The sequence below is a fragment of the Elioraea rosea genome, assembly GCF_007644105.1.
Lineage (GTDB): Bacteria > Pseudomonadota > Alphaproteobacteria > Acetobacterales > Acetobacteraceae > Elioraea_A > Elioraea_A rosea.
The window spans coordinates 1-42,500 of the sequence record NZ_VFAC01000027.1 but is presented as its reverse complement, the minus strand read 5'-3'; the positions used below and the strand labels follow the sequence as shown (position 1 = coordinate 42,500).

Below are 42,500 nucleotides of genomic sequence, written 5' to 3'. Positions count from 1 at the left end.
GCCTTCGCGTCCTCGCCCACCTCGAGCGTCACCTTGCGGTCCGCGAGCAGGGCCTTCAGGCGCTCGAGCTGGATCTCGACGATCGCTCCCATCTCGCCGCGGCCGAGGCGGCGGAACAGGATGATCTCGTCGAGCCGGTTCAGGAACTCGGGCCGGAACCGCCCGCGCACCACCGCCATCACCTGGCCGCGCACGAGGTCGACATCCTCGTCCTCGCGCTGGGCGGCGAGGATCTCGCTGCCGAGGTTCGAGGTGAGCACGATGATGGTGTTGCGGAAGTCCACCGTCCGCCCCTGCCCGTCCGTCAGGCGGCCGTCGTCGAGCACCTGGAGAAGAACGTTGAAGACGTCCTCGTGCGCCTTCTCCACCTCGTCGAACAGGATCACCTGGTAGGGCCGGCGGCGGACGGCTTCGGTGAGCGCACCGCCCTCCTCGTAGCCGACATAGCCCGGAGGCGCACCGATGAGCCGCGAGACGGCGTGCTTCTCCATGTACTCGGACATGTCGATGCGCACCATCGCGCGCTCGTCGTCGAACAGGAAGCCGGCGAGCGCCTTGCAGAGCTCGGTCTTGCCGACGCCCGTGGGGCCGAGGAAGAGGAACGAGCCGATCGGACGGTTCGGGTCCTGCAGCCCGGCGCGGGCGCGGCGCACGGCATTGGCCACCGCCTTCAGCGCATCCTCCTGGCCGACGACGCGGCGGCGGAGATTGTCCTCCATCGCGAGAAGCTTCGCCCGCTCGCCCTCGAGCATCTTGTCGACGGGAATGCCGGTCCAGCGGCTGACGACGTGGGCGATCTGCTCCTCCGTCACGGCCTCGTTCACGAGGCTGCCCTGCGAGCCGGCGTCCGCGATCTTCTTCTCGAGCTCGGGGATGACGCCGTAGCGGAGCTCGGAGGCGCGTCCGAGGTCGCCCTGGCGCTGCGCCACCTCGGCATCGGCCCTGGCGCGGTCAAGCTTCTCCTTCAGCGTCTGCGTCTCGGCGACGCGCGACTTCTCGGCCTGCCACTCGGCCGTCATCGCGTCGGACTTCTCCTCGAGCTCCGCGATCTCGCGCTCGAGCCGTGCGAGTCGCTCCTTGGAGGCGGCATCCTCCTCGCGCTTCAGCGCCTCGCGCTCGATCTTGAGCTGGATGAGGCGCCGGTCGAGCTCGTCGAGCTCCTCGGGCTTGCTGTCGACCTGCATGCGAAGCCGGCTCGAGGCCTCGTCGACGAGGTCGATCGCCTTGTCGGGAAGGAAGCGGTCGGTGATGTAGCGGTTGGAGAGCGTCGCGGCCGCGACGAGCGCGGCGTCGGCGATTCGCACGCCGTGGTGCAGCTCGTACTTCTCGCGCAGCCCACGCAGGATCGAGATCGTGTCCTCGACCGAAGGCTCGGAGACGAACACGGGCTGGAAGCGACGGGCCAGTGCGGCGTCCTTCTCGACGTGCTTGCGGTACTCGTCGAGCGTCGTGGCACCAATGCAGTGAAGCTCGCCGCGCGCGAGCGCCGGCTTCAGCAGGTTGGACGCATCCATCGCGCCTTCCGCCTTGCCCGCGCCGACGAGCGTGTGCATCTCGTCGATGAACAGGATCACCTCGCCGGCGGCCTGCTCCATCTCGGACAGCACCGCCTTCAGCCTCTCCTCGAATTCGCCGCGGAACTTCGCGCCTGCGACGAGCGCGCCGAGGTCCAGCGCGAGCACGCGCTTGCCCTTCAGCGCCTCGGGCACATCGCCGTTGACGATGCGAAGAGCGAGGCCCTCGACGATCGCCGTCTTGCCGACGCCAGGCTCGCCGATCAGCACGGGATTGTTCTTCGTGCGCCGCGCGAGAACCTGGATGGCGCGGCGGATCTCCTCGTCGCGGCCGATCACAGGGTCGAGCTTGCCCTCGCGGGCGATCTCGGTGATGTCGCGGGCGTATTTCGACAGTGCGTCGAATGTGTCCTCCGCGCCCTGGCTCGTCACCTTGCGGCCCTTGCGGATTTCCGCCACCGCGCGGTCGAGCGCCTGGGCGGTCACGCCCGCCTGGCGAAGCGCGGAGCCGGCCGCCCCCTCGGCATTGGCGATCGCGACGAGCAGACGATCCTGCGCGACGTACTCGTCGCCCGCCTTCTGCGCCGCCTGCTGCGCGGCGTCGAGCACGCGCACGAGCTCCGGGCTCAGCATCGGCTGGCCGGCGCCGGAGCCCGAGACCTTCGGCAGCTTCGCCACCGCCTGGTCGGCAGCGGCGCGGACGCGCGCAGGGTCTCCCCCCGCGGCGCGGATCAGCCCGGCGGCTGCACCTTCGCTGTCGTCGAGCAGCGCCTTGAGCAGGTGCTCAGGCAGCAGCCGCTGGTGGTATTCGCGGATGGCGATGGTGCTGGCGGCCTGGATGAAGCCGCGGGCCCGTTCGGTGAACTTCTCGATGTCCATTCATGTCCCTCCTTGAGGCGACGGATCGACGGGGCGCCCCCGAAGGCTGCGTCCTGCCGGCACCGCGCGAGAGGCCTCGAGCGTTGCGCATCTCACATGGGAAACGCTTTGATGGGGCTCAAGGTCTTGGAAGGGGTGCCGCGTGCTCGTCGAACACATCTACCGCTATCCGGTGAAGGGCCTCTCTGCCGAGAGCCTCGGCGAGGTGCATCTCGACCCGGGCGAGCCGTTGCCGGGAGACAGGAGGTTCGCGCTCGCGCAGGGCGATGCGCCGTTCGACGAGGCCGCCCCCACCTGGCTGCAGAAGCAGCACTTCGCGATGCTGATGAAGAACGAGCGCCTCGCGGCGCTGCATGCAGCTTGGGACGACAGGCGCGAGGTGCTGGTGATCCGCCCGCCCGACGGCCAGGCCCTCACGGCAAGCACCGCCACCGCCGAGGGCCGGGGGGAGATCGCCGCCTGGCTCACACGCTATCTCGGCGAGGAGGCCCGCGGCCGGCCGCGATTCGTCACCTCTCCCGGCCATAGCTTCAGCGACCACAGGAACAAGGTCGTCTCGCTGATCAATCTCGCCTCGCTCGCAGCACTCGAGAAGGAAATGGGCCGAAGCCTCGACAAGCTGCGATTCCGGGCGAACATCTACTTCAGCGGGCTCGCCCCGTGGGCGGAGTTCGACTGGATGGGCCGCAGCATCGAGCTCGGCGGCGCAACCCTGACCATCACCAAACGCATTCCTCGATGCCCGGCGACGGAGGTGAACCCCGTCACCGCGAAGCGGGACTGCGACCCCGTGGCGGGACTGCGCGAGGCCTTCGACCACCCGGACCTAGGCGTCTATGGCCGGGTTGAGGAAGGGGGCCGGGTCGCGGTCGGCGACACCATCGTCTTGCGTGAGGCGGAAGCTTGATCCTCCGCCCCCTCGGGCCGGAGGACCATGACTGGGTGCTCGCGCTCAATGCCGCGCACGAGGTTGAAACAGGGCCGCTCGACAGAGCGGCGCTCGAGGCGGGCCTCGCCCGGGTCTTCCATGCCGCGGTGGCCGAGTCGCGGTCAGGCTTCCTGCTCGCCTACGGCCCCGGCGCGCGGCTCGCCAGCCCGAATTTCCGCTGGTTCGCGGATCGGATGAACGATTTCGTCTACGTCGACCGGGTCATCGTGGATGCAGCGAGCCGGGGCCGGGGCGTGGCGCGTGCACTCTATAAGGATGTGGCTGACGCGGCCCGCCGGGCAGGTTACCGGGCAGTGGTGGCGGAAGTGAACATCGAGCCGCCCAATCCGGGCTCGCTCGCCTTCCATGACCGGGAGGGGTTCGCCACGGTCGGCGAGGCCTTCCTCGCCGACAGGGGCAAACGCGTCCGCTATCTCCGGTTGGATCTCGGCTGAGCGGCCAGGCTCAGTCGGCGCTCGGCTGGAGCTTCGGCTGCTCGCCCTCGCCGGCGGGCAGCGATGCCTCGGTCGCGTGGCCGTTCATCGCCTGCTCGACCGCTGCGTCCACGGGGTCGATCCCCTCGCCCTCGTAGCCGCGCCGCTGGCCGCCATTGCCGTTCGGCTGGCCCTGCTGCGGCTGGCCCGGGCCCTGCGTCTGCTGCTGCATGGCGTTGAGGATGCGGAAGTAGTGCTCGGCGTGCTGGAAGTAGCTTTCCGCCATCACCCTGTCGCCCGCCGACGTGGCGTCGCGGCCGAGCTGGAGGTACTTCTCGAAAAGCTGCTGCGAGGTGCCTCGGAGCCGCACGTCGGGGCCGTTGCTGTCGAACACATGGTTCCGGTTCATCGGCATGTTTCGATGCTGATGCCGGGGAGCCTGGTGATGGCCGCGTCCGCGCATGCGCTTGAGGTTCATGTCTGTGTGTCTGCCGTTGTTGTCGCAGCGTCGCTTGCCGGGTCGCCGGCATCGGGCGGAAGCTCCCAGCCCGAGGCCCTGCCCTTCCTCGTCCCGGTCGCTGCGCCATGGCGCCTCGCCTGGTCCTGTTCTTTGAGGATGGGTCGCAACCCGAGGCACCCTAGTGCGCGGCGGTGGCCCCGCCAACCCGTTTTTTGCGCAAGGGTGGAGTCACGCAGGTCGCAGGGCGAACGCGCGCGGAACACCGCCCAAATCCTGCCGTAATTCGACCCCGACGAGCCCAGCCTCGCGCGCCAGCGCCGCCACCGACTCCGCCTGCCCGAAGCCGAGCTCGAGCACCGCGATGCCGCCGGGCGCAAGCAGGCGGCGCAGGTCGGGAAGGATGGCGCGATAGGCATCAAGCCCGTCCTCGCCTCCATCGAGCGCGCCACGGGGTTCGTGCCTTGCCACCTCGGGCTCGAGCGTGGCGATCGTTGCCTGGTCAATATAGGGCGGGTTGCTGACGACGATGTCGAACCCGCCCGCGATCGCGCGGGCCCAGTTGCCGCGCACGAAGCCTGCGCGCGCAGCGACGCCGCACGCCTCGGCGTTGCGGCGTGCAACGGCGAGCGCGGCGGCGCTCCGGTCGAGCCCGACGCCATACGCACGTGGCAGTTCCGAAAGCAGCGCGAGAAGGATCGCGCCGGAGCCGGTGCCAAGGTCAAGCACGCGGTGCACGGCGCACCTGTCCCGCACATGATCGAGCGCGCAGGCGACGATCGTCTCGGTATCGGGGCGCGGGATCAGCACGTCTGGCGTGACGGCAAGATCGAGCGTCCAGAAGCCCCGCGTTCCGGTCAGATGCGCGGACGGCTCGCGCGCGGCACGGCGCGCGACGAGGGCGCGGAACCGGGCAGCATCCGCAGCCGATACCGCACGATGGGCCTCAAGCGGCAGAGCGAGCGGCTTGCGCCCGAGAACATGGCCGAGCAGGAGCCGCGCCTCGACGCGTGCCTCCTCGATACCGGCCGCTCGGAACGCCGCGCCCGCCTCGCAGAGAAGCGCGCCGATCGTCTCGGTCCCGTTCATCCCTCTGCGGCGAGCAGCTCCGCCTGCTGCTCCGCAGTGAGCGCATCGATCAGCTCTTCTAGCTCGCCCGCGAGCACGCGGTCGATCTTGTGCAGCGTGAGCCCAATGCGGTGGTCGGTCACCCGCCCCTGGGGAACGTTGTAGGTGCGGATGCGCTCGGAACGGTCGCCGGTGCCGACCTGCGACCGCCGCATGTCGGACCGTGCGGAAGCCTTTGCCTCGCGCTCGCGCTCATAGAGCCGCGCGCGCAGGATCTTCATCGCCCTCGCGCGGTTCTTGTGCTGGCTCTTCTCGTCCTGGCATTGCACGACGATTCCGGTGGGCAGGTGCGTGATGCGCACCGCGCTCTCCGTCTTGTTCACATGCTGGCCGCCCGCACCGGATGCGCGGAACACATCGACGCGGAGATCGGCCTCGTTCACGGCGACGTCGACCTCCTCGGCCTCGGGCAGCACGGCGACCGTTGCGGTAGAGGTATGGATCCTCCCCTGCGCCTCCGTGGCCGGCACGCGCTGCACGCGGTGCACGCCGCTTTCGAACTTCAGCCGCGCGAACACGTTCTGCCCCGCGATGCCGGCCACCGCTTCGCGATAGCCGCCGAGATCGTTCTCGGAGAGCTCGAGAACCTCGAAGCGCCAGCCGCGCCCCTCGGCGTAGCGCCGATACATCTCGAACAGGTCGGCGGCGAAAAGCGCGGCCTCGTCCCCGCCCGCGCCGGCGCGCACTTCGAGGATGGCGTTGCGCTCGTCCGCCTCGTCCTTCGGCAGCAGCGCGATTCGCACCGCGCGCGACAGCGCCTCGACCGTTTCGGCGAGCGCGCGGGCCTCGTCCTCCGCCATCGCGCGCAGCTCGGGCTCGGTATCAGCGCCGTCGCGCAGCGCCTCTGCCTCGGCGAGCTCGCGCTCAGCCCGCCGCAGCGCGGCGATCTGGTCGGCCAACTCGGCAATCGAGGCCTGCTCGCGCGTCGCCGCGACATAGGCCGGGCCATCGAGGCCCGATTGCAGCATTGCCTCGAGCTCCTGCGCGCGCATCAGCACGCGGTCGAGCCGCGCGGCGAAGCCTGGCGAGAAGGCGGCGTTCATCCCCCCAACCGCGCGGCGAGCGCCTCGAGCGGCACCGCCTCCTGCGCGCCCGAGCGGAGGTCCTTCACCTGCGCGGTGCCTGCGGCGAGCTCGGCCTCTCCGAGAATGACGGCGGTCCGCGCGCCGGTCTTGTTCGCCCGTTCCATCCGCCGCTTGAGGTTGCCGCGGAATGCCATCTCGGCGCGCACCCCGGCGCGGCGAAGCGTCGTCATCACCGACAGCGCCACCTTCTCGGCCGCCTCGCCGACGGGGATGACGGCGACGGGCGACGGCGCGGGCGGCGCCTCGGCGAGAAGCATCGCAAGACGCTCGATGCCGGCGGCCCAACCGACGGACGGCGTCGGCGGTCCGCCCATCTCCTCGACAAGCCCGTCATACCGCCCGCCTGCCATCACGGTGCCCTGCGCGCCGAGCCGGTCGGTCACGAACTCGAAGGCGGTGTGGCTGTAGTAGTCGAGCCCGCGCACGATGCGCGGATTGACGCGGTGGGGAACGCCGAAGGCGTCGAGCGCTGCGAGCACCCCCTCCCAGTGCGCGCGTGCGGCATCGGTCAGGTGCGCGAAGATGTCGGGCGCGTCGGCGACGATCGCGCGGTCCTTCGCGTCCTTGCTGTCGAGTACGCGGAGGGGGTTGCGCGCGAGGCGCTCGCGGCTCTCCTCCGACAGCGACGCCTCATGCTGCCTCAGGAACGACACGAGCGCGGCACGGTAGGCGGCCCGGCTCTCGGCGTCGCCGAGCGTGTTGACCTCGAGCACCGTTCCCTCAGCGACGCCCAGGGCGGTGAGGATCTCGAAGCCGCAGGCGATCACCTCTGCATCGGCAAGCGGCTCGGCCGCGCCGAGCGTTTCGATACCGATCTGGTGGAACTGGCGGTACCTGCCCTTTTGCGGCCGCTCGTAGCGGAACATCGGGCCGGCGTAGAACACCTTCTGCGGCAGGCTCTGCGTCAGCCCGTTGGAGACGAGCGCGCGGCAGACGCCGGCGGTGTTCTCAGGCCGCAGCGTCACACTGTCCCCGCCCCTGTCCTCGAAGGAGTACATCTCCTTGGTGACGACGTCGGACGTATCGCCCAGCGTGCGGGAGAACACGCGCGTGTCCTCGAGCACCGGCGTCTCCCAGGCATCGAAGCCCCAGAGGTCGGCAACACGGCGGGCGGTCTCGATCACGTGGCGGTGGCGGCGGGCGTCCTCGCCGATGAGGTCGCGCATGCCGCGCACGGGCTGAAGTGCTGTCACGGGTCCACTGGTCCAATCGAACGGCGCATCGGATGCGCCAAGGGCAGCCTCGCGCGCTGCCTGTCAAGGGCGCAGGGCGGAGGGGCCTACTCGGCGGCCTTCGGAACCGCCGCCTTGGCCTTGAGCGCCGCCGCCTTGGCCTCGACGAGGGAGACGATGTGCTCGACCATCTCCTCGGTGCCGATCGTATGGTCCGTCCGCCCCGCGGCGTAGACCATGTGGCGACCCGCGCCGCCCCCCGTCAGCCCGAGATCGGTCAGCAGCGCCTCGCCCGGGCCGTTCACGACGCAGCCGATGATGGAGAGCGAGATCGGCACCTGGATGTGCTCGAGCCGCTTCTCCAGCGCCTCGACGGTGCGGATCACGTCGAAGCCCTGCCTGGCGCAGGAGGGGCAGGAGATGATCTTCACGCCCCGGTGCCGCAGGTGAAGCCCCTTCAGGATCTCCCAGCCGACACGCACCTCCTCCTCGGGCTCGTCCGACAGGGAGACGCGGATCGTGTCGCCGATGCCCGCCCAGAGAAGCGAGCCGATGCCGATGGCCGACTTCACCGTGCCGGTCCGGCGCGAGCCGGCCTCGGTGATGCCGAGATGCAGCGGGTGGTCGCACGCCTCCGCGAGCTGCTGGTAGGCGGCGACGGCGAGGAAGACGTCGGAGGCCTTCACCGAGATCTTGAACTCGTGGAAATCGTGCTCCTGCAGGTGCGCCGCGTGCCAGAGCGCGCTTTCCACCAGCGCCTCGGGGTTTGGCTCGCCGTACTTCTCGAGCAGGTGCTTCTCGAGCGAGCCCGCGTTCACGCCGATGCGGATGGAGCAGCCATGGTCCCGTGCCGCGCGGATGACCTCCTTCACGCGCTCGGCCGAGCCGATATTGCCCGGGTTGATGCGAAGGCAGGCCGCACCCGCCTTGGCCGCCTCGATGGCGCGGCGGTAGTGGAAGTGGATGTCGGCGACGATCGGCACGCCCACCTCGGGCACGATCTTCGCGAGTGCCGCCGTGCTCTCCTCGTCCGGCACCGAGACCCGCACGATGTCGACGCCGGCGATCTCGGCGCGGCGGATCTGCGCGATCGTGGCCTCGACGTCCGTCGTCGGCGTGTTGGTCATGGTCTGCACGGAGATCGGCGCATCGCCGCCCACGGCGACGCCGCCGACATGGATCTGCCGGCTCTTGCGCCGCTCAATGTGCTGATAGGGGCGATACGACATCAGGCCATCCTCTCCCGTGCACGCGAAGAATGGCGCGGCGGCGCCGGTTTATCCAGCGCGGGACGGTGAAGGCCCCTCAGCGCGGCAGCGCGGCGACGGCCTGGCGGAGCGCCTCGGGCTCCAGTGGCAGGTCGCGTCGGACGACGCCCTGCTGCCCCAGCGTCGGCAGCGCGTCGCCGTCGAGCACCACCTCAAGGCCGCCGGCATTGCCTGTCGTCAGCAGGAGGCCCGAGCGCATCGGCACGCGATAGGTCTCGCCCGGGCGGAGGACGCGGTTGAACAGGACGGTGCCGCCGGAGCGCTCGCGCACCTGGATCCAGCTGTCCGCGCGGGCGCGGAGGACGACGCGGCTGTCGTCGCTTCCGCCGAAGCTCTGGGCGGGCGGAGGTGGCGGCTCGGCAGGCGGGGCCGCCGGGGCGGTAGCGACGGTCGCTGCGTTCGCGCTCGTGGGGTTCGGCGTGGCCGGCCGGGGTGGGAGAAGGCTCTCGGGCGTGACCGCGGGGCCGGTGGGCCAGGCCCCGGTGGGCGGCAGCATCACGCGCGGCGGTTCGGGCATCGGCGCCAGCGGGACGGTGGCCTGCTGCCCGGACGAAGCCTCGCCAAAGGAAGGCGCCACAACAGGAGCGGGCTGGGAGGGTGGCGCGGAGGGTGCGAGACCCGGCAGGGCGGCGACCGGGCCGGTCTGCGTCAGGGGTGCCGGTGCCTGCTGGGGGCTTGCTTGCGGGGCCGGCGCGGTGTCGATCCTCGCCAGGCGCTCAGGCAGAGGCGGCACGATGTCGGCCACACGCTGGCCCGTTCCGGAAAGGTAGTACCAGCCGCCATAGATGCCTGCGGCGAGGATGACGCCCACGACGATCAGCGCACCGGCGGGAATGCCCCGCTCCGGCACAGGGGCGGGAAAGGAGAGCTCGGGCCGGCGCGCTGCGGCATTGCCCGTCTCGTCGCGCCAGCGCCGGGCGATCTCCTCCTGGTCGAGGCCGAGCGCGGCGGCGTAGGTCTTGACGAAGCCGATCGCGTAGGCCGGCGCCGGCAGGGCCGAAACCCGGCCATCCTCGATCGCGTCGAGATAGGGCCTGCGGATGCGGAGAGCGACCGCCACGTCCTGGACCGACAGTCCATGACGCTGCCTCGCTGCCCTGAGCAGGCCACCGACCGCGGAGGGGCTGGCTGCCGGCATGGACATCGCCCCATCGGCCGCCACAGTCTTTCCGTCTTGCAACACCTGCCGATATCCCTGCAGCACGGCATGACACACGGGCGCCGGTTGTCCCCCTGCACCCCGCCCGACCTACAATCGTCTAGCGCGGGAGCGCAGGCACATTCCAGCCCTAACGTGCAGATGTTACGAAAATCGATAGAAGAAGTCCCAGCTAATTCGACTTCTGCTAGAGAGTGATCCCGTGATCTCGCGCCCAGGCCGCAATCTCTGTGCGCAGCGAGTGGCCTCCCGCTGCGGAACGACGCAGCCCAGCCAGGAAGCGCGAGAAGGCCGACAGATCCAGGCTGCGCACCATCGCCTTCACCGCAGGCACCGCCCCTGCCGGCATCGACACGGATCGGATGCCGACGCCGAGCACCGCAAGGGCCTCGAGCGGGCGTGACGCCGCCTCACCGCACAGGCTCACCGGTACACTCGCAGCCCGGCAGAGCGCGGCGACATGGGCGAGAAGGTCGAGCATCGGGGCGGACAGGAAGTCGTAGCGGCCGGCGACGCGGGCATTGCCCCGATCCGCTGCGAACAGGAACTGGGTCAGATCGTTCGAGCCGATCGAGAGGAAATCGGCCTCGTCGAGCAGGGCGGGCATCTGCCACACCAGCGCCGGCACCTCGAGCATGGCACCGGCAAGCACATGCTCGGGCGCACGCCCCGCGCGGCGGAGCGACGCCGTCTCTGCCCGCAGCATCGCCTTCGCAGCGCGGAACTCCTCGACGGTCGTGACCATCGGGAACATCACCCTGAGCGTCCTCGCCCCGGCGGCGGCGCGCAGCAGGGCGCGGAGTTGCCGCCGCAGCATGGCCGGCCGGTCGAGCCCGATGCGGAGCGACCGCCAGCCGAGTGCCGGGTTCTCCTCCTCGCCATGCGGGAAGCCGGGAAGCAGCTTGTCGCCGCCGAGGTCGATCGTGCGGAACAGAACCGGCCGGCCGGCCGCGCCCTCGACGACGCGGGCATAGAACTGCTCCTCCGCCTCGGCATCGGGCAGCCCGCCACGGGCGAGCCAGGCGATCTCGGTGCGGAACAGGCCGATCCCGTCGGCGCCGGAGCCTGCGAGATGGCCGACATCGGCAAGCAGCCCGGCATTCATCATCACGCTGATGCGCACGCCGTCGCGGGTGAGGGGAGGAAGCAGCGCGCTCTCGGCCAGCACCGCGCGGCGGACGGCGCGCGCGCTGATCGCCGCCTCGTAGCCGTACACGATCTCGCTGTCTGGGCGGAGAATCAGCCGCCCCTCCTCTGCATCGAGCACAGCCGCCTCGCCCGCCTCCGCCGCATCGACGGCGCCGCGGCCCCCGGCTAGCAGCGGCACCTCGAGGGCGCGCGCGATGATCGTCGCATGCGCGGTCGGGCTCCCCTCCTCGAGCAGGAGCCCGGCGAGGCCGCGCGCGTGGTAGTCGAGGAGCTCGGCCGGGCCGAGGCGGCGCGCGAGAAGGATGAAGCCGGGTGCCGCGCCTTCGGCCTGCACCCGGCCGGCGAGATGGTCGAGCAGCCTGCCCCCCGCATCCTCGAGATCGGCGAGCCGCTCGCGGAGATAGGCGTCGCTCACGCGGCGCATCCGCGCGCGCAGTTCGCCGAGCTCGCGCTCCACCGCCGCTTCCGCCGTCAGCCCGGCGATGACGGAGTCGCGGATGCGCGCGAGCCAGCCGGCATCGGCGGCGATCAGCCGGTAGGCCTCGAGCACGTCGCGCGTCTCGGCCGAGGCGGAGCCGCGGCCGATCCCCTTGGTCACCAGGGCATCGAGCCCGGCATGCATCTCGGCGATCGCAGCTTCGAGCCGGTCACGCTCGCGGGCGGGGTCGTCGGCGAGCACGGTCGCTTGAGCGGGCCGCGCGCCATGGCAGAGCACCGGTCCAAGCACGATTCCCGGCGTCAGCCCCACCCCCTCGAAGACCCGCGGCAGGGTGACGTTGAGCGCCCGTGGCCGCTCGCCCTGTTCGGACCCGCCGGACCGCGAGAGGCCTACGACGAGCTCGGCGAGAAGCATCGCGAGGGTCTCGAGCGCCTCGGCCTCGTCCTCGTGGTAGAGCCGCACGTCGCGGTTCTGCACGGCGATGACGCCGAGCACCTGGCCGCCGCGCAGGACCGGCACGGCGAGCATGGAGGCGAAGGCCTCCTCGCCCGTCTCGGCGCGATAGGCGAAGGCGGGGTGGTTCTGCGCATCGGGAAGGTTCAGGGCCTGGCCGCTCGCCGCGACCGTGCCGACAATGCCTTCGCCCACCCGAAGCCGGGTGCGGTGCACGGCATCCTGCCGAAGCCCCTCGGTCGCGAAGAGCTCGAGGATCTCGCCTGGCCGCATGACGTAGATCGAGCAGACCTCCGCGGCCAGTTCCGCTGCCACGATGCGGACGATCGCGGAGAAGCGGGCCTGCGGCGTCTCCGCCTCGGCCATGACCACGCGCAGGCGGCCAAGCAGTCTTCGCGGCGCTGCCCGGTCGCTGCCGGCGGCCACGACGTGGCCGTCAGTCGGCGGCCGCGGCGGCCGCCTCGGCGCCGCGGCCGGCGATCGCCGCGACGGCCTGCTCCACGAGCTCGGCGATGATCTCCGCCGTCGGCTGCTCGCGCGTGACGAGGCCGACGCTCTGGCCGGCCATCACCGAGCCCTGCTCGATGTCACCCTCGATCACCGCGCGGCGGAGCGCACCGGCCCAGAAATGCTCTATGTCGAGCTGCGCGGCCTCCTTGGTGAGCTCGCCTTCTGTGAAGCGTCGCACCACCTCGGCCTGGTGCTCCATGAACCGATCCGTTCCCTGATTGACCAGGGCGCGCACGGGGATGACGGGGAAGCGCGGGTCGAGCTGCACCGTCGGCAGGGCATCGCGCGCCGAGGCGCGGATGAAGGCCTGCTTGAACCGCGCATGGGCGATCGATTCGGTGGCGCACACGAAGCGGGTGCCAAGCTGCACGCCCGCCGCGCCCATCTCGAGATAGGAGAGGATCGCCTCGCCCCGGCCGATGCCGCCCGCGACGAACACCGGAACGTCACGCAGATGCGGCAGCACCTCCTGCGCGAGCACGGTGAGGCTGACCGGTCCGATATGCCCCCCCGCCTCCGAGCCTTCGATGACGATCGCGTCCGCGCCGGAGCGGACGAGCTTCTTGCCGAGCGAGAGCGCGGGCGTGAAGCAGATCAGCTTCGCCCCGCCATCCTTCACCCGCCTGATCGCCGTGCCGGGGGGAAGGCCGCCGGCCAGAACGATGTGCCCGACCTTGTGGGCGAGGCAGACATCGATCAGCGCCTCGAGCTCGGGATGCATGGTGATCAGGTTCACGCCGAAGGGCTTCGCGGTCAGCGCCTTCGTGCCCGCGATCTCGGCGTCAAGCAGGCCCGGGCCCATCGAGCCGCAGGCGATCACGCCGAAGCCGCCGGCGTTGGAAATGGCAGAGACGAGATGCCGCTCGCTCACCCAGCTCATCGCCCCGCCCATGATGGCGACCTCCGAGCCGAGAAACTCCGTTCCCCGCCGCCAGAGCGCGTCGAGCCTCGCCCTCGCCTCCGCACGGTCCATCAGGATGCGTCCAGCCCGTAGGCGGCGTGCAGGGCGCGCACGGCGAGCTCGGTCGCATCCTCGCGGATCAGCACCGAGATCTTGATCTCGGAGGTGGTGATCACCTCGATGTTGATGCCCCTGCCCGCGAGGGCCTGGAACATGGTGTTGGCCACGCCCGCATGGCTTCGCATGCCGATGCCGACGACCGAGATCTTCGCCACCCCGGCATCGGCCGTGACCTCGGCGTAGCCGATCGCCTCCCGCTTGCCGCCGAGCGTGTCCATGGCGCGGGCAAGGTCGGCCTTGCCGACGGTGAAGGTCATGTCCGTCGTGCCCTCGGCCGAGACGTTCTGCACGATCATGTCGACATTCACATGCGCCTCGGCCAGCGAGCCGAACACGGCCGCGGCGACGCCGGGCCGGTCGGGCACGTGCCTGAGCGTGACCTTCGCCTCGTCGCGGGAATAGGCGATGCCGCTGACCAGTTCCTTTTCCACGATCTCGTCCTCGTCCACCACGAGCGTGCCGGGCTTGTCCTCGAAGGAGGATAGCACCTGCACGCGCACACGTTCCTTCATCGCAAGCTCGACCGAGCGGGTCTGCAGCACCTTCGCGCCAAGGCTCGCCATCTCCAGCATCTCCTCATAGGCGATGCGGTCGAGCTTGCGGGCCTTGGGCACGATGCGCGGGTCGGTCGTGTAGACGCCATCGACATCGGTGAAGATGTCGCAGCGGTCGGCCTCGAGCGCCGCGGCAAGCGCGACGGCCGACAGGTCGGACCCGCCGCGCCCGAGCGTCGTCACCCTGTTGTCCGGCCCGAGGCCCTGGAACCCGCACACCACGGGCACCTGACCCGCCTGCATGCGCTGGATCAGTTCCGCGCCCTCGATGCGCTCGACGCGTGCCTTGCCGTGGGCGCCGTCGGTCATCACCGGGATCTGCCAGCCCTGCCAGGAACGGGCATCGACGCCGAGGGTCTGCAGCGCGATCGCCGTCAGCCCCGAGGTGACCTCCTCGCCGGTCGCCACCACCGCGTCGTACTCGCGGGCGTCGTGCAGGGGCGAGAGCGCCTGGCACCAGGCGACGAGCTGGTTCGTCACGCCTGCCATGGCCGAGACGACCACCGCGACCTCGTGGCCGGCCTCGACCTCGCGCTTCACGCGGGAGGCGACGTTGCGGATACGGTCGAGGTCGGCGACGGAGGTGCCGCCGAACTTCATCACGAGACGGGCCATCGGGGATCACCGGATGCGGATGGCGCTGTTGCCTGCGCCCAACGCGGCGACAGATAAAGGGCGGCGGTGGCGGCGGCAATGGGGTGGTGGGCGATGGCAGGTGCAGGCTCGACGGTCGAGGCGGGCGAGGTGGCCCGGTTCGACGCGCTCGCCGATCGGTGGTGGGACCCGTCGGGTCCGATGCGGCCGCTGCACCGGATGAACCCGCTGCGCACGGCCTGGACGATCACGTGCGCCGGGGAGGCGGGCATCCCCTGGCAGGGGGCAAGGCTTCTCGATGTAGGCTGCGGCGCGGGCCTCGCCTCGGAGGAGTTCGCCCGAAGGGGTGCAGCGGTCACCGGCATCGACGCCGCGCCGGAGGCGATTGCGGTGGCGAGGGCGCATGCCGCCGCATCCGGCCTCGCGATCGAGTACCGGGTCGCCCCACCCGAGACCCTGGCCGACGAGAGCCTCGCCTTCGACGTCGTTACCGCACTCGAGGTGATCGAGCACGTCGCGGACCGCGGCGCCTTCCTCGCCTCGCTCGCCACGCTGCTGCGCCCGGGCGGGCTGCTGGTGCTGTCGACCATCAACCGCACCCTCCGCTCCCTCGCCGTGGCGAAGATCGGGGCGGAGTACGTCGCACGGCTTCTGCCGCGCGGCACGCATGACTGGCGCCGCTTCGTCACCCCGGCCGAGCTCGGCCGGGAGCTTCGCGCGGCAGGATTCCGGCCGCTGAAGACGGCGGGGATGACGATGCGGCTTCCCTCCGGCGCCTGGGTCGAGAGCCGGGACCTCTCGGTGAATTACATCGCCGCATCCGTCCGGCTCTGATCCGGCCGCGACGCGTCTTCGCGCACCGGGCCGTGGCCGCGTCCGATCTGGACGCACGCAAGGATTGTGACTAGGCATTTCATCCTAGTTATAGGTATAGTATCTCCCGAGCGCCGCCCTGCAGCGGCATCCGGGTCGCGCGGCCGGCTCCCCCCGGCCGCCACCGCACCGCCGTCGCCCGAGGACAAGGCCGAGGACAAGGACAGCATGGCACGTCTCCCCATCGAACGGAACAAAAAGGGAACTCACGCCATGGGAGGCATCGTCGGCCTGGAGGACGTCTCCTCCTCCGCGCATCGGCTCGGCCAACGCACGGTCGCCCTTCTGCTCGTCTCCACGCTCGTTCCGCTTCTGCTGGCCATCGCCTCGATCGCCGATCTGCGCGATGCAGCGCTCAACGAATCCCGTTCGCGGCTGCAATCGGTGCTCGAGATCACCGCCCGGCACGCCGAGGCGGTACTCGACCTCAATGGCGAGATCGCACGCCTGCTCGCCCATGACCTCGCCGTCCGCGCCGGCGGCCCGGCGCTCGACGTGCGCGCCGCCGATGCTGGGCTCGCCGCGGAGATCTCCGCCATCGCCGTCCGACACGAGGCGGTGGCGGCGATCATCGTGACGGATGCAACCGGAACGGTCCTCGCCCATTCGGGCGGCGTGCCGGCGGAGAAGCTCCGCCTGATCGGGCTCGAGGCGGTCGCACGCGGGCTCGACACGACCGTGCCGAACCTCACGCGCCCCTACGTGAACCCCGTCACCGGCGCCCGGGAGTTCGCAGTCGTCCTCGGCATTGCGGGGACTGACGGGCCGGCGGGGGCCGTCTTCGTCACCACGCCGCTCGACTACATGGCGACGTTCTACGCCAACATCCGCCCCTTCCGCGATTTCACGGTCGACTGGGTGGATTTCGAGGGCTGGCTGGTCGGCCGCCAGGCCGGTGCCGCGGCGCGGGGGGCGGGCACCAATGTGCTGGCAAGCCAGGCGCGGGCGGCCGAGCCGATCGTCACGAAGACCGACCCGACATCCAGGCGCTACATGATGGTCCAGCGCCTTTCGCGGTGGCCGGTGGCGATCGTCGTCTCGGCCGACCGCACGGAGATGGCGGCGGCGAACGACGCGCTTGCCGGCGCGATCCTGCTGATCCTGCTTGCCGCATCGGGCGCCGTCTGGTGGCTCGCCCGGTCGCTCCGCAAGGGTGCGATCGCCCATGCCGCGCTCGTCGAGAGTCTCGGCGAGGCCGATGCCGCGCGGCGCAAGGCCGAGGACCAGCTGCACCATGCCCAGAAGCTCGAGAGCGTCGGCATGCTCACCGGCGGGGTGGTGCACGACTTCAACAATCTGCTCTCCGTGCTTCTCGGCTGCACAGAGACGCTGGCGCTCCGCTTCCGCGAGGACAAGCGGGCGCAGGAAACGACCGAGCTGATGCTGCGGACGATCGAGCGCGGCTCGAACCTGACCGGGCAGCTTCTCTCCTTCGCGCGCAAGCAGATGCTCTTCCCCGTGTCCTGCGATGTCGGCCGCCAGGTCGAGCGATGCCGGACGCTGCTTGCCAAGGCGGCAGGGGAGCAGAACGAGCTCGTGCTCGACCTCTCCCCCGCGGCGCTTCCGGTGCGGGTCGACCCGACGCATCTCGATGCCTGCCTGATCAACCTCGTCTCCAACGCGCGCGACGGCATGCAGCGCCAGGGGCGCATCGTCGTGCGCACCCGCCAGCGGGTCGTGACGGTTGCGGAATCGTCCGACGAGCTGCCTGCGGGCGAGTACGCGGTGATCGATGTCGAGGACAATGGCCGCGGCATGGGGCCGGAGGTGGTCTCCCGCGCCTTCGAGCCGTTCTTCACAACGAAGGAGCCTGGCCGCGGCACGGGCCTCGGCCTCTCTATGGTCTATGGCTTCGCGAGCCAGTCGGGCGGCTCGGCGCGGATCGAGAGCCGCATGGGGCGCGGCACGCGCGTCTCGGTGTTCCTGCCGATCTCGACCGAGCATGACGGCGAGCCCGCGCCGCTTCCCGAGGAGGCGCCGGAGCACATCGAGGCGCGCATCCTCCTCGTCGATGATGACGCCACCGTCCGCGCGGTGATGGCGGCGACCTTGCGCGACCTCGGCGCGCAGGTGGTCGAATGCGGCGATGCCCGTTCGGCCCGCGACCATCTCGCGACGGGCGGCTTCGACATCCTCGTGACCGACGTGGTGATGCCCGGGGACATGAACGGCCAGGAGCTTGCGCTCTGGGCCAAGCAGCAGCGGAAGTACCTTCCCGTGCTGATGATCTCGGGCTTCGTCGGCGGCGAGATGAACCCCGCGCTCACGCTGATGGACGAGATCTCTTTCCTCGCCAAGCCGATCACGCGCAGCCAGATGGCGCGCTCGATCGCCGGGCTGCTCGCCGCGGCGCGGCAGAAGGAGAGGAACTGACGCGGAGCGCGGCACCTCGCAGGGTGGCGGCCAAGCCTGACCGGCGCGGCCTGCGTCACCCTTCGGCGCGCTTCACCCAAGGGATGGTCTCGAAGCCGATCCCGTCTTCCTTCAGCGCCTCGGCCTCCTCGGCCGTCGCCTCGCCGTAGATGCCGCGCGCTTCGGCCTCGCCCTCGTGGATCTTCCGCGCCTCGTCGGCGAAGCGGGGGCCGACATAGTCGCAGTTCTTCTCCACCTCGGCCCGCAGGCGCTGCAGCATGGCGACCATCTGCGCTGGCATCGGGCCGGTTGCAGCCTTGGCCTCGGCCGGCTTCGGTGCGGGCTTGGACCGCCCCTTGGCCTTCGCCTCAGCACCGATGGCCGGCGCCATCAGCGCACGCTCCACCTTGGTCGAGCCGCAATGGGGGCATTCGACCAGGCCGCGCCTTGCCATCTTCTCGAAGGCGGCGCTGTCCTTGAACCATCCCTCGAAGCCGTGCTCGGCCTCGCAGCGGAGCGCGTAATGGATCATCTGTCCTCTCTCAGCGGCGCGTGCGGCAGTCTGCGCGCCTTGCATGACAGGATGATGGCGCGTTTGGCACTCGATGCAAGTGACTGCCAGCACGCGGTGAGCGCGGGCTGGCCGGGCCGGTTGCCTCAGCCGATCCCGAGCAGGGGGTCGAGCTTGCCCGAACGGTCCAGCGCGGCGATGTCGTCGTAGCCGCCGAGCGCGGTCCCATCGACGAAGACCTGCGGCACGGTCGTCCGCCCGCCGGAGCGGTCGATCGCCTCCTGGCGCGCCGGAGAGCCGTTCGGCGCGTCGATCTCGCGGAATGCCACGCCCTTCTTCGACAGCAGCGACTTCGCCGCCGCGCAGTAGGGGCACCAGAAGGTCGTGTAGATCTCGATCTCAGCCATGGTCCTGCACGTCGCTCGCCTCCCCCTCGCCGTCAAGGGGTGCCGCCCGGGGCGGCGTGCGCGCCACCGTCAGGACATCGACGCCCGCCGCGCCCGCCTCGAGCAGGGCGGCCGCGCAGGTATTGGCGGTCGCACCGCTTGTCAGCACGTCGTCGACGAGGAGCACGCGACGGCCCGCAACCGCGGCGGCGTGGCGTGGCGACACCCCGATCGCGCCGGACAGATGCCTCTGCCGCTCCCGCGTGGACAGCTCGGCGAGCGGGGCGGTGTTGCGCAGCCGGACCAGCAGCCCCTGCACGACCTTCCTGTCCGCGATCCGGCCAAGCTCGGCTGCGAGCAGGCCCGCCTGGTTGTAGCGGCGGGAGACGAGCCTCGCGCGCGCGATCGGTACGGGCGCGAGAAGCTCCGCCTCGGCGAGGAGGGAGGCGCCGGCCGAGGCCATCGCCCGGGCGAGGGCCGGGGCGAGGTCGGTCCGATCGCCATACTTGAAGGCAAGGATCAGCGGCTTCGACGCCTCGTCGTACAGCCAGGCGGCGCGGGCATGGTCATAGGCAGGCGGGCGATCGAGGCAGGCCTGGCAGAGCCCGCCCTCCCCGGCCTCGCCGGCATGCGCGAAGGGCAGGCCGCAGCAATGGCAGAGCGGGGCGCCGATGAAGCGGAACCGGGGGAAGCACGACGCACAGAGCAGCCCCTGCGTCTCGACCGGGGCGCCGCACGCGAAGCAGGAGGGCGGAAGGAGCAGATCGGCCGCGCCACGGAGCGCCGCGGTGACGAGCCGGGCGATCCCCGCCCGGGTCTCAGCCGAACCCGGCATCCCCATCGCGGTCGATCTCCTTCACGAGGTCGATCTCCCAGGAGAGATAGGCCTTCATCGCCTCCTCGACTCCCGAATTCCGGTCATACGGCCGCAGATAGGCGTCGATGCAGGCCTCGTCGGGCGGGTCGTTCCGGTCTGCCGTGAGGGGCAGGCCCGACGCCGCCCAGGCCGCGACGCCGCCTTCGAGGATGCCTACGCGGGCGGGGGTGACCTCGGCCAGCTCCTCCGCGGCGAGCCGGGCCGTGCGGTTCGCATCCGGAGAGGTGACGGCGACGAGCCCCGTCTCGGGAAGCCTGTGCGCCAGGGCGTCGAGCCGGGTCCGCACGCCCCACAGCGAACCGGGGATATGCCCGTCGCGGAACGCGACCGACCGGGCCAGATCGACCACCTTTGCCTGCCCGGCCCCGAGCGCGGCATGCACGGCGCGGAGAGGGAAGCTCTCGATGTCCGGGAGCTCGACCTCCGGCGCCCAGGGACCTGTCGCGAGAGGCGGGACGAGCCCGTCCTCGAGCACGTGGACGTCGCGATGGCCCATCTGGGCGAGCCACTGGGCCGTCATCCGCGCGCGCACGCCGGTGTCGTCGACCAGCACGATGCGGGCGTTGCGCACGGCGATCCACCCATCCGTCGCCTGCACGAGTTGCCCGCCCGGCGCGCTGCGGCTGCCGGGGATGTGGCCATGGGCGAACTCGGCCGGATCCCGCACGTCGAGCACGTAGAGGGTGCGGGAGCGATCCGCCGCCCACGCGTCGAGCGTCGCGCGATCGACGAGGCCGACCCTGTGCTTCACCCTGAGCGCCTCGGCGCGGGCGAGTGCTGCGTCGAGATCGCCCGGCGGTCCGTCCGCGTAGCGTGCGCTTTCCCCGCGGGCGCAGGCAAAGCCGGCGAGTTCCCAGCCCATCGTGCCGTTGCGCAGCGCAACGACGCGGTTGGGCACGCCGAAGCTGCGCAGGCTCTGCGCGCCCATGATCGAGCGGGTGCGGCCCGCGCAGTTGACGACGACGAGCGTCTCGGGATCAGGCGCGAGCGAACCGATGCGATAGGCGAGCTCGCCGCCGGGAACGTTGATGCCGCCCGGGATCGACATCCGGCTGAACTCCTCGAGCGGCCGGCTGTCGAGGATCACCATCCTCTCGCCGCGGTCGATCAGCGCCTTCAGGTCAGCCGCGTCGATGCTCTCGGTGCCGTAATGGTGTTCCACCCATTCGCCGAACGCCTTGGACGGAACGTTGACGCCGGAGAACAGCACATACCCTGCTGCCTCCCAGGCGGGGGTGCCGCCATCGAGCACCGAGACATTCGCGAACCCAAGCGCCTCGAGTTCGGCCGCGGCACGCTCGGCGAGGCCACGCCCGTCATCGGTCACCACCACGCTGGCGCGGGGGTTCGGCGCCAGCGCCTTGGCCATGAGCGGCAGCCGCGAGAGCGGCAGGGGCGAGGCCCAGAAGAGATGCGCGGTGCCGAACTCGCCTTCCTCGCGCGCATCGAGGATGGCGAGCTCGCCGCCGTCGCGGATGGCGGCCTTCAGCGCCGCCGGCGCGATCCGATCCATCAGGCAGGCTTGTTCTCGGTGGGCCGCATGAAGTTGGCGTTGTAGGGCACAGCCTCCCCCGTCGCGGGGTCGTAGGCCATGCGCTTGTCCAGCTTCTCGAGTGCGAGCCCGTACATGTGCAGATGCCGCGTCGGCACCGTCCCCTGCGTGTGGATCGAGTGGATGTCCTCCGGCATCAGCGCGATGCCCGTGCCGGGCTTGACCACGACCTCGCGGACGATCTCCATCCCGCCCGGCTTCTGCGCGTACACCTTGTTGAGCTCCTCGCCATCGACGGCGACGACGACAGCCCAGGTCGTATGGTCGTGCGGCTTCGTTTCGTTGCCGGGGTTCAGCGCGTTCAGGTAGAGCGCGAAGCGCCCGCCCGGGTCCTCGTGCAGCAGGTAGCGGCGGCTGCCCTTCTCCCCGTTCGGCGGCGGCGGGAATTCTGAGGAGGGGAACAGGGTCTCCTGCGCGGCGAGCCCCTGGAGCTCGGCCATGATGGCATCGAGCGCCTCCCGGGTGACGCCCATGCGGTTCTCGATGGCGCGCACCCTGTCCACCGCCGGGCCCACGGCGGCTGTGCGTGCGGCGAGCACTGTCGTCTCGTTCATGGTGTCTCTCCCTTGTCGGGTCTCGTGTGCGGCGTCCGGCATAAGGCCAGCGCATCCTGAACCCGCTTGGCTTCCGAGGGCAACCGGCCCACATCCTGCGCCATGGATGGAAGCCTCGGCCCGTTCGACAGGGCAACCCACAGGCTGCGCCGGGACCGTGCCGCCGCCTCGGTGCATGAGGCCGAGCCGATCCTTGCCGAGACGGCGGCGCGGCTTCTCGACCGGCTCGACGACACGACGCGGCACTTCGAGCGCGCGCTCGACCTCGGCGGCCGGCATGGCCTGGTGGCCCGCGCGCTGAGGGAGCGGGGCATTCCCTTCGTCGTCTCGGCCGATCTCTCCCCCGCCATGGTGCGCCGCGCCGCAGCGCACGGCCCGGCGCTTGCGGCCGACGAGGAAGCCCTTCCATTCGCCCCGGCGAGCTTCGATCTGGTCGTCTCCAACCTCTCGCTCCACTGGGTGAACGACCTGCCAGGCGCGCTGGTGCAGATCCGCCGCGTCCTCAAGCCGGACGGCCTCTTCCTCGCCTCTCTCTGGGGCCTCGGCACGCTCGCGCCGCTGCGGGAGGCGTTGCTCGCCGCGGAGGAGGAGATGACGGGGGGTGTCTCGCCGCGCGTCTCGCCCTTCCCAGACCTGCGCGACTGCGCAGGGCTTCTGCAGCGGGCAGGCTTCGCCCTGCCGGTTGCGGACGCCGACACGCTGACGCTCGCCTACGCAAGCCCCTTCGGCCTGTTCGCCGACCTCCGACGCCTCGGCGAGACCAATGCGGTGGCCGCGCGGAGCCGAAGGCCCCTGCCCCGCGCTGTGCTCGCCGCCGCCTGCGCGCGGCTGTGCCCGGGTGACGAGCTCCGGCTTCCGTTCGTCGTGGCGACCCTCACGGGGTGGGCGCCGCATGAGAGCCAGCCCAAGCCCCTCGCCCCCGGAAGTGCCCAGGCGCGCCTCGCCTCCGCCCTCGGTGTCACTGAACAGAGAGCGGGCGAGGCGCCGCTTGCGCCGCCGCCGCCGCTGCGTTAGGCCATCGGCGGCAGACACAAGGATATGAACCAGTTGGACCGCGACCCTGGCGGTGCGGCGGCCGATGCCCGGCGCATCGTCCTCCACGGCCCCGATGATTTCGAGGGAATGCGCCGCGCGGGCCGGCTCGCCGCGGCAACGCTCGACATGATCACGCCGCATGTCCGCCCCGGTGTGACGACGGGGGAGCTCGACCGGCTCTGCCACGACTTCATCCTCGCCCATGGCGCGGTGCCCGCCCCGCTCGGCTACCGGGGCTTTCCGAAATCGATCTGCACCTCCGTGAACCACGTCGTCTGCCATGGCATTCCGGGCGAGCGGCGGCTCGAGGAGGGCGACATCGTCAACATCGACGTCACCGTCATCCTCGATGGCTGGCACGGCGACACCTCGCGCATGTTCGCTGCCGGCACGCCGAACCGCCGCGCGCAGCTGCTCATGGACGTGACCTACGAGGCGATGCTGCGCGGCATCCGCGCCATCCGCCCCGGCACGACGCTCGGCGATGTTGGCTGGGCGATCCAGAGCTACGTGGAGCGGCAGCGCTTCTCCGTCGTGCGTGACTTCTGCGGCCACGGGCTCGGCCGCAGCTTCCACGAGGCGCCGAACGTGCTGCATTTCGGCCGCCCCGGCGAAGGCGTGACGCTGCGCGAAGGCATGTTCTTCACCGTCGAGCCGATGGTGAATGCCGGCCGCCCGGAGGTGAAGATCCTCGACGATGGCTGGACGGCCGTGACGCGCGACCGGGGCCTCTCGGCGCAGTTCGAGCACTGCGTCGGCGTGACGGCCAACGGCTGCGAGATCTTCACCCTCTCGCCCGCCGGGCTGCACAAGCCGCCCTACGCGGTGTGAGAGGCAGGAAGAGCCTCCGCGAGGGGGACGACCTCTTCAACGCGCCGGAGGCCAGGCAGCCCGGACCGGGCCATCTCGACCATCGCAAGCGGATGCGCGAGCGCCTGTTCACCGCGGGTCCCGATGCGCTGGCCGACTACGAGCTCCTCGAGATGGTGCTCTTCGCCGTCCCGCGCATCGACACCAAGCCGATCGCCAAGGCGCTGATCGCCCGCTTCGGCAGCTTCGCCGCAGCGATCGCAGCACCCCGCGCGGAGCTCCTGGCGGTCGAGGGCATGGGCGACGGCGCGGTCGCCGCGCTGAAGGTCGTGCACGCCGCCTCGCTGAGGCTGCTCAAGGGCGAGATCCGCGAGCGGCCCGTGCTCTCCTCCTGGGACCTGCTGATGGGCTACCTGCATGCCGCGCTTGCGCGCGAGCCGGTCGAGCAGGTGCGCGTGCTCTACCTCGATGCGCGCAACCGCCTGATCGCAGACGAGCAGCATGGGCGCGGCACGGTGAACCACACGCCGCTCTATCCGCGCGAGGTGGTGCGCCGCGGCCTCGAACACCAGGCCGCGGCGATCATCCTCGTGCACAACCACCCCTCCGGAGACCCGAGCCCGAGCCGTGCCGATATCGACATGACCCGGGAGGTCGCCGCCGCGGCGAAGGCGTTGGGCATCGCGCTGCACGACCACGTCATCGTCGGCAACGGCAGGTGGCTGTCGTTCCGGCAGGAAGGGCTTCTCTGACAACGAAACGGGAGGGGAACGGCATGTGGGAGGTCTACGCGCTCCGCTACGCGGAGAACACCGGGCGGAGGCGGCGCAACCATTTCCTGCCGCCCGATGACGCGCACGACACGCCGCACCCGATCTCCTACTTCGTCTGGGCCGCGCGCAACCCGGGCACCGGTGCGGTGGTGGTGTTCGATACGGGGTTCCCGGCGCACCGCGCGCCGGCGCTCGGCCACACCTGGCATCGCACGCCGGCCGAGGCGCTTGCGCTGATCGGAATCGATGCGGCATCCGTGAAGGATGTCGTGCTCACACACCTGCACTACGACCATGCCGGCGGCTACGATGCCTTCCCCGCGGCGCGCTTTCACCTGCAGGACGCCGAGATGGCCTATGCCACCGGCCGCTGCATGTGCCACCCGCATCTGCGCCGCCCCTTCATCGCAGAGGACGTGACGGGGCTCGTCCACCACATCTATCGCGACCGTGTGGTGTTCCATGACGGAGACGCAGAGCCCTGGCAGGGCATCCGCCTCCTTGCGATCGGCGGCCATTCCGCGGGGCTGATGTCGGCGCGGATCGAGACAGACTCCGGCCCGATCGTGCTTGCCTCCGACGCAGCGCATTTCGACGAGACGCTGCGCGGCAATCCGTTCCCGATCGTTCTCGACATGAAGAAGGTGCTCGAGGGCCACAAGCGCCTGATCGCCGAGGCGGGCGGCAATGTTGCGCGTGTCGTCCCTGGCCATGACCCCGCGGTGCTCCTACGCTTCCCCGCGGCAGGACCGGGCCTCGACGGCAAGGTGGTACGGCTCGGCTGAGGCGGAAGGAGCAGGCGGCGATGCGCATCCTCGTTCTGGGTGCAGGCGGTGTCGGCGGCTATTTCGGGGGGCGTCTCGCGCAGTCCGGCGGGGCGAAGGAGGTCGCGTTCGTGGTGCGGCCTCGGCGCAAGGCACAGCTCGATCGCCACGGGCTCGTGATCGAGAGCCCGCATGCCGGCGATCTCCGCATGCCGGTGACGACGATCCTGCCGGAGGAGCTCGGCCCCGGCTGGGACGTGATCCTGTTCACGTGCAAGGCCTATGACCTCGCCGAGGCGATCGAGACGATCCGCCCCGCCGTGGATGCGCGCACCGCCGTGCTGCCCATCCTGAACGGGCTCGCGCATATCGACGCGCTCGAGGCCGCGTTCGGGCCCGACCGCGTTCTCGGCGGCCTTGCGGGCATCCAGGCGACACTGACGCCCGACGGTGTGGTGCGGCATCTCGCGCCACTCACCTTCATCACCTTCGGCGAGCTCGACGGCACGATCTCGGACCGCGTGACGGCGCTGAAGGCGATCTTCGACCGCACGCCAATCCCGCCGACCATCTCCTCCGACATCCGCCGCGCTCTGTGGGGCAAGCTCGTCTTCCTCGGCACGCTTGCGCAGGCGACGGTGCTGATGCGGGCCAACCTGGGCGAGATCGCCTCGGCACCTGGCGGCACGGCGTGGATCGAACGGCTCTATGACCGGAACGTCGCGGTGGCGGAAGCGAACGGCCAGGCGCTGCCGGAGCAGCAGCGCGAGTTCCTGCGGACCTTCTTCCGCACGAGCCCTGCCGCGACCGCCTCGATGCTGCGCGACCTCGAGAACGGCGGCAGGATCGAGGCCGATCACATCCTCGGCGAACTGCTCGCGGCAACGCGCCGCGCGGGCCTGCCGGACGAGATCGCCGAGGCGGCCTACATAAACGCCAAGGCCTATGAGGCGCGCCGCGACGCGGGGCGGCTGCCCGGCGCCAACGCCTAGTCGGGCCAGGCCATCAGGCGGGCGAAGCGGCGCTCGCGCCGCGCCGACGCAGGCGGATGGTTCGAGCCCGCGCGCGACTTCGCCTCTGCCAGCTCCGCCTCGATCCGCTCCGCCACCACCCGCGCCTCGCCGGGGTGGAGGTTGCACGGATCGAGGAAGAAGTATCCGTGCTCGACCTCGTGGTCGCGCACGATCACCGGCGGCGCCCCCGCGGCGAGGCGGTCAGCCAATTCCCAGGCGGTGATGCGCGCGCGCGCCGGGTCGATCGCGAGCTTCAGCCGGTCGAGCGGGTTGTGCGTCGGGTCGGGCTCGAGCGTGGCGGTCACGCCCTCGATCGCGGCGAACCGTTCCCGCCAGAGATCGAGCGCTTCCTGCTCGGTGCGGCGCACGGCCGCATGGTCGCGCCTCTCCCATGCCTCGAGCGCGGCGATCGTGCCGAGGATGCTCTCCTTGCCGACCTTCATGCCGCGCCCGATTCCCATGTTCTGCAGGAAGGTCGCACGGACGAGATCCTTCCTCCCCGCGACGATCCCGGCCGTCGGTCCGCCGAGAAACTTGTGCGCGGAGTAGCAGACGAGATCCGCCCCGGCCTCGAGGAAGCCCTTGAGGTCGTACTCGCTCGCGGCATCGACCACGACGGGAACGTGCCGGCGATGGCAGATCGCGGCGAAATCCTCGAGCGGCAGCTGGCCGTAGCCGACGCAATGGTGGCTGACGACATAGAGCGCGCAGGCGGCGTCCTCGCCGAGCGCGGCCTCGAGCTGGTAGGGGCGCACGTCGGTCGCCTGGCCGAAGGGCACGACCGTTCCGCCCGCGAGCCGGATGGCCTGCTCGACGGGCGCGCCGTACCCGACCATGTGGCCGAGCATGATCGGCACGCGGTGGCGCATGCCGGAAGGGTTGGGAAGCTGCTCGATGCGCGCGAGATCGGGCCCTGTCATGCAGGCGGCGATGGCGAGGGTGACGCCGGCCGAGCAGCTTGCGGTGATGAAGCCGGCCTCAGCGCCGGTGAGCTTCGCGATGGTGCGCGAGGCAAGCCGGTGGAGATCGTTGATCTCGACGAACTCAGGCAGGATCGCCGCCGTCATCGCCACCGCCTCGGGCACCACGATCGAGGCGCCGAGCGCCGTCATCGTCCCAGAGACGTTGATGATGGGCCTCAGGCCCAGGCGCTCGCGGATGCCGCTGCGTGCCGTCTCGTTCATTGCCGCTACTCCGTTCTCAGCTCGATGCGCCGCAGGAAGCGCTGCAGCCGTTCCGACCGCGGATTGCCGAGCACCTCCTTCGGCACCCCCTCCTCCGCGATCCGTCCCTGGTCCATGAACACCACGCGGTGGCCCGCGTCGCGCGCGAAGCTCATCTCGTGCGTAACCATCAGCATCGTCATGCCCTCGGCGGCGAGGCCGCGAACGACATCGAGCACCTCGCCGACGAGCTCGGGGTCGAGCGCGGACGTGATCTCGTCCAGCAGCAGGAGCTTCGGCTCCATCGCCACGGCGCGGGCGATGCCGACGCGCTGCTGCTGCCCGCCGGAGAGCTGGCTCGGCAGATGGTCCATCCGGTCGGCGAGGCCCACTCGGGCGAGCCAGTGCTCGGCGCGCGCGACCGCCTCACGCTTCGCCATCCCGCGCGTCACCTTGAGCCCGAGCGCGACATTGTCTCGCGCAGAGAGGTGCGGGAACAGGTTGAACATCTGAAACACCATGCCGATGTCCGCGCGGATGGCAGAGAGCGCCCTGTCGCTCCGCCGAACGCCGCTTCCAGGTGCGGTGTAGCCAACCTCCACGCCGTCGAGCGTGATCGATCCCGCATCATAGGGAACGAGGGCGTTGACGCAGCGGAGCAGCGTGGTCTTGCCGGACCCCGATGCGCCGATGACGACGAGCACCTCGCCGCGCGCGACATCGAGATCCACGCCATCAAGTACGGTGGTGGTGCCGAAGCGCTTGGTGAGGCCGCGGATGGAGAGGACAGGCTCGCTCACGACGCGACCACCCTCGCGAAGCGCGCCTCGAGCCGCCGGCTGGTGACCGAGAGCGAGGCGTTGACAGCGATGTAGATTATCGCGCCGAGGAGGTAGAGCGGCATGGGCTGATAGGTCCTTCCGATCACCTGCTGGATCGCCATCATCAGGTCCACCACGCCGACGAGGCTCACGAGCGCGCTGCCCTTCACGCTGTCGGTCACCGAGTTGATCCAGGGCGGCAGGAAGCGGCGCACGGCCTGGGGAAAGATCACGTAGCGGAGACGGTCGACGAAGGAGAGGCCGATCGCCTTCGCCGCCTCCATCTGGCCGGCCGCGATCGAGGTGATGGCACCGCGCACGATCTCGATCACATGCCCCGTCTTGAACAGCGTCAACGCCGCGACCGCGGCCCAGAACGGCGAGAGGTTCACCCCCAACGCAGGCAGCCCGTAATAGACGGTGAAGATCAGAACGATCAGCGGGATCGCGCGCGCCGTGTCGGCGAAGGCGCGGATCGGCAGGCCAAGCCAGACGGGTCCGAACGCGAGCGCCGTGCCGAGGACGAGGCCGAGCACCAGCGACCCGGCGACGACGAGGCCGGATACGGCGAGGGTGACGAGGAATCCCTGCCCGAGGAAGGGAAGCGCGTAGATCATCGCCTCGATCATGCGCCGGCTCTCATGACCCGGCCCTCATTGCGGCCGCACGATCGCGAAGCGACGCTCGAGAAGCCTGAGCGCGGCGAGGATGATCCAGCCCGTGACCAAGTAGATGGGCGTGAGAAGCGCGTAGATCTCGAGGATGCGGAAGGTGTTGAAGTTGATCCACTGCGCGCCGTGCGTCAGCTCCGGAACGGCGATGACGCTTCCGAGAGCCGTGTCCTTGAACAGCGATACGTAGGCGTTCGACAGAGCGGGAAGGCTCACGCGGAAGGCCGTTGGCAACCGCACGTGGAAGAGATTCCGAAGGGGCGTGAGCCCGATCGCGCGGCCTGCATCTACCACGCCTGGCGGCACGGCATCGAGGCCGGCGCGGAACACCTCGACGAGCTGCGCCCCGGCGTAGAAGCCGAGCGTGACGATGAAGCTCGTCGTCGCGTCATAGGCGAAGCCGCCGACCGAGGGGATGCCGTAGAAGACGAGATAGACGAGCAGCAGAAGCGGCGTGTTGCGGATGAACTCGACATAGCCCGCGATCAGCATCCGCGTGATCCGCCGCCCATCGGTGTAGGCGACGGCGAGCACGACGCCGATGACCATGCCCATGGCGAGGCTCGCGAGCGCGATCTGCAGCGACAGCCCGAGCCCCCACCAGAGCCGCCATGCATGACGCCAGACGATGGTGAAATTGAAGTGGTAGTCCACGCTGCTCCTGCCACTGCTCCTGGCGCAATGCGGCGGCGCGGCGGCGCCGCGCCCCGCTGCGCGTGAGGCTCAGATCGGCGGGAAACCCGGCGTGCGCGGCCGCGGCTGGATGCCGAAGAACTCCATCATCGCCTTGTCATAGGCCTCGGAGACATGGCCGAACATGTTCACGTTGAACACGGCATTGACGAAGTTCAGCCAGTCGGGGTCCGACTGCCGCATCGCCGCACCATAGAGCTGGCTGCGGTAGGAGTGACCGGCATCGAGGTAGCGGTCGGGCGTGCGGGCGGCGAGCCAGCGCACGGTGGAGAGGTCGACCACCGCGGTGTCGGCGCGGCCTGCCTCCATCGCCTGGATCACGTTCGCCTGCGTGTCCAGCTGCATGATCTGCGCCTCGGGCAGGGCGTCCTTCACCAGCTGGTCGGCGCCGGCGTTCTGCAGGACGCTCGCCCGGGCGCCTGCGCCCGCGGCGCGAAGCTCGGCGTAGGTCTTGAAGCGGCTCCTCGGCGAGGTGAGCAGCGCCACGCCTTCGGCGTAGTAGGGCCGCGAGAACGCGACGAGCTGCGCCCGCTGCGGGTTCATCGTCATGAACTGGATGACGATGTCGACGCGGCCGGTATTGATGTTCGGGATCCGCTGGGACGGGTCCTGCCGCACGAAATCGACCTTGTTCGGGTCGTCGAACAGCCCGGTGGCGAGGATTCGCGCCATCGCGATGTCCATGCCGGTGAGCTGGCCGCGCTCGTCCTCGAAATGCCAGGGCGCATTGGTGCTGCCGGTGCCGACAATCAGCCGTCCGCGGCTGATCACCGTTCGCAGCAGGCTCTCGCGCGGCGCCTGCGCGGCTGCCTTCTCCGCGGTCGCCGCAAGCCCGACGAAGCCCGCCGCGCCGACCGCCGCCGCGCCGAGCGCTGCGAACGCGCCACGCCGCGAGCCGTCGCGACCAAGTTCTTCCTTCTCCGCATCCATGTCAGGAACCCTCCCCCGCCGTGCCGGCCAGGCGGCCAGCCCTCATGCTCCGCGACGCAGCCCGAACGTTCCGGCATCACCACGGCGGACGCGCCGTTGCGGCACCGGTATGCCGCGAGCCTCGCACCACGTTGCGCCGGAGTTTCCACCCCTCTAGCCTGCTGGGCAAGAGAGGATCGGGAGGAAGGTTCGATGGCGGCTGGAAACGATACGCCGGAGGCGAGGCTCGAACAGCTTGGGCTCGCTCTGCCGAAGGTGCCGACGCCGATCGGACGCTACCGCCCCTGGCGCCTCGCAGGCGGCCTGCTTTTCCTCTCCGGCCAGGGGCCGCGCAAGCCGGACGGAACCTGGCACCAGGGCAAGGTCGGCGCGGAGGTTTCGGTTGCGGAGGCGCATGAGCACGCGCGCATCACCGGGCTGCAGCTTCTCGCGGTGATGCAGGATGCGCTCGGCTCGCTCGGCAAGGTCGAGGCCATCGTGAAGCTTCTCGGCATGGTCAACGCCGTGCCCGAGTTTCGCGAACACCCCTCCGTCATCAACGGCTGCTCGGAGCTGTTCGAGAAGGTGTTCGGCGAAGCGGGCCGGCACGCCCGTTCCGCAGTCGGCATGGGGTCGCTTCCCAACAACATCACCGTCGAGATCGAGGCGATCGTGGCGGTAAAGGAATGACTTGCGCTGCATGTACGATGGAGGATGACGCACGATGAGCTATGACCTCGTTCTGTCCGGCGGGCACGTGATCGACCCGTCGCAGAACCTCGACCAGGTGGCGGATGTCGCCTTCTCAGCCAGCAAGGTCGCCCGCGTCGGCCCCGGCCTCGCCAAGGATGCGAAGGAGGTGCGCGACGTCTCGGGCCATATCGTCACGCCAGGGCTGATCGACCTCCACACCCATGTCTACGTCCACGGCACCTCGCTCGGCATCGACGCGGACGAGTTCTGCCGCACCTCCGGCGTCACCACGGCGGTCGACACGGGAAGCGCGGGGCCCGGCAACTTCATGGGCTTCCGCAAGCACGTCATCGAGCGGAGCGCGGTGCGCATCCTTGCCTACCTGCATGTGTCCCATGCCGGCATCTACGGTTTCTCCGAGCGCGTGATGGTGGGAGAGAGTGAGGAGATGCGGCTGATGAACCCGATCGAGGCCGTCGAGGTCGCGGATGCGAACCGCGACGTCATCGTCGGCATCAAGGTGCGCGTCGGCAAGCATTCCTCCGGCACCTCCGGCACGGCGCCGCTCGACATCGCGCTGCAGGTGGCGGAGGAGGCCGGCATGCCGCTGATGGCGCATATCGACCATCCGCCCCCCTCCTACGAGGAGGTGGTGGAAAGGCTTCGGCCGGGCGATGTGCTGACCCACGCCTTCCGCCCCTTCCCCAACGCGCCGGTGACGCCGCAGGGAACGGTGAAGCAGGTCGTGCTCGCCGCGCGCGACCGGGGCGTCTATTTCGACATCGGCCACGGCAAGGGAAGCTTCTCGTTCAAGACCGCCCGCGCCATGCTCGCCAACGGGTTCATGCCGGACACGATCTCATCGGACGTGCACATCCTCTGCATCAACGGCCCGGCCTATGACCAGGTCACGACGATGTCCAAGTTCCTTTGCCTCGGCGTGGACCTCAAGGAGGTGATCGCGCAGAGCACGGTGAACGCGGGAAAGGTTCTGGGCCGCACGGAACTCGGCAGCCTTCGCCCCGGCTCGCCCGGCGATGCGAGCATCCTCTCGATCAAGGAAGGGCGGTTCGACTATGTCGATGTGGTCGGCGAGCACCTCGAGGGCGACAAGCGCATCGTCGCCGACGGAACGGTCGTGGCCGGGAAGATGTTCCACGCCCGCGAGGGCGTTCGCTTCGCGGCCTGAGTACCGCGGAGACAATTCTGGGGGGCGGTTCCGCCGCCCCCCGATCCCACCTCAGCGCGTCTCGACAGAGAGCGTCCGGCCGCCGACATTGACCTCCAGCTCCGAGCTGTTCTGGTCGGTGTAGATCCAGTAGCCGAGCGCTGCGATGGCAACGACCAGGCAGGCGGCCAGAAGGTAGGGGGTGGACCCTCGCACGGCGGCATCTCCTCTTCCGTTTGCGTCGTGCCGATAACGACGAAGCGGCGCGACGGTTGCAGCACAACGACTTGAACACCCCGCGCGCGGCCGCCTGTCGTTCATCGATCGGCAAGCCACACGCAGGACACTGGCGCCCGACAGAAAAGAGGAGCGGCGTCATGCGAAGCGGCGCATCCATCGTGCGGGAGCCGTCGATCCAACCAGCCTTCGACGAAGCGCTTCTCGAGGCCCTCGAAGACGATGTCGGCAGCGGGGAAGTCGACCGCCTGCTCGCCCTCTACGAATCCGACCTGGTCAGGCAACTCGGCTCGCTGTCGGTGCATCGCTCTGCCAGTGAGCAGCAGGGCGTGCATCGCATCCTGCATGCGATGGCAGGCACCTCCGGCGCCATCGGCACCATCGCGCTCGCCGGGCTCTGCCGTGGCCTGATGCGCCAGTACCCTGTCGCGCGCCGGCCGCACTTGCCGAGGTGGAAGCCCTCGCGCTCGCGACGCTGGCCGCCCTCGGGCATCGACGCCATGCCCTGTTCGGGGCCGTGCGATAGGCCGGGCGCGGGGTTCACGCGGCAGGTACTGCGACGGCCGAGTGCGGGCGTTGGCGAGGCAGGTATCTATGCATTACTATAGGAATTGAACCACACGGAGGGCGCCGTTCAGTCGCTGGAGATCGGCCGCCTGCACCCGCGACAAGGCCAGGTCCAGCCTCTCGAGCGGCCGCCCCGACGCAGCACTCTCTCGCTCGGCATGGTTCAGGCGCTCGGGCAGGCCAGTTTGCGGGACGATGACGAATGGTGCTTCGACGAGTTCTTCCGTTGCGGTTCCATATTGCCGGAACCTTCCTGCTGTTCTTCGGCATGCTGGCCATCGTTCTCGGCCTCGTGGCAGATCGGGTTGCGCAGGGCTTGGCCGACCGGGCAGCCTCGACATCCTTCCTCGGCAGCGCCGACGTGGCCTTGCAGGACATCCGGCGCCTGGAGGAGACGGCGCGTGCCGCGGCCGAGGCCCTGGCTGCGAACCCCATCGCCGAAGCCGAGGGCAAGCCCGAGCGCGCGCGGCAGGTCCATGCCCTGGCCACCGTGCTTCGCTCGGTTCCGGGCGTCTCCGCTGCATATGTCGGCTGGCCCGATGGGAATTTCCTGCTGCTTCGTCCGGTCCGGGACGACAACATTTCGCGAACGGCACCTTCGGGGGCGGCCTGGATCGCGCAATGGGCAGGGCCGGAAGGTCCGCAGTTCGATTTCCTCGACGACCGGCTTGCCATCCTGGAGCAGCGGCAGTCGGTGTCCTACCCGCTCGATCCGCGTGAACGCCCCTGGTACATCGAGGCGAACCGTCGCGCCGAAACGGTGGTGACGTCGCCCTACGCGTTCTTCACGACGCAGGAGCCAGGCGTCTCGGCGGCACGCAAGTCGCCCTCGGGCGCTGTGGCGGGGGTCGACGTTTCGCTCTGGGACCTTTCGGTCCGCCTGCCGCGTGAGGCGCCGACGCCGAGCACGCTGGCGGCGATCGTCGATGCCCGGGGCGGCGTGCTCGCATACAACGACGGCGCCCGGCTGCGCCAGGCACTCGAAGCCGTGGCCGAAACGACGAATGGTTCCGCGAACGCCCCCCTTCCGCGCGCCGACACACTTGGCGCGCCCGTGATCACGGCCGTGGCCGCGCGATGGGCGGGCGAGAACTCCCGCTATCTCGGCACCCTGCACGCAGGCGGGCGCGACTGGCTCGCCACCGCCGTTCCGCTTCAGGTGGGCGGAACGGCCCTACTGATGGCGACGCCCAAGGAGGATCTCGGCAAGGATGCCGGCGCGATCCGGCTTTGGCTGCTCAGCGTCCTTGCGCTTGTGGCGGCCTTGACGATCCCGCTCACCTTGTACGTCTCGCGGCGCCTCGCCCAGCCCGTGGAGCTTTTCGCGAAGGATGTCGGCCGTATCGCGGCACTCGACTTCAGCGCGCAGGCGCCGCGGAGCGTCGCCATCGCGGAACTGGCGATCCTGGGCGACGGGCTCACCGCCCTGCGCTCCTCGCTTGGCAGCTTCAACGCGATCTACGACAGCGTCATCCGCCAATCCCAGCCGGACAGGATGCTGGACCTGGTGCTGGAGACGCTCACCTCCGCCACATCGGCGGATGGTGGCTGCGCCTGGCTCGCTGCGGGGGACGGTGGCAAGCCGGTCGAGGTCGGCCTCACTCGCAGGCAGGCCAGTGGCACGCCGACACCGCAGCCCGCGCTCGACGAGGTTGCCAGCCGCATCGCCCAGCAGGAAACCGTCGCAGAGAGCACGGTTGCCGCAGAAGGCGGAGCGCTGCGCGTCATCGTCGCACCCATCCATTCGGGATCGCGCGCGTTTCTCGGCGGGTTCTGCCTGTGGCGCACCGCATCGGCAGGACCGTTCTCTGCAGAGCTTCGCGCGATCGTGACGTTCTCCTGCAGCGTCCTGTCGAGCGTGATGGAGCGCTCGAGCCTGATCGCTGACCGCATGGCGGCGCAACGGCAGACCGATCTGGTGCTCAACTCGGTGGCTGACGGCATCCACGTGCTCGATTGCGAGGGGCGGATCATCCGGCAGAATCCGGCGGCGCGGTCGATCCTCGGGTGGGAGGATCATGAGACGACCGGCAGGCAGTCGCACCCGCTGACCCACAGCCGCAAGGCGGACGGGTCGGTCTATCCCGTCGAGGACTGCCCGATCCACCGGACCCTGCACGATGGCGAGCGGCGCTCGGTCGAGGACGAAGTGTTCATCCGCAAGGGCGGCGGAGCCGTATCAGTCGAGTATCAATGTTCCGCGCTGCGCGACGAGGGCGGCGCGATCGTCGGCGCGGTCGTCAGCTTCCGCGACGTGACCGAGCGCAAGCAGGCGCAGGCCGCGCTGGGCGAACGCATCAAGGAGTTGCGGCGCCTCTACAGGGTGCTCGAGCTGACCCTGAACGGCTCGCGCAGCATCGCGGAGATCTGCGCCGATATCGCAGCCATCCTGCCCGACAGCGTCAGCCATCCGGCCTCTGCCGTCGCGCTGATCAGGCTCGAATCGGACGAGTACCGAAGCCCCTCGTGGCGCCCGCCAGTGGCGACGCTGCGGTCCATGCTGCGCGACGAGGAAGGCGGGATCGGCTTCGTCGAGATCGGCTATGCCGCGTCGGGCGCTTGGGAGAAAGATAGCGGATCCGCTTTCCTGCGCGAGGAGAAGGACATGCTGGACGCCGTGGCCAGCCATGTCCGCGCGATGTTGTACCGGCGCAGGATCACCGAGCGGCTCATGCAATCCGAACGGCTGAATGCCGTGGGCCAGTTGACCGGCGGCATCGCGCATGACTTCAACAACCTGCTTACCGTCATCATCAGCAACGCGGAAGTGCTGAGCGAACGCTTCGCCACCGATGCCGAGCTCGGCCAGCTGACCAGCATGACGCTGATGGCCGCCGAGCGCGCCGCGGAGCTGACCAGCCGGCTTCTGATGTTCTCGCGCCGCCAGCCGATGAGCCCGCAGCTCGTCGACATCAACCAGCAGATCTCCGCGATCGACCCGCTGATCCGCCGGGCCGTGAACGAGCAGATCGACATCAGGCTGGACCTCGCGCCCGGCCTGTGGCCCGCGCTGATCGACAAGGCCCAGTTCGAGAGCGCACTTCTCAATCTGTGCATCAACGCGCGCGACGCCATGCCCGAAGGCGGGCGGCTGACGGTGCAGACGTCGAACGTGCATCTCGATGCCGATGACTGCGCGCGCCACCCCGAGCTCTCCCCCGGTCCCTACGTCATGGTCGCGGTGACGGACAACGGCACAGGGATGGACGAGGCCACGGTGCAGCGCGCTCTGGAGCCGTTCTTCACGACCAAGGAGGTCGGCAAGGGGAGCGGCCTCGGCCTGAGCATGGTCTATGGCTTCGTGAAGCTGTCCGACGGGCACATCAAGCTCCATTCCGAGCCAGGCGTCGGCACGACGGTGACGCTCTACTTCCCCAAGGCGGCGGGCGAGGGAGACATCGCGTTCGTGTCGGACGAGCGCGATGCCGGCGGGGGGCATGAGCGGATCCTGGTCGTCGAGGATGACGACCTGGTGCGCGCGAGCCTCGTGTCGATGCTGACGCGGCTTGGCTACCGCGTGACGTTCGCCGCCAACGGAAGCGACGCGCTGGAGGCGCTCGCGCGCGACGGCGACGTCGATCTCCTGATGACCGACATGGTGATGCCCGGAGGAATCAACGGCTCGCAGCTCGCGAAGGCGGCGAGGGGCATGCGGCCGGGCATCAAGGTGCTCTTCACCTCGGGCTACACCAACTCGGCGTTGCTTCCGGTCATGGGCGACGACGACGCCGTGTTCCTGCCGAAGCCGTATCGCCGCGAGGACCTGGCATCGAAGCTGCGCGAGGCCCTTGCGGCAGAGGGGCGCGGGCCGTCGATGGCGTGAAGTGGATACCGTTTGCCCGCCGCTGCGGCGCGCCTGGTGAGCCGGGAGGGATTCGAACCCTCGGCCACGAGATTAAAAGTCCCGTGCTCTACCGCTGAGCTACCGGCCCCCGAGGCGGGATGCGGCGGGTTCTAGATCGCCCCCGCCGCGAGGTCAAAACTCCGCGTCAGCTCACTCCCGCACGTCGGCGGCGACCCTCATGCGCACGATGCGGTCAGGCGGGTTGGCAACCTGGCCGTTGCGCTGCTGGTCACCCTTCTTGATCGCGTCCACATGCTCCATGCCCTGCACCACCTGGCCCCAGATCGTGTACTGGCCATCGAGGAAGGAGCCGGGCGCGAACATGATGAAGAACTGGCTGTTGGCGCTGTTCGGGCTCTGCGACCGTGCCATGCCGACCGTGCCGCGCAGGAAGCGCGCGCGGTTGGTGAACTCGGCCGGTATGTTCGGCAGGTTCGACCCGCCCGTGCCGGTGCCCGTCGGGTCGCCGCCCTGGGCCATGAAGCCTTCGATGACGCGGTGGAAGGGGGTATTGTCGTAGAAGCCCTGGCGCGTGAGCGTCTTGATCTGCTCGACATGCTTCGGCGCGAGGTCGGGGCGCAGGGCGATCACGACGCGGCCGCTCTTGAGGTCCATGTACAGCGTGTTCTCGGGATCACGCGCAGGCGCCTGTGCGTCCGCCGCGGTCGCGGTCATCAAGAAAACCGCACCCATCAGCGCGCGGCGAAGCGTCGTCGTCATATGGCGTCTCCCTCGGAAAATCGTGTCCTTGTTGGGTCAGTCGTGCGCCGAACCCGAGCCGGATGCAAGCCGGGCGGCGTCGCCCTCGGCAGCGACCTTCTCGGCGATCGCGGCGAGAACGTCCTGCGTGACAAAGGGCGAGATATCGCCCGAAAGCCGGGCGATCTCCTTCACGAAGCGGCTCGAGATGAAGTGCACGCCCTCGCTCGCCATGAGGAACACCGTCTCGATGCCGGGGTCGAGCCTGGCGTTCATGCCCGCCATCTGGAACTCGTACTCGAAGTCGGAGACCGCGCGCAGGCCGCGGATGATCAGCCGCGCGCCGATGCGGCGGGCGAAATGGATCAGCAGCGTATCGAACGCCTGGACCTCGATCACCGTGCCGTTGCGCGCAGCGATCGGCGCAGCCGCCGCCTCGAGCATGCGCACCCGCTCCTCGATCGGGAAGAGCGGGCCCTTGCCGGCGTTCATGGCGACGCCAAGCACCAGCCGGTCGACGAGCTTGGCCGCGCGGCCGACGATGTCGAGATGGCCCTTCGTGACAGGATCGAACGTGCCGGGGTAGAGGCCGACGCGCTCCGTCATGCCTCGCCTCCGATCTCCTCCGGAGCGCCATCTTCCGGCTCCGCGTCCTGCTCGCCGTCCTCGTCCTCGACGACGGGGAAGGCAGCGGCGACATGCTCGTCATCCTCGATGCGGAACAGCGTCACGCCCTGCGTGGCGCGGCCGGCGAGGCGTATCTGCGAACACGGCATGCGGATCGTCCGCCCGGCATCGGTGACGAGCATCAGCTGGTCGCCGTCGCGCACCGGGAAGGTCGAGGCGACCGCGTTGCCGTTGCGGGCGGTGAGCGTCACGCCGGTGATGCCTTGGCCGCCGCGACCGGAGATGCGGTACTCGTAGGACGAGGTGCGCTTGCCGTAGCCGCCCGCGGTGACAGTGAGCACGAACTCCTCCGCCTGCTCGAGCTCGGCGAAACGCTCGGCGCTCAGCGCGATCTCGGCGGCCTCCTCGTCCTGCGGCGCGGCTTCCTCGGCGACAGGCTCCTCGCCGTCCTGGTCGACAGCGGCGCGGCGCTTCGCCGCCGCCGCCTTCAGGTAGGCAACGCGCTCCTCCGGGCTCGCCTCGACGTGGCGCAGCACCGAGAGCGAGATCACCTCGTCCCCCCTGCCGAGCCGGATGCCGCGCACGCCCGTCGAGGTCCGGCCCGAGAAGACGCGAAGCTCGTCGGCGACGGAGAAGCGGATGGCGCGGCCGAGGCGCGTGGCGAGCAGCACGTCGTCGGTGTCGCGCACGGCCTGCACGCCGATCAGCCGCTCGCCATCCTCGAGCTTCATCGCGATCAGCCCGTTCTGGCGCACGTTGCGGAAGTCGGACAGGCGGTTACGGCGAACATCGCCCGCGGAGGTCGCGAACACCGCGTAGTGGCTGTCCCACAGGGCCTCGTCCGACGGCAGCGGCAGAACCGCGGTGATGCTCTCCTCCGGCACGAGGCCGCCGAGAAGCTGGCGGATGTTGCGCCCCCTCGCCTGCGGCGCGGCCTCGGGCAGACGCCACACCTTCAGGCGATAGGCCATGCCGCGGCTGGTGAAGAACAGCACCTCGTCGAGATTGTTGGCGACGAAGATGCGCGTGACGGCATCCTCCTCGCGCGTCGCCATGCCGCTTCGGCCGCGCCCGCCGCGATGCTGCGCGCGGAAGGCGGAAAGCGGCACGCGCTTGATGAAGCCCTCGCGCGTCAGGGTGACGACCATCTGCAGCGGCTCGACGAGGCTCTCGTCGTCGATGTCTGCGTCGCTGTCCTCGATCGCCGTCCGCCGCGGCTCGGCGAAGCGGGCGCGGATGGCCTCGAGCTCGGCGCGGATCGCGGCAAGCCTCAGCGGCCGTGCGGCGAGCAGGCCGAGCAGCTCCTCGATGGTCGCCGCGAGCCCCTTCAGCTCCTCTGCGATCTTTTCCCGCTCGAGCCCCGTCAGCCTCTGCAGGCGGAGGTCAAGGATGGCGCGCGCCTGGGCGTCGGTGAGCCGGAGCGTGCCCTCCGGGCTCAGCGCGTTGGCCGGGTCGTCGACGAGCGCGAGAAGCGGCGCGAGATCGGCGGCCGGCCAGGCGCGCGCCATCAGCGCCGAACGCGCGGCCGCCGCATCGGGGCTCTCGCGGATCAGGCGGATCACCTCGTCGATGTTGGCCACCGCGACCGCGAGGCCGATCAAAGCGTGCGCACGGTCGCGCGCCTTGGTCAGGCGGAAGCGCGAGCGGCGGATCACTACCTCCTCGCGGAATGCGAGGAAGGCCTCGAGGATCGCCTTCAGCCCCATCTGCTCGGGCCGGCCGCCGTTCAGCGCCAGCATCTGCACGGGGAAGCTGATCTGCAGCCGCGTGAACCGGTAGAGCTGGTTCAGAACGATCTCGCCGTTGGCATCCTTCTTCAGCTCGACGACGACGCGTACGCCGTCACGGTCGCTCTCGTCGCGGATATCGCTGATGCCCTCGATCCGCTTCTCCCGCACCAGCGTCGCGATCTGCTCGAGCAGGTCGGACTTGTTCACTTGGTAGGGGATCTCGGTGACGACGATCGCCTCGCGGTCGCGTCGGATCTCCTCGACCGAGGCGCGCGCGCGCACCGGGATCGATCCGCGGCCCGTCTCGAAGGCGGAACGGATGCCGGACCGGCCGAGGATGATGCCGCCCGTCGGGAAATCGGGGCCGGGGATCAGCGCCATCAGCGCGGCGAGATCGACCTCGGGCTCGTCGATCACGCGGATCGTCGCGTCTACCACCTCGGCGAGGTTGTGGGTCGGGATGTTTGTCGCCATGCCGACGGCGATGCCGGAGGCGCCGTTGACGAGCAGGTTCGGGAACGCTGCCGGGAGAACCTTCGGCTCCGCAGCGGTCTCGTCGTAGTTGGGCTGGAAGTCGACGGTATCCTCGTCGATGCCGTCGAGCAGGTCGGCTGCTGAGCGCGCGAGGCGGACTTCGGTGTAGCGCATCGCCGCTGGAGGATCGCCGTCCATGGAGCCAAAATTGCCCTGGCCGTCGATCAGCGGCAGGCGCATCGAGAAGGGCTGCGCCATGCGCACCATGGCGTCGTAGATCGCTGCATCGCCATGCGGGTGATACTTGCCCATCACGTCGCCGACGACGCGGGCCGACTTGCGGTGCGGCTTGTCGTGGGTGTAGCCGGCCTCGTGCATCGCGAAGAGGATGCGGCGGTGAACCGGCTTCAGCCCATCGCGCACGTCGGGAAGCGCGCGCGAGACGATCACGCTCATCGCGTAATCGAGGTAGGAGCGGCGCATCTCCTCCTCGAGCATCACCGGGGCGGTCTCGGGCGGCGTTCCCCCGGGCGGGCCGGGGACGTTGGGCGTGTCGGTCAAGCGGCGTTCCCGTTGCGGTGGCGCGCGTGCATAAGGGCGGCGCGGACAGGCTCTGTCGGCCTGGCCCGCACCCTAGCCCAGGGGATGGTGCGCCGCAACAAAGCGCGAACGCGCAGCAGGGCCCCGCTCAGCCCTCCGGAAGCCCGGCGAGGCCGAGGCCGCGCGCGAGAACGGCATGGTCCTCGGGACGCACATAGGGCGTCGAGGCGAGGAAGGCGGCGATGGTGAAGCCAGGCTCGAGCGCCATGAGCCGCCGCCCGGCGGCCTGCGCATCGTCGATCCGCCCAGCGAGGCCGAGCGCGGCGGCGTAGGGCTTCCAGGCCGCCGTGAGCCGCGGCTGGATCGCGATCACCGCCTCGCCGATCGCCGCAGCCCGCGCAGGGTCGCCGAGCAGGAGGTGCGGCGTCATCAGGCCGGTCTCGAACAGGAAGGCGTGCGGATCCATCGGCGAGAGGCGGCGGTAGCGCTCGATGCGGCGGATCGCTTCGGCATGCCGTCCGGCATAGCCATGCGCGGCGCCGGAGAACACCCAGGCCATCGGCAGGTTCGGGTTGATCGAGAGCGCCCGTTCGTGCAGCGCGATCGCCTGGTCGTGATGGCGGTGGAGATAGGCCTGCACGTGGCCGGCGATGGTGAGCCCCCGCGCGTCGGCCGTGTCGAGCGCGACGGCGCGGGCGGCGAGGTCGCCGGCGGAGGCCATCGCCGCCTCGGGATCCTCCGCCCAGCCCTGGCCGACGAGGAACACATGCCAGTAGGCGAACCAGGCATGCGGGGCGGCATAGTCGGGCTCGCGCGCGATGGCCGCGGCAAGCAGCACGCCCGACTCCATGAACGGCACCCTGTCGAGCCGGTAGATCGCGGGGATCGCCCGCAGGAGCATGTCGTAGGCCGAGGCCGGGGCGAGCGTCCGGCTCTCCGCCCGCTTCGCCTCGATGAGCAGGATCTCCGGGTCGACGCGCGCGACCACCTCCGCGGCCACCTCGTCCTGCAGGGCGAAGATGTCGGAGGTGTCGCGGTCGAAGCGCTGCGCCCAGACCACCTCGGCATCGGCGCGCAGGTCGAGCAGCGAGAGGGCGACCCGCACCTGCTCCGCCCCCGCCGTCGTGGGCGAGGGGGCGGCCTGCACCGTGCCGGCGAGCATCAGGTCGAGGCCGAGGTCGCGCCGCGCGATCACCGGGTCGGTCGGGTCGTCGAGCCTGGCGAAAGAGGCGGAGGACACGACGGCAAGCCAACGGAAGCGCGAGAGCGCGGTGGTGATCTCGTCTGCAAGCGCAAGGGAGAGGTGCTCGCCCCCGCCGGAGCCGAGAAGCTTCAAGGGCGCGACACCGATGCGCGCGCCGCGCGCGGCCGGGCGGGCGGGCGCCGGCGCGGCAGGCGAAGGCCCCGCCTCGCCGCGATG

At 70.1% G+C, this 42,500-nt stretch carries 38 protein-coding genes and 1 tRNA gene (1 of these 39 running past the window's edge); 13 read left to right on the top strand and 26 right to left on the bottom strand.

What is annotated here, in order from left to right:
• Window positions 1-2,393, bottom strand: partial view of an ATP-dependent chaperone ClpB gene (gene clpB / locus FIF60_RS15500; RefSeq protein WP_144187003.1) — the 5' portion only. The gene continues 190 nt to the left of window position 1, outside the view; 2,393 of the gene's 2,583 nt are visible here — the first part of the coding sequence; the start codon lies at window positions 2,391-2,393; its stop codon lies off the left edge, out of view.
• 142 nt (window positions 2,394-2,535) lie between these two features.
• Between clpB and FIF60_RS15495 the strand changes: the two genes are divergently transcribed.
• Together FIF60_RS15495 and FIF60_RS15490 are read left to right on the top strand one after the other, a co-directional pair.
• Window positions 2,536-3,300, top strand: coding sequence for an MOSC domain-containing protein (locus tag FIF60_RS15495; RefSeq protein ID WP_144187002.1), 765 nt, complete (start codon window positions 2,536-2,538; stop codon window positions 3,298-3,300).
• A 35-nt stretch (window positions 3,301-3,335) separates the two neighbouring features.
• Window positions 3,336-3,776 (top strand): GNAT family N-acetyltransferase, encoded by a 441-nt coding sequence (locus tag FIF60_RS15490; protein WP_144187001.1) that lies wholly within the window; start codon window positions 3,336-3,338, stop codon window positions 3,774-3,776.
• Between the two features lie 10 nt (window positions 3,777-3,786).
• On the opposite strand, the gene FIF60_RS15485 is transcribed toward FIF60_RS15490, so the two are convergent.
• The 9 genes from FIF60_RS15485 to FIF60_RS15445 form a co-directional block, all read right to left on the bottom strand.
• Window positions 3,787-4,170: a DUF4167 domain-containing protein gene (locus tag FIF60_RS15485; protein WP_408869873.1), complete on the bottom strand. Its 384-nt coding sequence runs from the start codon at window positions 4,168-4,170 to the stop codon at window positions 3,787-3,789.
• Window positions 4,171-4,443: 273 nt separating this feature from the next.
• Window positions 4,444-5,301 (bottom strand): peptide chain release factor N(5)-glutamine methyltransferase, encoded by an 858-nt coding sequence (gene prmC, locus FIF60_RS15480; RefSeq protein ID WP_144187000.1) that lies wholly within the window; start codon window positions 5,299-5,301, stop codon window positions 4,444-4,446.
• The gene (prfA, locus tag FIF60_RS15475; RefSeq protein WP_144186999.1) at window positions 5,298-6,383 is read right to left on the bottom strand and encodes a peptide chain release factor 1; all 1,086 of its coding nucleotides are present in this window, start codon (window positions 6,381-6,383) and stop codon (window positions 5,298-5,300) included. Before prfA ends, prmC begins: the two co-directional genes overlap by 4 nt.
• Window positions 6,380-7,618: a histidine--tRNA ligase gene (gene hisS / locus FIF60_RS15470; protein WP_144186998.1), complete on the bottom strand. Its 1,239-nt coding sequence runs from the start codon at window positions 7,616-7,618 to the stop codon at window positions 6,380-6,382. The genes prfA and hisS overlap by 4 nt, the downstream gene beginning before the upstream one ends.
• Window positions 7,619-7,704: 86 nt before the next feature.
• Entirely contained in the window at window positions 7,705-8,829 is a 1,125-nt protein-coding gene (gene ispG / locus FIF60_RS15465; protein ID WP_144186997.1) for a flavodoxin-dependent (E)-4-hydroxy-3-methylbut-2-enyl-diphosphate synthase, read from the bottom strand.
• 73 nt (window positions 8,830-8,902) lie between these two features.
• Entirely contained in the window at window positions 8,903-10,003 is a 1,101-nt protein-coding gene (locus FIF60_RS15460; RefSeq protein WP_158639247.1) for a helix-turn-helix domain-containing protein, read from the bottom strand.
• A 208-nt stretch (window positions 10,004-10,211) separates the two neighbouring features.
• The gene (ptsP, locus tag FIF60_RS15455; protein WP_338032090.1) at window positions 10,212-12,491 is read right to left on the bottom strand and encodes a phosphoenolpyruvate--protein phosphotransferase; all 2,280 of its coding nucleotides are present in this window, start codon (window positions 12,489-12,491) and stop codon (window positions 10,212-10,214) included.
• 10 nt (window positions 12,492-12,501) lie between these two features.
• Complete coding sequence (locus FIF60_RS15450) at window positions 12,502-13,548, bottom strand: NAD(P)H-dependent flavin oxidoreductase (protein ID WP_144186995.1); 1,047 nt, start codon at window positions 13,546-13,548, stop codon at window positions 12,502-12,504.
• Window positions 13,548-14,765 carry an aspartate kinase gene (locus tag FIF60_RS15445; RefSeq protein WP_144186994.1) on the bottom strand — a complete coding sequence of 406 codons (1,218 nt, stop codon included), beginning with the start codon at window positions 14,763-14,765 and terminating at the stop codon, window positions 13,548-13,550. The genes FIF60_RS15450 and FIF60_RS15445 overlap by 1 nt, the downstream gene beginning before the upstream one ends.
• A 93-nt stretch (window positions 14,766-14,858) precedes the next feature.
• On the opposite strand from FIF60_RS15445, the gene ubiG reads away from it, so the two are divergent.
• Window positions 14,859-15,578 carry a bifunctional 2-polyprenyl-6-hydroxyphenol methylase/3-demethylubiquinol 3-O-methyltransferase UbiG gene (gene ubiG, locus FIF60_RS15440; protein WP_239451653.1) on the top strand — a complete coding sequence of 240 codons (720 nt, stop codon included), beginning with the start codon at window positions 14,859-14,861 and terminating at the stop codon, window positions 15,576-15,578.
• 252 nt (window positions 15,579-15,830) lie between these two features.
• Entirely contained in the window at window positions 15,831-17,990 is a 2,160-nt protein-coding gene (locus FIF60_RS15435) for an ATP-binding protein (protein ID WP_144186993.1), read from the top strand.
• Window positions 17,991-18,045: 55 nt separating this feature from the next.
• Here FIF60_RS15435 and FIF60_RS15430 read toward each other — a convergent pair whose 3' ends face one another.
• The 5 genes from FIF60_RS15430 to FIF60_RS15410 form a co-directional block, all read right to left on the bottom strand.
• Window positions 18,046-18,501, bottom strand: coding sequence for a DUF1178 family protein (locus tag FIF60_RS15430; RefSeq protein ID WP_144186992.1), 456 nt, complete (start codon window positions 18,499-18,501; stop codon window positions 18,046-18,048).
• Window positions 18,502-18,626: 125 nt separating this feature from the next.
• On the bottom strand, window positions 18,627-18,887 hold the full coding sequence (gene grxC, locus FIF60_RS15425; RefSeq protein ID WP_144186991.1) for a glutaredoxin 3: 261 nt from the start codon (window positions 18,885-18,887) through the stop codon (window positions 18,627-18,629).
• Window positions 18,880-19,707: a ComF family protein gene (locus FIF60_RS15420; RefSeq protein ID WP_338032089.1), complete on the bottom strand. Its 828-nt coding sequence runs from the start codon at window positions 19,705-19,707 to the stop codon at window positions 18,880-18,882. Before FIF60_RS15420 ends, grxC begins: the two co-directional genes overlap by 8 nt.
• Window positions 19,685-21,256 carry a rhodanese-like domain-containing protein gene (locus FIF60_RS15415; RefSeq protein ID WP_144186990.1) on the bottom strand — a complete coding sequence of 524 codons (1,572 nt, stop codon included), beginning with the start codon at window positions 21,254-21,256 and terminating at the stop codon, window positions 19,685-19,687. The genes FIF60_RS15420 and FIF60_RS15415 overlap by 23 nt, the downstream gene beginning before the upstream one ends.
• On the bottom strand, window positions 21,256-21,849 hold the full coding sequence (locus FIF60_RS15410; RefSeq protein WP_144186989.1) for a cysteine dioxygenase family protein: 594 nt from the start codon (window positions 21,847-21,849) through the stop codon (window positions 21,256-21,258). Before FIF60_RS15410 ends, FIF60_RS15415 begins: the two co-directional genes overlap by 1 nt.
• 102 nt (window positions 21,850-21,951) lie before the next feature.
• Between FIF60_RS15410 and FIF60_RS15405 the strand changes: the two genes are divergently transcribed.
• The 5 genes from FIF60_RS15405 to FIF60_RS15385 are packed head-to-tail and all read left to right on the top strand — an operon-like array spanning window position 21,952 to window position 26,223.
• Complete coding sequence (locus tag FIF60_RS15405) at window positions 21,952-22,863, top strand: methyltransferase domain-containing protein (RefSeq protein ID WP_144186988.1); 912 nt, start codon at window positions 21,952-21,954, stop codon at window positions 22,861-22,863.
• Window positions 22,864-22,887: 24 nt separating this feature from the next.
• Window positions 22,888-23,715: a type I methionyl aminopeptidase gene (gene map / locus FIF60_RS15400; protein WP_144186987.1), complete on the top strand. Its 828-nt coding sequence runs from the start codon at window positions 22,888-22,890 to the stop codon at window positions 23,713-23,715.
• Entirely contained in the window at window positions 23,712-24,446 is a 735-nt protein-coding gene (gene radC / locus FIF60_RS15395; protein WP_338032088.1) for a RadC family protein, read from the top strand. Before map ends, radC begins: the two co-directional genes overlap by 4 nt.
• Before the next feature lie 23 nt (window positions 24,447-24,469).
• Window positions 24,470-25,252 (top strand): N-acyl homoserine lactonase family protein, encoded by a 783-nt coding sequence (locus FIF60_RS15390; RefSeq protein ID WP_144186986.1) that lies wholly within the window; start codon window positions 24,470-24,472, stop codon window positions 25,250-25,252.
• A gap of 20 nt (window positions 25,253-25,272) precedes the next feature.
• Entirely contained in the window at window positions 25,273-26,223 is a 951-nt protein-coding gene (locus FIF60_RS15385; protein ID WP_144186985.1) for a 2-dehydropantoate 2-reductase, read from the top strand.
• Here the strand turns inward: FIF60_RS15385 and FIF60_RS15380 are convergent.
• The 5 genes from FIF60_RS15380 to FIF60_RS15360 form a co-directional block, all read right to left on the bottom strand.
• Complete coding sequence (locus FIF60_RS15380; protein ID WP_144186984.1) at window positions 26,220-27,428, bottom strand: aminotransferase class V-fold PLP-dependent enzyme; 1,209 nt, start codon at window positions 27,426-27,428, stop codon at window positions 26,220-26,222. The two genes, FIF60_RS15385 and FIF60_RS15380, sit on opposite strands and share 4 nt — an antisense overlap.
• Window positions 27,429-27,433: 5 nt before the next feature.
• On the bottom strand, window positions 27,434-28,207 hold the full coding sequence (locus FIF60_RS15375; RefSeq protein WP_144186983.1) for an amino acid ABC transporter ATP-binding protein: 774 nt from the start codon (window positions 28,205-28,207) through the stop codon (window positions 27,434-27,436).
• Window positions 28,204-28,857, bottom strand: a complete 654-nt coding sequence (locus FIF60_RS15370) for an amino acid ABC transporter permease (protein ID WP_144186982.1) — start codon at window positions 28,855-28,857, stop codon at window positions 28,204-28,206. Before FIF60_RS15370 ends, FIF60_RS15375 begins: the two co-directional genes overlap by 4 nt.
• 24 nt (window positions 28,858-28,881) lie before the next feature.
• Window positions 28,882-29,553, bottom strand: a complete 672-nt coding sequence (locus FIF60_RS15365; protein ID WP_144186981.1) for an amino acid ABC transporter permease — start codon at window positions 29,551-29,553, stop codon at window positions 28,882-28,884.
• A gap of 69 nt (window positions 29,554-29,622) precedes the next feature.
• Window positions 29,623-30,522: a transporter substrate-binding domain-containing protein gene (locus tag FIF60_RS15360; RefSeq protein WP_144186980.1), complete on the bottom strand. Its 900-nt coding sequence runs from the start codon at window positions 30,520-30,522 to the stop codon at window positions 29,623-29,625.
• 192 nt (window positions 30,523-30,714) lie between these two features.
• Here FIF60_RS15360 and FIF60_RS15355 point away from each other — a divergent pair, with 192 nt between their 5' ends.
• Both FIF60_RS15355 and FIF60_RS15350 read left to right on the top strand, forming a co-directional pair.
• Entirely contained in the window at window positions 30,715-31,191 is a 477-nt protein-coding gene (locus FIF60_RS15355) for a RidA family protein (protein ID WP_144186979.1), read from the top strand.
• Window positions 31,192-31,225: 34 nt separating this feature from the next.
• The gene (locus FIF60_RS15350) at window positions 31,226-32,383 is read left to right on the top strand and encodes an amidohydrolase/deacetylase family metallohydrolase (protein WP_144186978.1); all 1,158 of its coding nucleotides are present in this window, start codon (window positions 31,226-31,228) and stop codon (window positions 32,381-32,383) included.
• A gap of 51 nt (window positions 32,384-32,434) precedes the next feature.
• On the opposite strand, the gene FIF60_RS21670 is transcribed toward FIF60_RS15350, so the two are convergent.
• Window positions 32,435-32,578, bottom strand: coding sequence for a hypothetical protein (locus tag FIF60_RS21670; RefSeq protein ID WP_158639246.1), 144 nt, complete (start codon window positions 32,576-32,578; stop codon window positions 32,435-32,437).
• A 161-nt stretch (window positions 32,579-32,739) separates the two neighbouring features.
• Here FIF60_RS21670 and FIF60_RS15345 point away from each other — a divergent pair, with 161 nt between their 5' ends.
• Together FIF60_RS15345 and FIF60_RS15340 are read left to right on the top strand one after the other, a co-directional pair.
• Window positions 32,740-33,207 carry an Hpt domain-containing protein gene (locus tag FIF60_RS15345; RefSeq protein WP_144186977.1) on the top strand — a complete coding sequence of 156 codons (468 nt, stop codon included), beginning with the start codon at window positions 32,740-32,742 and terminating at the stop codon, window positions 33,205-33,207.
• A gap of 161 nt (window positions 33,208-33,368) precedes the next feature.
• Window positions 33,369-36,989: an ATP-binding protein gene (locus tag FIF60_RS15340; RefSeq protein WP_144186976.1), complete on the top strand. Its 3,621-nt coding sequence runs from the start codon at window positions 33,369-33,371 to the stop codon at window positions 36,987-36,989.
• A 34-nt stretch (window positions 36,990-37,023) separates the two neighbouring features.
• Here the strand turns inward: FIF60_RS15340 and FIF60_RS15335 are convergent.
• The 5 genes from FIF60_RS15335 to FIF60_RS21665 form a co-directional block, all read right to left on the bottom strand.
• A tRNA-Lys gene (locus tag FIF60_RS15335) sits at window positions 37,024-37,098 on the bottom strand.
• A gap of 62 nt (window positions 37,099-37,160) precedes the next feature.
• Window positions 37,161-37,685 carry a peptidylprolyl isomerase gene (locus tag FIF60_RS15330; RefSeq protein ID WP_239451656.1) on the bottom strand — a complete coding sequence of 175 codons (525 nt, stop codon included), beginning with the start codon at window positions 37,683-37,685 and terminating at the stop codon, window positions 37,161-37,163.
• 81 nt (window positions 37,686-37,766) lie between these two features.
• Window positions 37,767-38,315, bottom strand: a complete 549-nt coding sequence (coaD, locus tag FIF60_RS15325) for a pantetheine-phosphate adenylyltransferase (RefSeq protein ID WP_144186974.1) — start codon at window positions 38,313-38,315, stop codon at window positions 37,767-37,769.
• Window positions 38,312-41,101: a DNA gyrase subunit A gene (gene gyrA, locus FIF60_RS15320; RefSeq protein ID WP_144186973.1), complete on the bottom strand. Its 2,790-nt coding sequence runs from the start codon at window positions 41,099-41,101 to the stop codon at window positions 38,312-38,314. The genes coaD and gyrA overlap by 4 nt, the downstream gene beginning before the upstream one ends.
• 127 nt (window positions 41,102-41,228) lie before the next feature.
• Window positions 41,229-42,500: tetratricopeptide repeat protein (locus FIF60_RS21665; protein ID WP_158639245.1), on the bottom strand; the 1,272-nt coding region annotated here is incomplete at its 5' end.

Coding starts and splice junctions, on each gene's coding strand:
- FIF60_RS15485 (WP_408869873.1), bottom strand. CDS start 4,170: ATGCCGATGAACCGGAACCATGTGTTCGACAGCAACGGCCCCGACGTG.
- prmC (WP_144187000.1), bottom strand. CDS start 5,301: ATGAACGGGACCGAGACGATCGGCGCGCTTCTCTGCGAGGCGGGCGCG.
- prfA (WP_144186999.1), bottom strand. CDS start 6,383: ATGAACGCCGCCTTCTCGCCAGGCTTCGCCGCGCGGCTCGACCGCGTG.
- FIF60_RS15460 (WP_158639247.1), bottom strand. CDS start 10,003: ATGCCGGCAGCCAGCCCCTCCGCGGTCGGTGGCCTGCTCAGGGCAGCG.
- FIF60_RS15450 (WP_144186995.1), bottom strand. CDS start 13,548: ATGGACCGTGCGGAGGCGAGGGCGAGGCTCGACGCGCTCTGGCGGCGG.
- FIF60_RS15445 (WP_144186994.1), bottom strand. CDS start 14,765: ATGGCCCGTCTCGTGATGAAGTTCGGCGGCACCTCCGTCGCCGACCTC.
- ubiG (WP_239451653.1), top strand. CDS start 14,859: ATGGCAGGTGCAGGCTCGACGGTCGAGGCGGGCGAGGTGGCCCGGTTC.
- FIF60_RS15435 (WP_144186993.1), top strand. CDS start 15,831: ATGGGAGGCATCGTCGGCCTGGAGGACGTCTCCTCCTCCGCGCATCGG.
- FIF60_RS15430 (WP_144186992.1), bottom strand. CDS start 18,501: ATGATCCATTACGCGCTCCGCTGCGAGGCCGAGCACGGCTTCGAGGGA.
- grxC (WP_144186991.1), bottom strand. CDS start 18,887: ATGGCTGAGATCGAGATCTACACGACCTTCTGGTGCCCCTACTGCGCG.
- FIF60_RS15420 (WP_338032089.1), bottom strand. CDS start 19,707: ATGGGGATGCCGGGTTCGGCTGAGACCCGGGCGGGGATCGCCCGGCTC.
- FIF60_RS15415 (WP_144186990.1), bottom strand. CDS start 21,256: ATGGATCGGATCGCGCCGGCGGCGCTGAAGGCCGCCATCCGCGACGGC.
- FIF60_RS15410 (WP_144186989.1), bottom strand. CDS start 21,849: ATGAACGAGACGACAGTGCTCGCCGCACGCACAGCCGCCGTGGGCCCG.
- FIF60_RS15405 (WP_144186988.1), top strand. CDS start 21,952: ATGGATGGAAGCCTCGGCCCGTTCGACAGGGCAACCCACAGGCTGCGC.
- map (WP_144186987.1), top strand. CDS start 22,888: ATGAACCAGTTGGACCGCGACCCTGGCGGTGCGGCGGCCGATGCCCGG.
- FIF60_RS15390 (WP_144186986.1), top strand. CDS start 24,470: ATGTGGGAGGTCTACGCGCTCCGCTACGCGGAGAACACCGGGCGGAGG.
- FIF60_RS15385 (WP_144186985.1), top strand. CDS start 25,273: ATGCGCATCCTCGTTCTGGGTGCAGGCGGTGTCGGCGGCTATTTCGGG.
- FIF60_RS15380 (WP_144186984.1), bottom strand. CDS start 27,428: ATGAACGAGACGGCACGCAGCGGCATCCGCGAGCGCCTGGGCCTGAGG.
- FIF60_RS15370 (WP_144186982.1), bottom strand. CDS start 28,857: ATGATCGAGGCGATGATCTACGCGCTTCCCTTCCTCGGGCAGGGATTC.
- FIF60_RS15360 (WP_144186980.1), bottom strand. CDS start 30,522: ATGGATGCGGAGAAGGAAGAACTTGGTCGCGACGGCTCGCGGCGTGGC.
- FIF60_RS15355 (WP_144186979.1), top strand. CDS start 30,715: ATGGCGGCTGGAAACGATACGCCGGAGGCGAGGCTCGAACAGCTTGGG.
- FIF60_RS15350 (WP_144186978.1), top strand. CDS start 31,226: ATGAGCTATGACCTCGTTCTGTCCGGCGGGCACGTGATCGACCCGTCG.
- FIF60_RS15345 (WP_144186977.1), top strand. CDS start 32,740: ATGCGAAGCGGCGCATCCATCGTGCGGGAGCCGTCGATCCAACCAGCC.
- FIF60_RS15340 (WP_144186976.1), top strand. CDS start 33,369: ATGGTGCTTCGACGAGTTCTTCCGTTGCGGTTCCATATTGCCGGAACC.
- FIF60_RS15330 (WP_239451656.1), bottom strand. CDS start 37,685: ATGACCGCGACCGCGGCGGACGCACAGGCGCCTGCGCGTGATCCCGAG.
- coaD (WP_144186974.1), bottom strand. CDS start 38,315: ATGACGGAGCGCGTCGGCCTCTACCCCGGCACGTTCGATCCTGTCACG.